Origin of the sequence: Pseudomonas sp. 39004 (assembly GCF_028682155.1) — a bacterium.
GTDB classification, from domain to species: Bacteria; Pseudomonadota; Gammaproteobacteria; order Pseudomonadales; family Pseudomonadaceae; genus Aquipseudomonas; species Aquipseudomonas capeferrum.
The window spans coordinates 1-48485 of sequence record NZ_JANIAG010000021.1 but is presented as its reverse complement, the minus strand read 5'-3'; the positions used below and the strand labels follow the sequence as shown (position 1 = coordinate 48485).

Below are 48485 nucleotides of genomic sequence, written 5' to 3'. Positions count from 1 at the left end.
GCTACTGGCCCAGGTCACGAACTGTTGCGACCCATGCAAACACAGTGCAGTGACTCTACGCCAACTCCCGAGAAAAAAACAAGCCCTTGCTCGTCTGGAAAAACGGGCTTTCGCCGATAGCCGAACAATTTGTCGGAGACGGCATGGCGCCTGGGCTGGCGCCATGTTCATTCGTTATTGAACAGGTTCGAAATCGAATATGACAAACCTGTTCAAACACTTCACGTCTTGCTTTCAGCCGCGGTAGTAACGTTGTGCCACGAAAGGCATTTTGCTGACTTTCAAGGCCACCTTCTTGCCGCGTACAAGTGCAAACAGTGGTGTGTCTAGTGCGGTATGTTCGCTGTCGATATAGCCCATTGCGACAGGGGCGCCCAGTGTTGGGCCAAAGCCACCGCTGCAAACTTCGCCCACTGGCTGGTCGGCTGCATCGACGATCGGTGCACCTTCACGTACCGGCGTGCGTTCCTGCGGCAGCAGGCCGACGCGCTTGCGTGCCACGCCCTGTTGCTGTTGCGCGAAGATCGCCTCGGCACCTGGGAAACCACCGGCGCGGGCACCGTCGGCGCGGCGCACTTTCGAGATGGCCCATAGCAGGCTGGCCTCGATCGGCGTGGTCGCGGTGTTCATGTCGTGGCCGTACAGGCACAGGCCGGCTTCCAGGCGTAGCGAGTCACGCGCCCCCAGGCCTATCGGTTGCACCTCTGGCTCGGCCAGCAGGCGTCGGGCCAGCGCCTCGGCGGCATGGGCCGGCACCGAGATCTCGTAACCGTCCTCACCGGTATAGCCGGAGCGGCTGACGTAGCAGTCTTCACCCAGCAAGGTCACCGGGCGGAACTGCATGAAGGTCATGCCGGCCACTTCCGGGGCCAGGCGCTCCAGCACCTTGACCGCAGCCGGCCCTTGCAGGGCCAGCAGGGCGCGGGCCTCGAACAGCGGCTCAATCTCGCAGCGGCTGCCGATGTGTTTTTGCAGGTGGGCCAGGTCCTGGTCCTTGCAGGCGGCGTTGACCACCAGGAACAGCACGTCGTCACCGAGGTTGGCGACCATCAGGTCGTCGAGGATGCCGCCTTGCTCGTTGGTGAACATGGCATAGCGCTGCGTGCCCACTGGCAGGTCGACGATATCCACCGGCACCAGGCTTTCCAGTGCCTGGGCCGCCTCGCTGCCGCGCAGGATGATCTGGCCCATGTGCGAGACGTCGAACAGGCCAGCCTGCTCACGCGTGTGCAGGTGCTCTTTGAGCACGCCCAGCGGGTACTGCACCGGCATGTCATAGCCGGCAAACGGCACCATGCGCGCCCCCAGTTCCAGGTGCAGGGCGTGCAGCGGGGTCTTGAGCAGTGTTTCGGACATCGGTGACTCCTTGGTGTTGTTATCGGGTCAACATTCGATGATGTTGACGGCCAGACCGCCGCGGGCGGTCTCCTTGTATTTGCTTTTCATGTCGGCGCCGGTCTGGCGCATGGTGCGGATGACCTTGTCGAGCGACACGAAGTGCTGCCCGTCGCCGCGCAAGGCCATGCGCACGGCGTTGATCGCCTTCACCGAGCCCATGGCGTTGCGCTCGATGCAGGGCACCTGGACCAGCCCGCCGATTGGGTCGCAGGTCAGGCCCAGGTTGTGTTCCATGCCGATCTCGGCGGCGTTCTCCACCTGTTGCACGGTACCGCCCATGACTTCGCACAGGGCCCCGGCAGCCATCGAGCAGGCCACGCCGACCTCGCCCTGGCAGCCGACTTCGGCACCCGAGATGGAGGCGTTTTCCTTATAGAGGATGCCGATTGCCGCTGCCGTGAGCAGAAAACGCACCACGCCGTCTTCACTGGCGCCTGGGACGAAGCGCATGTAGTAGTGCAGTACCGCCGGGACGATGCCCGCCGCACCGTTGGTCGGCGCGGTGACCACGCGCCCGCCGTAGGCATTTTCCTCGTTGACCGCAAGGGCATAGAGGTTCACCCAGTCCAGCACCGAGAGTGCATCACGCAGGCTGGCTTCCGGGTGCTGGCTGAGCTGGCGGTACAACGCCGGGGCCCGGCGCTTGACCTTGAGCCCGCCCGGCAGAATGCCCTCATGCCGGTAACCGGCCTCGACGCAATCCTGCATCACTTGCCAGATCCGCAGCAGACCGGCGCGGGTTTCGGCCTCGGGGCGCCAGGCCGCCTCATTGGCCAGCATCACCTGGCTCACCGACAGATGGTGTGCAGTGCAGTGCCCGAGCAATTGCTTGGCGGTTGTGAACGGGTAGGCGAGTACCGTGCTGTCCTCGACGATGCGGTCGTGCCCGGCGGCCTCTTCGTCGACCACGAAACCGCCGCCCACCGAGTAGTACTCGCGGCTGCGAATTTGCAAACCGGCACTGTCCAAGGCGCGGAAGATCATGCCGTTGGGGTGATAGGCCAGTGGCTTGCGGATCATCGCCAGGTGCTGTTTTTCGATGAAGTCGATTTCGTGCTCGCCGAGCAGGCGCAGGCGGCCGCTGTCACGGATCGCCTGCAGGCGGGCGGGGATGGATTCGGTGTCGACGGTATCGGGGTGCTCGCCTTCCAGGCCAAGCAATACTGCCTTGTCGCTGCCGTGGCCCTTGCCGGTGGCGCCGAGTGAGCCATACAGCTCGGCCTTGACGCTGACCGTGTCGGCCAGCAGGCCGTCGCGGCGCAGGCCTTCGGCGAAGCGTGCAGCGGCGCGCATGGGGCCGACCGTGTGGGAGCTGGAGGGGCCGATGCCGATCTTGAACAGGTCGAAGACGCTCAGTGACATGGTGTGCCTCCTTTTGAACTTTTTGGGGCCGCGCGGCGGCCCCAAAGTTCTACAGACCGCCTCAGGCGTCCTGATAGCTCTCGATCGACGGGCAGGCGCAGACCAGGTTACGGTCGCCGAACACGTTGTCGACCCGGCCGACCGGTGGCCAGTACTTGCTTTGCACCAGGCTCGGCAGCGGGTACACAGCCTGCTCGCGGCTGTAGCCATGGGCCCAATCGCCAACCAGTTCCGCTGCGGTGTGCGGGGCGTTTTTCAGCGGGTTGTCGTCCTTGTCCAGGCTGCCGTTTTCCACGGCACGAATTTCTTCGCGGATCTGGATCATCGCGTCGCAGAAGCGGTCCAGCTCTTCCTTGGCCTCGCTTTCGGTCGGCTCAATCATCAGCGTGCCGGCCACCGGGAAGGACATGGTCGGGGCGTGGAAGCCAAAGTCGATCAGGCGCTTGGCCACGTCGTCGACGCTGATGCCGCTGGTGTCCTTGAGCGGGCGCAGGTCGAGGATGCACTCGTGGGCGACCAGGCCATTGCCACCGGTGTACAGAACAGGATAGTGCTCTTCCAGGCGGCGGGCGATGTAATTGGCGTTGAGAATCGCCATTTGCGAGGCGCGCTTGAGGCCGGCACCGCCCATCATGCGGATGTACATCCAGGTGATCGGCAGGATGCTGGCGCTGCCGAACGGCGCGGCGCACACCGCGCCCTGCGGGTTCTCCAGCTGCGCATGGCCCGGCAGGAACGGCGCCAGGTGCGACTTGACGCCGATCGGGCCGACGCCCGGGCCGCCACCGCCGTGGGGGATGCAGAAGGTCTTGTGCAGGTTCAGGTGCGAAACGTCGCCGCCGAACTTGCCCGGGGCGCACAGGCCGACCATTGCGTTCATGTTGGCGCCGTCGATGTAAACCTGGCCGCCGTTGTCGTGGATGATCGCGCAGATTTCGCCAATCGCTTCCTCGAACACGCCGTGGGTCGACGGGTAGGTGATCATGATGGCGGCCAGGCGCTCGCGGTGTTCGATGGCCTTGGCCCGCAGGTCCTCGACATCGACGTTGCCACGGGCATCACAGGCGGTGACCACCACACGCATGCCCGCCATGTTGGCGGTCGCCGGGTTGGTGCCGTGGGCCGAGGACGGGATCAGGCAGATGTCGCGATGGGCCTCGCCGCGGCTGCGGTGGTAGGCGCGGATGGCCAGCAGGCCTGCGTACTCGCCCTGGGAGCCGGCGTTGGGTTGCAGCGACACCGCGTCGTAGCCGGTAGCGGCGCACAGCATGGCTTCCAGCTCGGTGGTCATCTGCAGGTAACCCTGGCTCTGTTCGGCCGGGGCGAACGGGTGCAGGTTGCCGAATTCGGCCCAGGTGACCGGGATCATTTCACTGGCAGCGTTGAGCTTCATGGTGCACGAACCCAGCGGGATCATGCTGCGGTCCAGCGCCAGGTCCTTGTCGGCCAGGCGGCGCAGGTAACGCATCAGCTCGGTTTCGCTGTGGTAGCGGTTGAACACCGGGTGTTCGAGGATCGCCGACTGGCGCAGCAGGCCGGCAGGCAGCAACGAGCCGGTGCTGGCGGCGAGGGTGGCGAAGTCGGGTTGCGGCTGGTCGCCGGCCAGCAGTTGCCACAGCGCTTCAACGTCCGCCTGGGCGGTGGTTTCGTCGAGCGACAGGCCGACATGGCCCGCATCGACCTGGCGCAGGTTGATGCGCTGGGTGCGGGCTTTTGCGTGCAGGCTGGCGGTGGATTGGCCGGTTGCCAGGGTCAGGGTATCGAACGCGCTCTGGCCGACCACCTGGATGCCCATGGCCTTGAGGCCGGCGGCGAGGATGGCGGTCAGTGCGTGGGTGCGTTGGGCGATGCGCTTGAGGCCCTCCGGGCCGTGGTACACGGCGAACATGCTGGCGATGTTGGCCAGCAGCACCTGGGCGGTGCAGATGTTGCTGGTGGCCTTTTCGCGGCGGATGTGCTGCTCGCGGGTTTGCATGGCCAGGCGCAGGGCGGTCTTGCCGAAGCGGTCGATCGACACGCCTACCAGGCGGCCCGGCATGTCGCGCTTGAAGGCATCACGGGTGGCGAAGTAGGCCGCGTGCGGGCCACCGAAGCCCAGTGGCACGCCGAAGCGCTGGGCGCTGCCGATGGCCACGTCGGCCTCGAACTCGCCCGGCGGGGTCAGCAGGGTCAGGGCCAGCAGGTCGGCCGCCACGGCCACCAGGGCGTTGGCCGCGTGCAGGCGCTGGACCAGTTCGCGGTAGTCGAACACTTCACCGTTGCTGGCCGGGTACTGCAGCAGTGCGCCGAAGAAGGCGCTGACATCGGTCAGTTCGCGTTCGTCGCCGACCACCACGTCGATGCCCAGCGGCTCGGCACGGGTGCGCAGCACGTCGAGGGTCTGCGGGTGGCAGTGTACCGACGCAAAGAACGCATGGCTGCCCTTGTTCTTCGACAGGCGTTTGCAGAAGGTCATGGCCTCGGCAGCGGCGGTGGCTTCGTCGAGCAGGGAGGCGTTGGCGATCGGCAGGCCGGTCAGGTCGCTGATCAAGGTCTGGAAGTTTAGCAGCGCTTCCAGGCGGCCTTGGGAAATCTCGGGCTGGTAAGGGGTGTAGGCGGTGTACCAGGCGGGGTTTTCCAGCAGGTTGCGCAGGATCGGTGCCGGGGTGTGGGTGTTGTAGTAACCCTGGCCGATGTAGTTCTTGAACAGCTGGTTGGTGCCGGCGATGGCTTTCAGCGCCGCGAGGGCGTCGGCTTCGCTCTGGCCATCTTCTGCGCCGAGCACGCTGGTGCCCTTGATGCTGTCGGGGATGACCGCAGCGGTCATTGCGTCCAGCGACTCGAAGCCCAGGGTGGCGAGCATGGCCTGTTCGTCAGCGGCGCGTGGGCCGATGTGGCGGGCGATGAATTCGTTGGCGGTGCCGAGGTTGATGGTCATGGTGTGGTTCCTCAGGCGTCGTCGTTGGCTTTGATCAGGCGGTCGTAGGCGTCCTGGTCGAGCAGGGCGGTCACTTCGCTCATGTCGGCCGGGATGAAGCGGAAGAACCAGCCTTCGCCCATCGGGTCTTCGTTGACCAGCTCAGGGCTGTCATTGAGCCCTTCGTTGACGGCGACCACTTCACCGGTCAGTGGCATGTACACGCCGCTGGCGGCCTTGACCGATTCGACGGTGGAGGCTTCGGTAGCTTTTTCGTAATGCTGCAGCTCCGGCAGTTGCACGAAAACCACATCGCCGAGGGCGTTCTGGGCGAAGGCGGTGATGCCCACGGTGACGCTGCCGTCGGCTTCGACGCGCAGCCATTCGTGATCTTCGGTGAAACGCAACTCGCTCATGGGAAATCCTCGAAAGCAGGGCGGTAGGCGTGGTTAGCCACGCACTTGTTGGATTTCCTGTAGCAAAAATGTGGCCAATAAAATAAAAAGCTTATAAATCAATGGCTTGATAAATAGTCGAAGGCGTGTTGAAAATAGGGATGGAATGAAATCGATACAGAACACCCACGGCCCAAATCGCTAGTCGCGGCAAACCCTTACAGATACACATCGGAGTTGGGGTGTATTGATTTCAATACGATGTATCGAAATCAATACATTCACATCATCCAAGCCTGTCGGGCTACACCTGGCTCAGGCTGGCGACGCTTGACGCTGTTGCAGGCGCACCGTCAGCATCCCCGACAGCGAGATCAGCCAGAGCACCAGGAACACGCCCGCGATCGCCAGGTTCGACGCCAAGGGCAGCGCACTGACGATGCCCGAAGCCAGCGACCCGAATACCAGCATCAGGCAGCCTTGCAGGCTGGCCGCCACCCCTGCGCGGTCGGGGAAGAGGGACATGGAGCGGGCCATGGCGTTGGAGAAGATAAAGCCCTGGCCGAACGCGACAAGCATGATGCCACCCAGGATGCTGACCAGGTTCAACCCAGCAGGCATGGCGGCGATGCTCAACACGCCGAGCAGGAACAGCAGCATGCCCGTCCACATCAACGTGGCCGCCTGGACCCTGCGGATCAACGCACGATTGACCAGCGTCCCGACCAGATAGCAACTGCCCACCGCCAGTGCCGTGGTGCCGAAGTATTGTGCGTCGTGGCCCAGCCGCTCCTGGACGATATGCGGGCCAATCACGTTCCACAGCAAAAACGCCGAGAAACTTGCGCCCAGTACGATTACCGACGAGCGAAAGCGCCCGTCAGCCAGGATGCACCGGTAGCCAACCAGGGTTTGCATGGCACTGCGACGGGCAGTGGCGGGCAGCGATTCCTTGAGCCCGGCCAAGACGAACGCCATCACGATCACGGCATAGACCGCATACAGGACGAAATTGTAGCGCCAGCCCAGGTAGACCTCGATCATGCCGCCCACATACGGTGCGATGACGGGCCCGAGGCCGAACGCCAGGCTCAGATAGATAATGGCCACATAGAAACGCGGGCCCTTGACGATATCGACCAGCAAGGCACGGGCAACCACTTGGCATGCACCAATCGCAAAACCTTGCAGTGCGCGGGCGACCAACAGCATTTCGATGGAGGTCGAGAAGGTGGCCAGCAGGCTGCCGCTGAGGAACAGCGCCAGGCCCAGGATAACCGCCGGCCGGCGCCCGCGCGCATCGGTCATGATGCCGAAAAATAGCTGGCCGATGGCATAGAACAGCAAGGTGATGGTGATGGTGTTCTGCATGAGCGACGGGCTGGCGCCCAGCTCATGTCCGATTGACGGCATGCTGGGCGCATACAGGTCGATGGCGATCCCCCCGACGCTATTGATCAGGGGAGCAAGGAACACGATGAAATTCTCGTAACGCTTGCTTGTGTTCATGGTTACCTCCAGTGCTCCGGGCACGGCCATGCCCGGAGCCAGATGTGGTCAGGCGGATGCCTGGCAGGTGAAATGCGGCTGGCTCAGGGCCAGGGCGGGGGCATTGCCCCAGGTACTCGGCGCAGATAGGCGCGAAGCCACCACCCGTGGTCCGTGGTCGTAGTAGTTGCCCCAGTTGACGCCAGGGTCCCTGAGCTTGTTGCGGTCGGCACCGCCCAGGTCCTCGAGGGTGTCTACGAGGGGGATCAGCAATTGCCGCACCTGTTCGGTGGCGGTCAGTACCACCAAGCCGAAATTTCGCAGGGCCAGTGTCTTGATCACGTTGTTGAGCAGGTACTTCCCGGCCCCACTGCCGCTATGAAACGAGGCGAACGCGCCAACTTCGGCAATGCGTGCCCGATCGATGTGGTAGCGCTCATCCAGGCTCTGATCCAGGTAGTACTCGCTGAACAGCTTGCCGGAATCGCCGTAGCTGATCCCCGCACAGGCATAGCCTGGTGCCCCACCGTTGGCGCCGGTCAGGCAGACGAACAGATCGGGCTGTGGCTCTGGCGTCGCGCCATAGTGCTTGAGGTAGTGGGCACGTACCGCTTCCTGCAGGCATCGGTAGCCAGATCGGCCTTTGTAGAAATTACGCACGATGTACATGGTGGCTTCCTCAGGCGTACATCTGGTCGATGAACCGGGCTTCGATCTCGGCCCTGCGTGGCCGCCCCGTGACCGTGTAGAACTGATCACGGAAGGTGGCGATGTCAGCGATGACGCGAATCTGCCTGACCCTGGCAAAGTCGGCGAGCCGGTGCTCCAGGCGCGCCATTTCCTGGCGGACCGAGTCTGCGCAGGCGCTGCTCAAGACGATGGCGCAGGGCTCGTCCTTGCCTTCACCCATGACGATCATGTCGTCTACCAGGGCGCTCTCCTTGTAGACGTTCTCGACCCACTCGGGCGAGATGTTGCGTGCGGTAGACAGGATGATCACGTGCTTCTTGCGGCCGGTGATGTACAGATAGCCGTCGCGAAATTCGGCGATATCGCCGGTATGCAGATAACCGTCGGACAGGTCGCAGGCTGTATCGTCGGCGTTGTAGTAACCGGCACAGAGGGTCGGCGTGCGGACCAGCAATTCACCGTCGACCAGCTTGGGTTCGATACCATCGAGCAAGGTGCCTGCCGACCCGATACGCCGTTGCGCCGGTGAGTTGAGCGAAATGATCGAAGAGTTCTCGCTCAGGCCATAGGCTTCGAACACCTGTACGCCGTGCGCCTCCAGGGCTTCCAGGACCGTCACCGGAATTTTCGCGCCGCCGGTGATGATGTGCGGGCGTTGTGGCCCGAACAGTTCCTCGACCGAGCAGTGCTCGAGCAGCAGGTTGGCCTCTTCCAGCAGCTTGGGCGGCAGGTACAGGAAGTTCGGCTGGTTGGGCGCAATCAGCTGCAGGTACTGCCGTGCGTTACCGCTGGCTGCGCCGTATTCGGTCATGCCTTTGGGCATGAGGGTCAACGTGCCGCCCGAAAGAATCGGGATGAACACCCCCAGCACCTGCTCGATCAGCAAACTCATGGGGACGATCGAGAAGTAGTGCAGCGGCTGTTGTGGCAGACGCTTCATCACGTTATCGACCAGCAGCCCGACTGCCTCGTCGCGGATCATCACCCCTTTGGGTTTGGAGGTGGTGCCCGACGTGTGGATGATCGAAACAATCCCGTCCGGGATGAGCTCGTCCTCCTGGCGCCACTCGTCACCGATGGTGTCGTGCATGAGTTGCGCGGGGATGAAGCACGCCTTGTCCGGCAGAATAGCGTGCAGGCGGCCGGCGGTTTGCTCATCGCTGACGAACACTGCCGCCGCCTTGCCCAGCAGGCTGCCGATCTGGTCGTCGGAAAATTCGATGGGCACCGGTAGCAACACACCGCCCACTTTTTGAATCGCCAACAAGGTGTACACCCACTCGTAGCAAGAGCGCATGGCGATGCCAAACACTTTGCGTTCGCAGCGGCCAACCCGCCCCTCCAGTGCACTGGCCAGTCGCATCACGTCACGGCGCAATTCGTGCAAAGTGTAGGCGCGACCGTTCATTTCCTTGATCACTACGCGGTCTGGGGTGGCGGCCAGGTAGTCCTGCATTTTTTGGCTGATCATTGGCCGATACCTCCAATGCGATAGCTTTGCGCGCCGAATATGCGCCGAGAAGGGTCATCCAGGCGCCGGCGCCCGTGCATCACGCGCGTGTTGTCGATCACCACCAGGTCGCCCTTCTGCCAGAAGTGGCTATACGTATTGCGGGCGGTCACTTCTTTGATCTCGTCCCATATATCCAGGGCGATATCCTCGCCATCGGCCCAGGTGATAAGCGGCGGTTCATAGTTGACGCTGGGGCCGAGCATTGAATTGCAAAACGCTTGCTTGCCGCTGAAGCAACTGGTTTCAACCGCCGAGATAATCAGTTCGGACGCAATCAGGTTCTGATCGATGCGGCGATAGGTTTGGCCACTGACCTGTTGATTGACCTGGTGCAAGTGCTCGTCGGTAATGTCATCGATGGGCAGTTGCAGTTCAATGCTCAGAAAACGTTTTACATTGTTCCAGGGGATGCGCCGGCTGTAACGAATTTCACGGTTCTCAAAACACTTTCGGGTTTTCGCAGACAAGTCGAACAGTACCCGTTGGCCGTCGCACAGGGTCGTTTCAGAGCCCACTGCTGCAGGCTCCAGGCAGTAGAACCACTGCAGGTCGGGGTTGAATGGCAAGTTACCGTTCTCACGGTGCAGCCCCATTTCATTCACACCGGCCTCGATTTCTGCCGTGTTGGACGTAGCGGCTTTGCGGGCAGGGTCGAATGTCACGCGAGCGGAGTGCGCGCTGACGAACTCGTTGAAGTCCGGCAGTGTATCGGCAAAGTCGCGGTAGATAATGGCGCCACTGTGGGCGAGGTCTTCATAGAGTGTCGCACTGTTGATCGAATCGCCTACCCGCAGGGTGCGGTCGACGGCATAGATACATTCGAAACCGTAGCACGGTGTCGGTTGTCGATAGAACGGAAACACCGTGGATTGTACGTGCGCCAGCATGACTTATTCCTCCTTGAACTGTGGGTCAGGTAGATCATCGCTACCCGATAACCTCACAGTAAGTGAAAAGAACAAGCTGCTGGTTTTAAGAAATTTAAACGCCTTGGGAAAATTTAATAAAGCGGGGTCATCGTTCCGTCAACAGCGTTTGCGCCACCGCTTCGACCAGTGCGCGCAGGCTGGAAATATCCTTGCTGTCGCTGCGATCGCGCGACCAGATCATGTCGAGGGTGAAACTGGGGAAGCCCAGCGGCGGTGTGCAGACCTTCAGCCCAGGTGCGATGCGCAGGTGCGGCAACAGGCGTGCGGGCAGTGCCACCGTGGCTGGCACGGCGGCCACAATATTCACGCAGGCCTGATAACCATTGGCGCGCACCAGCACGTTGCGTGATCGGCCAACCTTGTCCAGCCAGCTGTCGACCATGTTCTTTTCCGATATCCACGGTGTCGGGAACACATGGGGCGAAGCACAGAACTCGTCCAGGCTCATGGCCTCTTCACTGGCCAGCATGCCTTGGCTGGTCACGCACACGAAATCATCACTGAGCACCGGTTGCCATTGCAGCTCGGGGTGCATCTGGTGATAGCCCGGGCCGAAGCCGATGGCAATGTCGATGTCGCCTGAAATCAGCCGGTCCACCGGCAGGTCACGGCTTAAGCGATCGAGGTGCAGCGAGGTATTGCCGTGTGTACGTGACAGTACCGCCAGCGCCTGCGGCAAGAAGGAAAGTTCGAAATACTCGGGCGCGCAGATGCGCCAGATCTTGCGCTGTGCTTGTGGCGAGGCGCTGCTGTCGTCCTCGGCGCAGCGGTTGACGGACTCGACCACCACGCGAAGGTACGGCGCAATCTTTTCCGCTTTGGTGGTGGGTTTCAGCACCCCTTGCGAAGACGAGAACAAGGTGTCGTCGAAGCACCCGCGCAGGCGCTTCAGGCAATAACTGACGGTGGGCTGGCTGATATTCATCAATTCGGCAGTCCGCTTGGCGCTGCGCAGTTCGAGCAGGTTGATGAATACCACGATGTCCTGCAGATCCAATTGCTTCAGGTAATTGCTGTGAAGCATGAAAATTCCTCCTGAATTTTCCAGTTCATTGCCTGGGCGCACCCTCACCTGGCAGATGAGCGAGCATTTGCTTCAACAGCTGTGCGAATAGTTCACGCTGCTCGGCGCTCAGGGGGGCCAATACCAGCTCCTGGATCTCAGTATGGGTAAGGACTGCCTTATCAATCAATGCCTTGCCCTGTGCTGTGAGGGCCACCTGGGAGCTGCGCTTGTCTTGATTGTCGGCAATGCGCTCGACCATCCCGGCGCTTTCCAGTCTCGTCAAGCGGTTGGTCATCGCGCCGGACGTTATCAGCAACGAGCGATACAGCTCGGTTGGCGTCAGGCGGTAGGGTGCCCCTGCACGGCGCAAGGTTGCCAGGACGTCGAATTCGCCCTCCTTGAAGCCATACTGCGCCAGGGCTTCTGCACGCATGCGCTCCAGGTGCTTGCTGATACGCGCCATTCGGCCAAAGATTTCCATGGAGGAAACATCCACGGAAGGCATCGCCTGCGCCCACTGCGCGACGACGAAATCGACATGATCGTTCATTGCTGCACTCATCGTTGAACCTGGAAATCTTTAACCAACGCACCTTCTGAACCCCCGCGCCTTTTAACAATCTTAACGTTAAGCTATCTTGGCGCGGTGAAGCTCAAGGATCAGGAGGCAGCATGGCTTTTTTCATACATGGACAGCATCGTCACTATTATCATGACACCGGCTCCGGCAGCCCTGTGCTCCTGCTGCATGGCTTTGCCAACAGCGGCAGGGCGTGGATGCCGCAGCTCAGCGCGCTGCTTGGCCTCGGGCATCGTGTCATCGTACCCGACCTGCTAGGGCACGGGGCATCCAGTGATGCTCCCGAAGGCATCACCGCCCGTGCCCAAGCCTTGGAAATGCTGGCGCTGCTGGACCACCTCGGGCTCGACAGCGTCCAGCTGATCGGCTTGTCCCTGGGCGGCATGGTGGCCCTTGAGATGGCCTGTCATGCACCGCACGCAGTAGAGAAACTGATCGTTGCCGGCACGTTCGCCAGCATGAACACTGCACATCGCAAAGGGCTGCTCAGCGAGTGGGCGGCCGCCTTGGGCAAGCAGGATGGTTGCCTGAAACGCTTCAAGTCGAGCTGGCCCGCATTGGTCGGTGCGGACTTCGCCGCCTCGCCCCGTGGTCAGCGGCTTTACCAGGCGTGGCACGCCCAGGCCGCGCAGTTACGGGCGCACAACCAGATCCGCTGGTGCGAGGGCATGAAGCAATACGACCTGACTGGCGATTTGCAACGTATTCAGGCCGCCACACTGGTACTCGCCGCAGAATTTGACCCGATCAGCCCGAGTGCCGAAGCCGAAGCCATCTGCAACAACATCGGTCACGCTCGCCTGGCCACCCTCGCGGGCGAAGGGCACGTATTCAACGTACCGCTCGCACAGGCATTCAACCAGGCAACCGGTGCGTTCCTGCAGGAGCCCCTCCATCATGACTGATACCCCCAACAAAGCCTGCGTCGGGTTGCTGGCGATACTGATCGGCTTGAACCTGCGCCCAGTCATGGCTGCCATCGGCCCTCTGCTGCAATTGCTGCAGCACGACCTGGGGCTGAGCAACACCCAAGCCGGCCTGCTGACGACCTTGCCGGTGATGATGATGGGCGTGTTCGCGTTGTCCGGCCCCTGGCTGCTGCGTCTGGTCGGTGAGACCACGGGCGTGGCTGCAGGCATTGTGCTGATTGCGTTGAGCTGCGCTGCACGCGCCTACGTCAGCACTGCCGAAGCGCTCATCGCCACAGCGGCACTGGGTGGTATCGGCATTGCGATCATTCAGGCGCTGATGCCGGCGTTCCTCAAGGGCAGCCATCCGCAAAGTGCTGGCATGCTGATGGGATTGTTCACCACCGGTATCATGGCGGGTGCTGCGTTGGCCGCCGCCACGGCAGCACCTGGCGCGGGCCTGTTCGGCTGGCAACTGTCGTTGGGCTACGCTGCCGTCCCGGCATTGGTCGCCCTGATCGTCTGGCTGCTGCTAGCGCGTAGGACCCCTGGCAGACAGGTGTCGGCCACATTGCCCTACCGTAGCGCGCGGGCCTGGTTGCTGTTGCTGTTCTTCGGCATTGGTACAGGTGCCTACACCTTGGTGCTGGCCTGGTTGCCGCCGTTCTACATCGAGTTGGGGTGGACAGCAGCCGAGGCGGGTTACCTGCTGGGGGCATTGACCGTCACCGAAGTGCTCGCCGGCTTGCTCGTATCATCCTTGATCCAGCGCTTTGCGGATCGCAGATACCCCTTGGTGTGGGTCATTTTGCTGTTGATAGCAGGGTTGGCCTGCCTGATGGTCGCGCCGGTAGCGTTGGCGGCCGTGGCCACCGTGTGTCTGGGCCTGGGCATTGGGGCGCTTTTTCCACTCTCGTTGATCGTTGCCATGGACCACGCGGATTCACCGGCCAAGGCCGGCGCGCTGTTGGCGTTCGTGCAAGGTGGTGGGTATCTGATTGCCGCCAGCATGCCACTGCTCGCCGGTATCGTGCGTGACCAGCTCAGCTCATTGCACTGGGCTTGGGCGGTGATGATGATTGGCGCCTTCGTACTGCTGGGGTTGAGCACACTGTTGCGTCCGCCGTTGCGGCAAAAAGAAGCCATGGTTCGTCAGGCTTGAATCGGCAAGGCTGACGCGCCTATTCCGGTTACCGAGCGTGTGTGCCAGTTCGGCCGCACGCATACCGCTGGCGGGTCTTTAAAGCGCGGTGAAGAAGGGCAATGCCAAATACACCTTGATCACGATCACGTTGATGATATCGATGAAGAACGCCCCCACCATCGGTACCACGAGAAAGGCTATATGCGAAGGGCCGTAACGTTGCGTCACGGCCTGCATATTGGCAATGGCGGTCGGCGTAGCGCCCAGGCCGAAACCACAGTGCCCCGCCGCCAATACTGCCGCGTCATAATTACTGCCCATGACCCTGAACGTAATGAAGATTGCAAACAAGGCCATGACCAGTGCTTGCATGGCCAGCAGCATAAAGAACGGAAACGCCAGTGCGGCCAGGTCCCATAATTTAAGCGACATCAGCGCAATGGCCAGAAACAGTGAAAGGCTGACATTGCCCAATACTGAAACTTCACGTTCGAACACGCGGTACGCGCCCAAAACTGAAAGCCCGTTGCGCAACACGACACCGACAAACAAGACGCAAACAAACGTGGGCAGTTCAAATGCAGTTCCCTTTAACAGGCCATTGAGCAACGAGCCTGCGAGTAAGCTGACGGCAATCAGCGCGAGGGTTTCGATAAAACTGAAAGAGGTGATCAGGCGCTCTTCGTTGGGTTGTTCAAAGCCCCTGGGTTGTTGTGGCTGCGCCTGCTCGATGCCGCTGGTATGAACACGCTTGACCAGCAGGCGGGCGACCGGGCCACCGATCAGGCCGCCCAGCACCAGGCCAAAGGTTGCAGCAGCCAGCGCCAGCTCGGAGGCCGAGGCCAGGCCATACTGCTCACTGAACGTCGCGCCCCAGGCGGCGCCTGTGCCATGGCCACCGGACAGGGTGACCGAGCCGGCCAGCAGGCCCATCAGCGGGTCGAGGCCCAATGCCGTGGCAAGCCCGATGCCCATGGCATTTTGTACCAGCAGAAGGCCGGTCACCACGAGCAGGAAGATGGCGACGACACGCCCACCCTTTTTCAGGCTGGCAAAGTCTGCGCTTAAACCAATGGTGGCGAAAAACGCTAGCATCAAGGGGGTTTGCAGGGAAGTATCGAACTGCACGTGAATATCAAAGTGCCGTAGCCCTAACAGGCAAAAGGCAACGACCAGGCCGCCGGCGACGGGCTCCGGTATATTGTAGGCGCGTAAGAAACCCACGCGTGCGACCAGGCCACGGCCTAATAACAATACTAAAGAAGCCGCTACCAAGGTGCCGTAAAAGTCGAGTTCAAACATCAGGGTGCTCTTTTATATCCACGGGCGAACACCCCTATTCTACGCAGTCACGCTGAGGTAAGTATTGGCACTGTGCGTAGGATAATTCCGAGGCGCGTGCTGATTTTTCAACAAATCTTATGATTTTCCCGATATGCCGTACTTGCGCAGCCGCTGTGCAATGGCGGTGTGTGAAGTTTGCAGCCTGCCGGCCAACTGCCGTGTCGACGGATAGCTGGCATACAAACGCTGCAACAGCTCCCGTTCGAAGTCCGCCACGGCCTGCTCCAGGCTCGCCACTTCGCCATCCTGGCCACGGGCCACCGAGGTGCCGGCGATGTCCAGGTCGCCAATGTCCACCAGGTTGCTCTCGCAAATGGCCGCCGCGCGGAAAATCACGTTCTGCAGTTGCCGCACGTTGCCTGGCCAAGGGTTGGCCAGCAGTGCCGAATGGGTGGCCGGGGTCAGGCGGCAAGCTGGGCGCTGAATCTGCGTGCAGGCCTGCTGCATGAAGAAATGCGCCAGCATCAGGATGTCCTGGCCACGGTCACGCAAGGGCGGCACTTGCAGGTTGAGCACGTTGAGGCGGTAGAACAAATCTTCACGGAAGGTGCCTTCGGCCACCATGTGCTCCAGGTCACGGTGGGTAGCGCTGATGATCCGCACATCCACCTTCACCTCACGGTCACCACCCACGCGGCGGAAGCTGCCGTCGCTGAGAAAACGCAACAATTTGGCCTGCAGGTACGGCGACATTTCGCCGATTTCGTCGAGAAACACCGTGCCTTGGTTGGCCAGCTCCATCAACCCGGGTTTGCCACCCCGTTGCGCGCCGGTAAAGGCGCCTGGGGCATAGCCGAACAGCTCGCTCTCGGCCAGGCTCTCGGGCAGCGCGGCGCAGTTCAGGGCCAGGAACGGCGCAGCGTGGCGGCTGCTGATGGCATGGCAGGCGCGGGCCACCAGCTCTTTGCCGGTGCCGGTCTCGCCGTGTACCAGCAAGGGCGCATCAAGGGCTGCAACGCGCAAGGCACGCGCCTTGAGGGTACGGATGGCCGGTGATTCGCCGAGCAGCGCGTCGAACCCTTCAGCATGGTCATGGTGCAACGCCGAAAGGCGTTCCCCCATGCGCGTAGGTGGGTACAGGGTCAGCAGGCCGCCAGCATTGGTGATGGGCGTGGCGTCGAGCAACAGGCTCTGGCCGTTGAGCTGCATTTCGCGCATCGGCAGGTGGAAATTGTTGTCCTGCAGGGCTTGCAGCAGGCCGTTGTCGCCGAACAGTTCGCCCACCGAGCGCCCGGCCGATTCGCGCCCGCACAGGGCAATCAGCGCCGGGTTGGCCAGCAACACCAGGCCTGCGCTGTCCACGGCCAGTACCGGGTCGCTCATGGCCGCGAGCAGGGCATCGAGCTGCAGGTGGCGGCGTTGGCCCGGGAGGATGTCGACCACATCCACCGACTGCACGCCTTGCACGTCGAACAAAGCGTCGTGCAGCTCTTCGAGCACGGCGGGGCTGAGGGTCGGGGCGTCGATGTAGACGTTCGGCGGGACCATCTCCACGGCGTCCAGGTTGAGGTGGCGGGCACCGAGCAGGGCGAGGACTTCCTGGGTGATGCCGACGCGGTCGATGAAGCTGACGTGGATGCGCATGGGGAGGCGGTTGGTCATGGCCGGGGAGGGCCGTAGTATGCCTTGATAGGTGGGCTTGGCCCAACACTGCCGGGGCTGCACAGCAGCCCCAGTTCATTGTTACTCCAGATGTTCAGGCTTGATCGGGTCGCCCGACTTCACCTCGAGTTTTTCGCGAATATCGCTGAACATGAAGTCATAGATCTTGTGCGGCGACCCCAGGTTCTCGAATTTCTTCGGTGGGGCCAGGTAGGACTGGGCCTTGCGGGTCAGCAGCATGAGGAAACTGGGCAGCACCTGGTCCTTGGGCAGGAAGAACTTCTCGTCCACCGTCTTGCCTTCGATGCTGCCATGCATGTGGAACTGAATGCCTCTGCCTTCCTTGGGATCCGACGCTGCCTCGTATTCGATGTTCAGGTCATAGCTGTGGTCATTGGTGTTCAGCGCGCTGCGCTCGATGTGTACATGACCAGGGTGGTACTGGGCCATGGCAAGCTCCTTTGGAAGGTCGAAAATGGCGGGCGCCAGGCGCCCGCCCACTGCATTCAACGGTAGCTGATCCCAGGCGTGGCGGTGGAAACCCGAGTGCCGGCGGTGCCTTTGACGATGTCCTCGATGTTTTCCAGCGAGCTGATCACCGCCACTTTGCCGGTGTTACGGGCAAAGTCACTGGCCGCTTGCACCTTTGGCCCCATGGAGCCGGCGGCGAAGCCCAGGCGTTCGAGTTCGTCAGGGTGGGCCTGGGCAATGGCCTTTTGCGTGGGCTTGCCCCAGTCAATGTAGGCCGCATCGACGTCGGTGGCGATGATCAGAAGGTCGGCTTCCAATTGCTCGGCCAGCAGGGCAGAGCACAGGTCCTTGTCGATGACTGCTTCGATGCCTTTGAGCTTGCGGTTTTCATCGTACATGGTGGGGATGCCACCGCCGCCGGCGCAAATCACGATGCTGCTCTTTTCCAGCAGCCACTTGATCGGGCGGATCTCGAAGATGCGCTTGGGTTTGGGGCTGGCCACCACGCGGCGGTACTTGTCGCCGTCGGGCTTGACCACCCAGCCTTTTTCCTTGGCCAGGCGCTCGGCCTCTTCCTTGCTGTAGACCGGGCCGATGAACTTGGTCGGGTCTTTGAAGGCGGGGTCGTTGGCGTCCACTTCAACCTGGGTGAGCAGTGTGGCGAACGGCACTTCGAACGCCAGCAGGTTGCCCAGCTCCTGTTCGATCATGTAGCCGATCATGCCTTCGGTCTCGGCGCCGAGCACGTCCAGCGGGTAGGCTTCGTCCGGCTTGTAAGACAGCGCCTGCAGCGACAGCAGGCCTACCTGCGGGCCGTTGCCGTGGGCGATGACCAGCTCGTTGCCGGGGTGGATCTTGGCGATCTGCTCGGTGGCGGTGCGGATATTGGCGCGCTGGTTGTCAGCGGTCATGGGCTCGCCGCGACGCAGCAGGGCGTTGCCGCCCAATGCAACAACGATACGCATGGGGAATGTCCTTGTGTGGATGGCTTCAAGCTTCAAGTTTCAAGCTTCAAGCTGCAAGATAAGGCGGGTCGGAGTTATGAGCCGCCTTTCTTGTGGCTTGGAGCTTGCGGCTTGTAGCTACTAGCTTTTAAAGGTCAGCCAGGGTCGACACCAGGATCGCCTTGATCGTGTGCATGCGGTTTTCCGCTTGCTCGAAGGCGATGCAGGCCGGTGACTCGAACACGTCATCGGTCACTTCGATACCGTTGGCCAGGTCCGGGTACTGTTCGGCAATCTGCTTGCCGACCTTGGTGTCGGAGTTGTGGAAGGCCGGCAGGCAGTGCATGAATTTGGTGCGCGGGTTGCCGGTAGACTTCATCAGCTCGGCATTCACCTGGTAAGGCTTGAGCTGCTTGATGCGTTCGCCCCAGGCTTCGATCGGCTCGCCCATCGATACCCACACGTCGGTGTGCACGAAGTCCACGCCCTTGACCGCAGCTTTCGGGTCTTCGGTCAGGGTGATGCGGGCGCCGCTTTCTTCAGCGTACTTTTTGCAACGTTCGACCAGGTCGTCATGCGGCCACAGCGCCTTCGGCGCGGCAATGCGCACGTCCATGCCAAGCTTGGCACCGATCAGCAGCAGCGAGTTGCCCATGTTGTTGCGGGCATCGCCCAGGTAGGCGTAGCTGATGTCGTGCAGTGGCTTGTCGCTATGCTCGCGCATGGTCAGCACGTCGGCGATCATCTGGGTCGGGTGGTATTCGTCGGTCAACCCGTTGAACACTGGCACGCCGGCGAACTTCGCCAGTTCTTCGACGATTTCCTGCTTGAAGCCACGGTACTCGATGGCATCGTACATGCGCCCGAGTACGCGGGCGGTGTCCTTCATGCTTTCCTTGTGGCCGATCTGCGAGGAGTTGGGGTCGATGTAGGTGACGTTGGCGCCCTGGTCATAAGCCGCGACTTCGAAGGCGCAGCGGGTGCGGGTCGAGGTCTTCTCGAAGATCAGGGCAATGTTGTTGCCCTTCAGGTGCTGCTGTTCGGTACCGGTGTACTTGGCGCGCTTGAGGTCGCGGGACAGGTCCAGCAGGTAGCGCAGCTCGCGCGTGGTGTGATGTTCGAGGCTGAGCAGGTTGCGGTTGTGAATATTGAACGCCATGACGGTGTCTCCTTGAATTCGGTGAGGTGCCCGGCCGCAGTCTTGTGGAGGCGGCCGGGTGTGATGGTCGTTAGTAGTCGAGCGGGTCGCGCACGATCGGGCAGGTCATGCAGTGGCCGCCGCCACGGCCCCGGCCAAGTTCGCCGGCGCTGATGGTGATGACCTCGATACCGGCCTTGCGCAGCAGGGTGTTGGTGTAGGTGTTGCGGTCGTAGCCGATGACCACGCCGGGCTCCACGGCCACCACGTTGTTGCCGTCATCCCACTGCTCGCGTTCGGCGGCAAAGCTGTTGCCACCGGTTTCGACCACACGCAGCTTGACGCCCAGTTGTTCGCCGACCACGTCGAGGAACGACTTGTTCTCGCGACGCACGTCCATGCCATAAGGCTTGCTTTCGTCGGGGCGGATGATGAACGGCACGATCTCTTTCACCACTTCCGGGAAGACCGTGACCAGGTCGCGGTCGCAGAAGCTGAACACGGTGTCCAGGTGCATCGCGGCGCGCGACTTCGGCAGGCCGGCGACGATGACTTTTTCCACCGCGCCTTTGGCGAACAGGTTCTGCGCCAATTGGCCGATGGCCTGGCGCGAGGTGCGCTCGCCCATACCGATCAGCACGATGCCCTTGCCGATTGGCATCACGTCACCGCCTTCGAGGGTGGCGTTGCCGTGCTGTTTGTCCGGGTCGCCGTACCAGACCTGGAAGTCGGCACCGGTGAACTCCTTGTGGAACTTGTAGATGGCGGTGGTCAGCAGGGTTTCCTGGCGTCGCGCCGGCCAGTACATCGGGTTGAGCGTGACGCCGCCGTAGATCCAGCAGGTGGTGTCACGGGTGAACTGGGTGTTGGGCAGTGGTGGCAGAATGAAGCTGGAGTGGCCCAGGTAGTCGTTGTACATCTTGACCACATCGGCGCCTTCGCTCTGCGGCAGGTCCTGGCCTGCCACGCCGCCGATCAGGAACTCGGCCAGATGGCGTGGCTCAAGGCCTTCGAGCCAGCTGCGCACTTCGTTGGTCAGGCCTACGCCGACGGTGTCAGGGGTGATCTTGCGGTCGAGGATCCACTTCAGGGCCTCTTTGTCCTGCACGATGTCGGTCAGCAGGTTGTGCATTTCCAGCACATCGACGCCGCGCTCGCGCATCTTGGTGACGAAGTCGAAATGGTCGCGCTTGGCCTGGTCGACCCAGATCACATCGTCGAACAGCAGCTCATCGCAGTTGCTCGGGGTCAGGCGCTTGTGCGCCAGGCCTGGGGAGCAGACCATCACTTTGCGCAGTTTGCCGGCTTCGGAGTGGACACCGTACTTCTGTTTTTCAGCGGACATTGTTCATTCCTCCATGTGTGCGAAGACGTGGGTCAAAGGGTCAGGAAGCCGTCGTACAGGCCATAGGCAGCCACCAGGGCGCCGACGACCACGGCCGCGAAGATCAGTTTTTCCACGTTGGTGAAGATAGGTTGGCCAACCTCGCGCTTGGCCTTGGCGAACAGGATGGCCCCCGGGGCATACAGCAGAGCCGAGAGCAGCAGGTATTTCACGCCGCCGGCGTACAGCAGCCAGATGGCGTACAGCAGAGCGATGGCGCCGATGAACAGGTCCTTCTTGCGTTCGGCCAAGGCTTGCTCGTAGGTTTCGTTGCGCAGTGCCAACAGGAATGCATACGCCGCCGACCACAGGTAAGGCACCAGGATCATCGAGGTGGCGAGGTAGATCAGCGACAGGTAGGTACTGCTGGAGAACAGCGTGATGACCAGGAAGATCTGCACCATAGCGTTGGTCAGCCACAGGGCGTTGGCCGGCACCTGATTGGCGTTTTCGCGGCGCAGGAACTCCGGCATGGTGTGGTCTTTGGCGGCGGCGAACATGATCTCGGCGCACAGCAGCACCCACGACAGCAGGGCCCCGAGCAGCGAGATGATCAAGCCGACGCTGATCAGCACCGCACCCCAGTGGCCGACCACATGTTCAAGCACGGCGGCCATCGACGGGTTCTGCAGTTTGGCCAGTTCCGGTTGGGTCATGATGCCCAGCGACAGCACGTTGACCAGCACCAGGAACAGCAGCACGGTGACGAAGCCGATGACGGTGGCCTTGCCCACGTCAGCGCGTTTTTCCGCCCGTGACGAGAAGATGCTCGCGCCCTCGATGCCGATGAACACCCAGACGGTGACCAGCATCATGTTGCGCACCTGGTTCATCACGCTGCCCAGCTCCGGTGTGCCCAGGCCCCAGATGTCGGCGGTGAACACGTCGAGTTTGAAGGCGAACAGGCAGATCAGGGTGAACAGCACCAGCGGCACGATCTTGGCCACGGTGGTGACCAGGTTGATGAACGCCGCTTCCTTGATACCGCGCAGGACCAGGAAGTGTACGGCCCAGAGCAGGATCGAAGCGCCGATGATCGCGGCGGGGGTGTTGCCCTCACCGAAGATCGGGAAGAAGTAACCGAGGGTGCTGAACAGCAGCACGAAGTAACCGACGTTGCCCAACCAGGCACTGATCCAGTAACCCCAGGCTGAAGAGAAGCCCATGTAGTCACCAAAACCGGCCTTGGCGTAGGCGTAAACGCCGCCGTCCAGGTCAGGTTTGCGGTTGGCCAGGGTCTGGAACACGAACGCCAGGGTCAGCATGCCGACCGCGGTGATGGCCCAACCGATAAGCACCGCGCCAACCCCCGCGCTGGCCGCCATGTTTTGGGGCAGCGAGAAGATCCCGCCACCAATCATTGAACCCACTACAAGTGCAACTAGCGCACCAAGTTTTAATTTTCCGGATGAATCAGACATTTAACAACTCCTGCCAGGAGAAAGTTGACGACAGAATAAATCCGACGCCGGGGCCATTCGCTGACTTGGGTCAGTTCATGGTCATGTGAAGTAGGAAAAATCCTTCACATGGCTCCTGGAGAGTGCCGACAGCTTTGCCGCAGGCCTTGTGGGCTGGCACCTCCATGTCCTTCTAGAGCAAACGCTCTGTTCGGCCTGCGCTGCTTGAAGCTAGTCGTTTTTGAGGCTTTCGCAAATTTTTCACAAGAATTTCGAGTTTTAACAGTTTCTTCCCTAGTTGCTGGGCAGCTGCTAATTTTTACAGAAGGCTGGCATAGACAAAGCAGTTATGAGTGCTATAGCTTTTATGGCGTTAACCCATATAAGCCACCGCGCTTATATGGCCGGCATGGCTGTTTCAAACGAATGACAGCGGGTGAAAAAAGGGAGGCACATGAGCGAACCGGGACAGAAGCTGCGCCTGGGCGCGCTGATCGCACTGGTGGTGGGTTCGATGATTGGTGGCGGGATCTTCTCGCTACCGCAGAACATGGCGGCGCGTGCCGATGTTGGCGCGGTACTGATCGGTTGGGGCATCACGGCGGTTGGCATGCTGGCCCTGGCGTTCGTCTTCCAGACCCTGGCCAACCGCAAGCCCGAACTGGACTCGGGCGTGTATGCCTACGCCAAGGCGGGCTTTGGCGACTACATGGGCTTCTCTTCGGCCTGGGGCTACTGGATCAGCGCCTGGCTCGGCAACGTCGGTTATTTCGTGCTGCTGTTCAGTACGCTGGGGTTCTATTTTCCGGTGTTCGGCGAGGGCAACACGCCCATCGCCATCGGCTGCGCCTCGCTGCTGCTGTGGGCTGTGCACTTTCTGGTGTTGCGCGGCATCAAGGAAGCGGCGTTCATCAACCAGGTGACCACCGTGGCCAAGGTGGTGCCGTTGCTGATTTTCATCGTCATCGCGGCGTTTGCCTTCCGCGCCGACATCTTCACCCGTGATATCTGGGGCTTGAGCAACCCGCAGTTCGGCAATGTGCTGGACCAGGTGCGCAACATGATGCTGGTGACCGTGTTCGTGTTCATCGGCATCGAAGGCGCCAGTGTGTACTCCGGGCGTGCACAACGCCGGTCGGATGTGGGCAAGGCCACGGTGATCGGCTTTCTGGGCGTGCTGGCGCTGCTGGTGCTGGTCAACGTGCTGTCGCTGGGAGTGATGACCCAACCGGAGCTGGCCGGGCTGCAGAACCCGTCATTGGCGTCGGTGCTCGAACACATCGTTGGCCCGTGGGGCGCATTGTTGATCAGTATCGGCCTGGCCGTTTCGCTGCTCGGCGCCTTGCTTTCATGGGCGTTGCTGTGCGCCGAGATCCTGTACGCCACCGCGCGTGACAAGACCATGCCGCGCTTTCTGGCCAAGGAAAACGCCAACCATGTACCGGCCAATGCCTTGTGGCTGACCAACTGCATGATCCAGGGCTTCTTGCTGATCACCCTGGTTTCGGCCGGGACCTACACCAGCCTCATCTACCTGGCTTCGTCGATGATTCTGGTGCCTTACCTGTGGTCGGCGGCGTATGCGGTGTTGCTGGCGCTGCGTGGAGACTCCTACGCCGGGCAAGCGGGCCTGCGGCGCAAGGACCTGCTGGTGGCGATGGTCGCCCTGCTGTATGCAGTGTGGTTGCTGTACGCCGGTGGGCTCAAGTACCTGCTGCTGTCGGCGCTGTTGTATGCCCCCGGTGTGATTCTGTTTGCCAGGGCCAAGCACGAGCAGGGGCAGACCCTGTTCACCACGTGGGAGAAGCTGATTTTCGCTGCGGTGCTGGCTGGCGCTGCGCTAGCGGCCTATGCCCTGTATTCAGGGTTGCTGAGCTTGTGACCCGGCTACGCAAGCTTGTTCTGGGCGCGACCAGATCCACAGGTTGCCCAGGGTCATGCCGCCGATCGCCAGAAACACCGGCCAGTGGTGTTCGAGGAAGGTCAGCATCAGGCCTGCGCACAGCAGCATGCTGATGGTGGCGCTGACCTTGGCCCGGCGCTGGATTACCTTGCCATTGCGCCAGTTGAACAGAATCGGCCCGAACAACCGGTGATTCTCCAGCCAGGCAGAAAGGCGCGGTGAACTGCGGGTGGCTGCCCAGGCGGCCAGCAGGATGAACTCGGTGGTCGGCAGGCCGGGAATGACGATCGCGACCAGGCCAACCCCCAGGCTTACGTAAGCCAGGATTCCATACAGCAGGCGAGCGAGTTTCGAGCGGGCAGGTTGGGTCATGGTCTCACTGCGAAAAACGGTTCGGCCACCGGTGGGGTGGCCGGGTACAGCGTGTCAAACCAGCGCGGCATCCGCCGCATAGGCGTGCTTGAGCAGCTCGGTGAAGCGCTCGAAGGCTGCGACCGCGCCCCGCTCGGCGGCGGCCTCTTCTTCGGCCGACAGCGCCAGGCCATCGAGGATGCGAGTGAACTGTTTCCAGCCCTCGGCACGGCCGCCGGCCGGTTCGCCCAGGTGGCGGGCACCGAAGCTGTCGGACAGCTCAAGGGCCACGGCACGCTTGATCAGAAACGCAGCGCCCAGTTTGGAGCCTTCGGAGACGAAGATCCAGCCCATGGCCTCACCCAGGCTCGGATTTTGTACCGCGCCAGGGACTGCGCCGGGCACTTCGGTGTCGAGGTCGGCGAGGTCCAGGCGGGCCTGTTCGGCGCGGCAACGCTCGGCCAGGTCGGGGACGATGGCGATCAGTTGCGGGTCGTTGTACAAGGCCTTGAGTTCGGACTGGAACAGGTACTGGGCAACCACGAAGCGGGCGAAGTTTTCACGGCTGTCGAAGGGGGCGTGGGCCTTGACCAGGGCATCCAGCTCGGTGTGCGGGGCGTGGGTGATCTGGTTGAGGCGCTGGGAGCGCAGGGCTGGGCGTTCGGTCATGGGGGCAGTCCTTGGAAAAAGGGGCGTCTAGATACAAGACGAAATAGCGGGGGCGGGACAGTAAAAAAACTGGGTTTTTTTGATGGTGGCCTTGAGGGTTGCAGCGCTCGATCTCGCAGACGCTGCAACGCTCAAGGCCTACCCAAAGGATCAGATATCCCACACTACATTGATGCCAAAGTTGCGCCCCGGCATGGTCAGGCGGTCCATGTTGGCTGGCTGGGTTACCGCAGCCTCACCCTGGCCGTCGTAGCTGCGTACCGAATCCCACTGCCAGTACTTCTTGTCGGTGAGGTTGTACAGGCCGGCGTTGATGGTGACGTCGTCGGTCACCTTGTAGAAACCGGTCAGGTCCAGCACGCCATAGCCCGGGGTGCGGAACTTGGCACTGGCGCCATCGGGTGCGTAGAAGTGAGTGTCGTCCACGCGAGTCTTGCGCTTGACCAGCGTCCAGCTCAGCAGGCCGCCGTAGTTTTGCTGCTCGTAACCCAGGCCGAACACACCCTTGAGTGGGTTGACGGTGTTCAACGGCTGGCCGGTGTCATCGTTGCGACCATAGGCGTAGGCAATCGAGCCCTGGGTGTACAGGCCTTGCGGCGCGCCGAAGTGATCCAGGTTCAGGCGGCCCTTGACCTCGGCGCCTTTGATGGTGGCGTGCTTGATGTTGTTGGCCTGGAAGGTTTGCTCCAGGTTGGCGCTTTGCACGGCATCTTCATCGATGAAGTCGCGGTACTTGTTGTAGAACACCGCCACATCGAAGTTACCCGCGTCGAAGTTGCCACGCAGGCCGGTTTCGTAGCTTTTACTCTTTTCAGGTTCGAGGCCCGGGTTGCCCTCTACGCGGTAGCCTTGCTCCAGGTTCTGGAAGCGGCCGTACATGGACTTGGCCGTGGGCGTGCGGAAGCCTTCGGCATACTGGCCGTACCAGGTGTAATTGTCGTTGAACGCGTAGGTCAGGCCAAACTTGGGCGAGACGCGGTGCCACTTCTTGTCCGAGTCGTCCTGCGAGGTGGGTGCCGTGCCGGTGGACTCCAGGCCACGCAGGAAAGCATCGGTGAACTTGGGCTCCATGTGCGTGTAGTCATAGCGTGCGCCTGGCATGAAGGTCCAGTTGTTCCAGCGGATCTCGTCCTGGACGAACAGGCTGTAGGTGTTGATGGTCGGGTCCGGGAAGTCGCTGACCAGCACCTGGCCGTCGCGAGCGCTGTCCTGCCCGATGGCGGTGCAAGTGCCGCCAACGTTCAGGCAAGTGCCCGAGCCGCTACGGGAACCGGTGACCTTTTCATGCTTGAGCGTGGTGCCGTAGGTCAGCAAATGATCGGTTGCACCGATGCTGAAGGCTTTGTCCAGCTGGGCATCAAAGACCCATTGGCGATCCTTGTAGGTGGTCTGACGTTCACGAAGTACCTGCCGACCCGAGGCGACATACAGCTCATCGGTGGTTTGATCGGTTTTGGCAATCTGGTAGTTGAGGCTCCATTTGACATGGTCGGCGACCAAGCTATCGAGACCGAACTCATGGTTGATGCCGAAGCGCTCGCGGGTCACCGTATCGTTGCCCTGGCGCATACGATAGGAATTCATGGCACCAAAGCCTGGAATGAACGGCCCACCCACCGCACTGAGGATGTTCTGGTCGCGGTCATCCTTGTAGCGCTCGTAGGTGAACCCCAGGCGCGCATCGTCAGCGTAGTTCCAGCCCAGTTTGGCCAGCACGTTGGTGGTGCGCACGTCCTGCGGGTTGGCCTCGGTGCGGGCCAGGCCGTCACCGCTGTGGCCACCGTAGGACTCGGTCTCGTGGCCATTACGCTGGCTCAGGTGCAGCAAGCCGTCGAAGTTGCCCTGGCGGCCGGCGACGGTGGCGGAGGTCAGCCAGCTTTCGTCGGCCGAGCTGTAACCGGTCTTGAGGCGCGCACCCACGTCCTTGCCGGGCTTGATGATGTCGTCCGGGTCGAGGGTGAAATAGCTGACCGCGCCGCCGATGGCATTGCTGCCGTACAGCACCGACGCCGGGCCGCGCAGTATCTCCACGCGCTTGACGATCTCGGGGTCGACGTAGTTGCGCTGGGTCTGGGCGTAAGGGCCGTAGAAGAAGCTGTCGGGAATCGACACACCGTCGATCTGGGTGAGGATCCGCTCACCGTCGATGCCGCGGATGTTGTAGCCGTTCAGGCCGCTGCGCTGGCCGGTACCGGCCACCGAAACGCCTGGCTCGTAACGCACCAGGTCCTGGATGTTGTTGACGTTCTGCCGGTCCAGTTGCTCGCGGGTCTGCACGCTGACGGTGCTCGGCACCTGGCTGACGTCCTGGGCGCTGCGGGTGGCACTGACGGTCACCTGCTGCAGGGCGATGATATTGCCCGTGGTCTGGCGTTCAAGCACCACATTGCCGTTACCGATCTTGCGATAGCCAAGGCCGGTGCCCTTGAGCAGGCGCTTGAGTGCGGCCTCCGGCGGCAGCGAGCCCTGCACCCCTGGCGAGGCGACGCCATCGGCCAGTTCGGCACTGAAGCCGACCTGCCAGCCGGTGACTTGGCTGAAGGCATTGATGGCCGAGACCAGTGGCTGCTGGCCGATGCTGAAGCGATAGTCACCCATGCGCGGGCTGCTGGCCTGGGCAGGTTCGGCGGCCAGGGCCGGCAGGCTGCAGGCGCCGCAGGCGAGCAGGGCCAGGCTCAGCAGGGACAATTGCCCTGTGCGGCGGGAAAGTGTGGACGGGCGAGTTGGACCTGTGGACATCGAAAGCGCTCCCAGACGCGCGAACTGTTATAGGTGATGACCGTTCTTGTTATCAAACAAGAATCAGTTGCATTGGCTATAACGAGACGGGCGGGGTAGCGCGATCGCGTAAAAATAATTTATCGCAATCGCAGCACCTGCAGTGGCAACTCAGTTGAGGATCACCACAGCGGGGTATTCGTGCAACTGGGCAGAGGTGATGTGGGCCAGGGCACGCAGGGTTTCCAGCGGTTGGTCGAGGCGATAGTTGCCAGTGACCGCGACGTCTTCCAGGCCGGCATTGCGGTTGATGATCCAGCCCGGGTAGTAGCGCCTGACCTCGGCCAGCACCTGGCTCAGCGGGCAGTTCTCGAACACCAGGCGGCCGTCGATCCAGGCCAGGTCCTTTTGCATGTCCGCGCGCTGGCGCTGGCCAAAGCCCTGGGGGCCGACGCTGATGCTGTCGCCGGCGCTGAGGCGGATGCGCTGGTCGCTGGCGGCCTGCAGGTCGACATCACCGCGCTGCACCCGCACCTGGGCTTCGCCGTCGAGGTAACGCACGGCGAAGTCGGTGTCACGCACCTGGGCCCGTAGCGGGCCGGCCTGGACTTCGAGCGGCCCTTGCGCGCCCTCGGGCACCTGGAAGTAAGCCTCGCCCTGCAGCAGGCGCGCGACCTGGCGGCCTTCCCGCAGGTCACTGGCGAACGCCGAGTTGGTGTTGAGCAGCACTTTCGCGCCGTCGTCCAGTTGCAGGCGCTGCCGTTCGCCCACTACGGTCAGGTGATCGGCCTGCAGGCGCATGGGCAGGTTGCCGAGGGTGAACAGGCCGACCAGCAACACTGCGGCGGTGGCCAAGGGCTTCCAGTGGCTGCGCAGGCGCCCGCGCAGGGATCGACGTTGGCCCTGATGCAGCTGCGCGGCCGCCTGGTGCAATGGCGTGCCATTCCACAGCGCTTCTGCTTCGACATAGGCTTCGGCGTTTTCCGGTGCGGCGCTGAGCCAGGCTTCGAAGGCCTGGGCGTCGTGCGCATCGGCGCATTGCAGGCGTACCAGCCAGTCCAGTGCCTCGTCCATGGCACGGGCACGGGCGTTGGGCCCGGCAGGTGTCGGGCGAGGGACAGGGCGGTCGGTCACGGTGAATCCTTGCAAGGGTTGTTCACGAATCATCAAGGCTAAGGCAGGGTGTGGCAAGCGCTTTGCGTTGCCCGGCTGGCCGACGGTCGCCTCACTTGAGGCGGTCGGCGACGCCCATGCAGATGGCCATGATCAGTTTCAACTCCTTCTGCACCGTGCTGGCCGAGACGTTCAGTTGCTCGGCAATTTCCAGGTAGGTGGCGCCATGCAGGCGGCTGAGGATGAAGATGCGCTGCTGGCGCTCGCTCAGTTGATTGAGGCTGACGCTCAGGTGCTTGAGCAACTGCTCGGCGTGGGCGGCGTCCTCGCTGCTGCTGGCGGGCGCAGCGACACTGTGCAGCACCTCGTCGGGCACGTCGTCGACCAGCATGCGTGACTGCACCCGGCGTGCGCGCAAATGGTCGAGGGCCAGGTTGCGCGCGGTCTGGAACACGAACGGTTCGATATGTTCGATGGGCCGTTCGCTCAGCGCACGGGAAACCCGCAGGTAGGTTTCCTGCAGCAGGTCCTCGGCCGTGCTGGGGTTGCCCACCATGCGTTGCAGGGTACGCAGCAGGGTGAGGCGCTGGACGAGGAAAACGGAGTTGAACCGGGACTGACTCACAGGGGGACCTGGCCGACGAAAGGTTAATGATAATGCTTATCATCTGTACCAAAGGTCAAGCCTGGAAGTGTTTAGAAATGGTAAAGATTGTCCTCTGGCCCTGTCGCCGGCAAGCCGGCGACGGGGCCAAGTGGGCTCAGCGTGCGCTGCACAACGCCAGGCAGTTATCCAGCATTCGGTTGGAGAAGCCCCATTCGTTGTCATACCAGGCCAGCACCTTGAGCATGCGCCCATTGGCCCGGGTATGGTTGGCATCGAAGATCGCCGACAACGGGTTGTGGTTGAAATCGCACGAAACCAATGGCAAGGCGTTGTAGCCCAATACCTTGGAGTGCCGGCTGGCCTCCTGGAACAGCTGGTTGACCTCGTCGGCGCTGGCGTCACGCTTGAGGTTGACGGTGAGGTCCACCAGCGACACGTTGATCACCGGCACCCGTACCGCCATGCCGGTCAGCTTGCCGGCCAGTTCCGGCAGCACCAGGCCCACGGCTTCGGCGGCGCCGGTCTTGCTCGGGATCATCGACTGGGTGGCCGAGCGCGCACGGTAGGGGTCGCTGTGGTAGACGTCGGTCAGCACCTGGTCGTTGGTGTAGGCATGGATGGTGGTCATCAGGCCTTGTTCGATGCCGAACTCGCGGTGCAGCACCTGGGCGATCGGCGCCAGGCAGTTGGTGGTACAGGAGGCATTGGAAATGATCTGGTGCGACGCGCGCAGCACGTCATGGTTGACCCCGTACACCACGGTGGCGTCAGCCCCCTTGGCCGGTGCCGAGACGATCACCTTGCCAGCCCCCGCAGCCAGGTGCGCGGCAGCCTTGGCCCGGTCGGTGAACAGCCCGGTGCATTCGAATACCACGTCGATCGCTTCGGCCTTCCAGGGCAGCTCGGCCGGGTTGCGGATGGCACTGACCGCGATACGGTCACCATTGACCGTGAGGCTTTCATGATCGGCTTCGACGCTGGCGTCAAAGGTGCCGTGCACGCTGTCGTACTTGAGCAGGTGGGCGTTCATGGCGCTGTCACCCAGGTCGTTGATGGCGACGACCTGCAGGTCCTGGCGGTAGCCTTGGGTATACAGTGCGCGAAGGACATTGCGCCCTATGCGGCCGAATCCATTGATGGCGATGCGAAGGGTCATGGCGTTACCTCTGGCGGTCCGAGTGAGGCCTGTGGCACAAAGGGGCTTCACTGAAACGGTTTTGTTGTTGGAATTACAAGATTATTCACTATCAGATAGAAAACAAGCCTTTTTAGTGGCAGTATTTTGTTTAAACATACAACGAGTGGTCGGGCAGGCCTCTCAGCGATGCCTCCAAGGCCCTTTTCTAGAGCCTAGGTCGCAATCGTTTGGAGGGGAAATGCCCGGTAAGCCGCCCATACAGTTAGCCTGGAGTTCAGTACATGCACCCGCGCATCCTTGAGGTCACCCAACGGCTGGTCGAACGCAGCCGTGCCACCCGTGAACGTTACCTGCAGCTGATTCGCGGCGCGGCCAGTGACGGACCCATGCGTGCCAGCCTGCAGTGCGCCAACTTCGCCCACGGCGTGGCCGGTTGCGGCGCCCAGGACAAGCAGAGCCTGCGGCTGATGAACGCGGCCAACGTCGCCATCGTCTCGGCCTACAACGACATGCTCTCGGCGCACCAGCCGTACCAGCACTTCCCAGAGCAGATCAAACAGGCCCTGCGTGAAGTCGGCTCGGTCGGCCAGTTCGCCGGCGGCGTGCCGGCCATGTGCGATGGTGTGACCCAGGGCGAGCCGGGCATGGAGCTGGCCATCGCCAGCCGTGAAGTGATCGCCATGTCCACCGCCGTGGCCCTGTCGCACAACATGTTCGACGCCGCGCTGATGCTCGGCATCTGCGACAAGATCGTCCCTGGGCTGATGATGGGTGCGCTGCGCTTCGGGCACTTGCCGACCATCTTCGTGCCAGGTGGCCCGATGCTGTCGGGCATCTCCAACAAGCAGAAGGCCGACGTGCGCCAGCGCTATGCCGAGGGCAAGGCCAGCCGCGAGGAGCTGCTGGAGTCGGAGATGAACTCCTACCACAGCCCCGGCACCTGTACCTTCTACGGCACCGCCAACACCAACCAGCTGGTGATGGAAGTGATGGGGCTGCACCTGCCGGGCGCCTCGTTCGTGAACCCCTACACGCCGTTGCGCGATGCGCTCACTGCCGAGGCCGCGCAGCAGGTCACGCGCATGACCAAGGCCAGCGGCAGCTTCATGCCACTGGGCGAGGTCGTCGACGAGAAGTCGCTGGTCAACTCCATCGTCGCCCTGCATGCCACCGGCGGCTCGACCAACCACACCCTGCACATGCCGGCGATCGCCCAGGCGGCGGGCATCCAGCTCACCTGGCAGGACATGGCTGACCTGTCCGAGGTGGTGCCGACCCTGTCCCACGTCTACCCCAATGGCAAAGCCGACATCAACCACTTCCAGGCCGCTGGCGGCATGGCCTTCCTGATCCGCGAGCTGCTCGATGCCGGGTTGCTGCACGAAGACGTCAACACCGTCGCGGGCCACGGCTTGCGCCGCTACACCCAGGAGCCGTTCCTCGACAACGGCAAGCTGGTCTGGCGCGAAGGCCCGCTGCACAGCCTGGACGAGACCATCCTGCGCCCGGTGGCGCGGCCATTCTCGGCCGAAGGCGGCCTGCGGGTGATGGAAGGCAACCTTGGGCGTGGGGTGATGAAGGTTTCCGCAGTCGCCCGCGAGCATCAGGTGGTTGAAGCCCCGGCGCGGGTATTCCACGACCAGCAGTCGTTGGCCGACGCCTTCAAGGCCGGCGAGCTGGAGCGTGATTTCGTGGCCGTGGTGCGCTTCCAGGGGCCGCGTTGCAACGGCATGCCGGAGCTGCACAAACTGACGCCGTTCCTCGGTGTGCTGCAAGACCGCGGCTACAAGGTTGCGTTGGTCACCGATGGGCGCATGTCGGGCGCGTCGGGCAAGATCCCGGCTGCCATCCATGTCTGCCCCGAAGCCTTTGACGGTGGGCCGCTGGCACGGGTGCGCGATGGTGATATCGTGCGGGTCGATGGTGTCGAAGGCACGCTGCAGCTCAGGGTTTCGGCCCAGGAACTGGCCAGCCGCGACCTGCCGCCAGCGCCTCAGGGCAACGACCTGGGCTGCGGGCGCGAGCTGTTCGGCTTCATGCGCATGGCGTTCAGCTCGGCCGAGCAAGGCGCCAGCGCCTTTACCTCGGCCTTGGAGAACCTCAAATGAAGGACCTGCTGGTTGGCGACATCGGTGGCACCAATGCCCGCTTTGCGTTGTGGCGTGACAACCAGCTGTACCAGGTGAAGGTCTTCGCCACCGCTGACTACACAAGCCCCGAGCAGGCGATTGAAGCCTACCTGCACGATCGGGGCATTGCCCGTGGCGGCCTTTCGGCGGTGTGCCTGGCCGTCGCCGGGCCGGTCGATGGCGATGAGTTTCGCTTCACCAACAACCATTGGCGGCTGAGCCGGCATGCGTTCTGCAAGACCCTGCAGGTCGAGCAGCTGTTGCTGATCAACGATTTCACGGCCATGGCCTTGGGCATGACGCGCCTGCAAGCGGGCGAGTTCCGCGAAGTCTGCCCTGGCCAGGCGGACCCGCTGCGGCCTGCATTGGTGATCGGGCCGGGTACCGGCCTTGGTGTCGGCAGCCTGCTGCGCCTGGGTGAACAGCATTGGCAGGCGTTGCCGGGTGAGGGTGGGCATGTCGACCTGCCGGTGGGCAATGCCCGTGAGGCGGCGATCCACCAGCAGATTCATGGCCAGATTGGCCATGTCAGTGCCGAGACGGTGCTCAGTGGCGGTGGCCTGGTGCGCTTGTATCAAGCCATCTGCGCGCTGGACGGCGACATACCGCGACACAAGACCCCAGCCGATATTACCGATGCCGCCCTGGGCGGCGAACCGCGGGCGTTAGCGGTGGTCGAGCAGTTCTGCCGCTTCCTGGGGCGGGTGGTCGGTAATAATGTTCTGACCCTGGGCGCGCGGGGTGGGGTTTACATTGTCGGCGGTGTGATCCCGCGGTTTGCCGAGCTGTTTTTGCGTAGCGGGTTTGCCGCGAGCTTTGCCGACAAGGGCTGCATGAGCGGGTATTTTGCCGGGGTGCCGGTGTGGCTGGTGACGGCGGAGTTTTCCGGGTTGCTGGGGGCGGGGGTGGCTTTGCAGCAGGTGCTGGATCACTAGAACACAGGGGTCCGCTTTGCGGCTCCAATATCGAAACAGCAGGCGAAAGACCTGTGATAACAAGAGGGCGGGACACTTTGAGCACTGCCGGAAAATCCATCCTGATGGTCGACGACGATCAGGAAATCCGTGAGCTGTTGCAAACCTACCTGAGTCGTTCCGGCTTCCAGGTTCACGCCGAGGCCGACGGGAAGGGCTTTCGTCAGGCCCTTGAAAGCACCGCCTGCGACCTGGTCATCCTCGATGTGATGCTGCCCGATGAAGACGGCTTCAGCCTGTGCCGCTGGGTGCGCCAGCACCCGCGCCAGGCGCGGGTGCCCATCATCATGCTCACCGCCAGCTCCGACGAAGCCGACCGGGTCATCGGCCTGGAACTGGGCGCCGACGACTACCTGGGCAAACCCTTCAGCCCGCGTGAGCTGCAGGCGCGAATCAAGGCCTTGTTGCGCCGTGCCGAGTTCGGCCAGGCGGCGCCGAGCAGTGCCGTGCTGGCCTTCGACGACTGGCGCCTGGACACGGTCAGCCACCGCCTGTTCCACCGCGATGGCGAAGAGGTGATCTTGTCTGGCGCCGACTTCGCCTTGCTCAAGCTGTTTCTCGATCACCCCCAGCAGATCCTCGACCGCGACACCATCGGCAATGCCACCCGTGGCCGTGAGCCGATGCCGCTGGACCGTATCGTCGACATGGCCGTCAGCCGCCTGCGCCAGCGCTTGCGCGACACCGACAAGCCGCCGCGGCTGATCCGCACTGTGCGTGGCAGTGGTTACCTGCTGGCTGCCCATGTCTGCTGTGCTTGCTGAGCGGCGCTGGCGCCTGCTGCCACGCTCGCTGCTGGGGCGCATGCTGCTGCTGACCTTGCTGGTGGTACTGCTGGCGCAGGGCTTGTCCAGCGTCATCTGGGTCGCCCAGTTACGTGCCAGCCAGTTGCAAGGCCTGCGCGCCAGTGCCGGCAGCCTGGCCCATTCGATGAGTGCCAGCGTCAGTTATTTCCGTTCTTTGCCAGTGGCCTATCGGCCGATGGTGCTGGACCAGTTGCGCAGCATGGGCGGTACGCGTTTTTTCGTGTCGCTCAACGACAAGCCGCTGGACATGCCGGTATTGCCCATAACACCGCGCAAGCAGGCGGTTATTGATGTGTTCCAGCAGGTGCTGCACGAGCGGCTGGGCGCGCAGATGGAGATTTCCGTGGAGTTCGTCGCTCCCGATGACCTGCGCATCTTCAACAGTGGCCTTAAGCTGGATGAGCTGCCGCGTTCCTGGGCCCATTATTCGCTGACCCTGGAGCCACTCAACCCCCCGGTGCTGGTCACGCAGATTCGCCTGGGCGACGGCGAGTGGCTGTACATCGCCTCGCTGCTGCCCGAGCCGTATACCAGCCTGGAAGCCGAACGCCTGCCGCGTCAGCAAATCGGCTTCATCGTTATGACGACGGCCTTGCTGCTGCTGTTCATCGGCCTGCTGGTGCACTGGCAAAGCTGGCCGCTCAAGCGCTTGGCGCGCGCCGCGCGGGACCTGTCGCTGGGTGCCGATGTGGCGCCAGTGCCAGAGGGCGGTGGTAGCGAGGTGGTCGAGGTGGGGCGGGCGTTCAACAGCATGCGTGAGCGCATCAGCCGCTACCTGACCGAGCGCAGCCAGTTGTTCAGCGCCATTTCCCACGACCTGCGCACGCCGATCACCCGCCTGCGGCTGCGTGTCGAACTGCTGGAAGACGAGCGCCTGCAAGCCAAGTTCAGCCAAGACCTGGATGAACTGGAGCTGTTGGTCAAAGGCGCCTTGCAGTGCGTAAAAGACACCGACATTCACGAGAACATCGAGCCGGTCGACCTCAACCAGGTACTGGAGATTCTCGCCGAGCCCTACCTGGGCGATGGCCGCATCACCGTCGAAGGCCAGGCGCTGGCGCCGTACCCGGGCAAGCCGCTGGCCTTGCGCCGCTGCATCGGCAACCTGATCGACAATGCCATCAAGTATGGCGAGCGGGCACGCCTGCGCATCATCGACAGCAACGAGGGCTTTGTCCTGCAGGTGGATGACCAGGGGCCGGGGGTGCCGCAGCAACAGCAGGAGCAGGTGTTCGTGCCGCATTTCAGGCTGGCCGGGCAGCAGCAGGGGTACGGGTTGGGGTTGGGGATTGCGCGCAACATCGCCCATAGCCATGGCGGAGAAGTGAGCCTGCTCAACTTGCGCGAGGGCGGGTTGCGCGTGACCCTTCATCTACCCCGCAGCCTGGACTGAGGGTATGTCACTGATCGGTGACACAACGGCAGGCCTTCGTGACATCCCAGCCAGGACGGCTGGCTAGACTCTGCACACCTCTGGCATGGAAGACGTGGCTGCATGGACTCTATCGATTCGCTGGAACATACCGCCTGGCTCACCCACGAAGGGTGGCGGCTGCTGGCGTTCGCGATGGCCTCGCAAGTGCCTGAAGGCTTCGCCAATCTCGACGCCCGTGGCCAGTTGCCGCCTTCGGCCCTTGCCGAAACCCTGACAACTGCGCGCATGACCCACAGCTTTGCCCTGGCGCACCTCCAGGGTGTACCAGGCTGCCTGGCATTGGTGGCGCATGGCGTACGGGCCTTGCGCGGGCCGTTGCATGACGCCACGTACGGCGGTTGGTTCGATCGCCCGCAAGGGCAGGGTGGCAACGGCAAGGCGGCCTACCTGCATGCCTTCGTCGCGCTGGCCGCAAGCTCGGCAGTGGTAGCCGGTGCCAGCGGTGCGCAGGGTGTGCTGGAGGAGGCGATCCGGGTCATCGAGGAACGCTTTTGGAGCGAGGCAGAGGGGGCGTTGTGCGAGTCCTTTGCCAGCGACTGGCAGCAACCGGAAGCCTACCGTGGTGCCAACAGCAACATGCACGCCACCGAGGCCTTTCTCGCCCTGGCGGATGTGACCGGCGATGCGCTCTGGCTGCAGCGCGCCCTGCGCATCGTCGAGCGCATCATTCAAGGCCATGCGGCTGCCAGCGACTACCGCGTGGTCGAACATTTCGATGCGCACTGGCAACCGCTGCCTGAATACAATCAGGCCAACCCCACCGATCACTTCCGGCCTTATGGCGCGACACCTGGCCACGCGTTCGAATGGTCACGCCTGCTTCTGCACCTGGAGGCTGCACGGCACTTGGCCGGGTTGTCTACGCCGGCGTGGCTGCTGGCCAGTGCGCGAGCGCTGTTCGCCAACGCCTGCCGGCATGCCTGGAACGTCGATGGCGCCGAGGGCATCGTCTACACCCTGGGCTGGGACAACCAGCCCAGGGTGCGCGAGCGCCTGCACTGGGTGCATGCCGAAGCGTGCGCCAGTGCGGCAGCCTTGCTGCGGCGCACCGGTGAGCAGCAGTACGCGGGTTGGTATGGCTGTTTCTGGGCATTCATCAACAGCCACTTCATCGACCGCGCCGGTGGAAGCTGGCACCACGAACTCGACCCTGGCAACCAGCCTGCAGCGGCTATCTGGGCAGGCAAGCCAGACCTCTATCACGCCTATCAGGCTGTGCTGTTGCCCACCTTGCCGTTGGCACCGAGCCTGGCGAGCGCACTGGCGCGCAATGTAACCAAACGATGACATTCACGCATCGCTTCGTTACCTGGCGCAGCGACCGCTCTGATTAGACTCCATGCAATGCAAGCGATCGACTTGCCCGGCATAACAACAAGAAAGGTATTCCGATGAATTCGACTCTCCGCCTCGCTGCCGCGATCTCCCTCGCCTCGTTGTTCCCGCTCAGTGCCCTCGCTGCCGACGCCAAAGGCAGTGTCGAAGTGGTGCACTGGTGGACCTCGGGTGGTGAAAAAGCGGCTGTCGATGTACTCAAGGCCCAGGTCGAGAAGGATGGCTTCACCTGGAAGGATGGTGCAGTCGCCGGCGGTGGCGGCGCCACCGCCATGACCGTGCTCAAGAGCCGCGCCGTGGCCGGCAACCCGCCAGGCGTTGCCCAGATCAAGGGGCCCGACATTCAGGAATGGGCCGCCACCGGCCTGCTCGACACGGATGTGCTCAAGGATGTCGCCAAAGAAGAGAAGTGGGACTCGCTGCTCGACAAGAAAGTCGCCGACACCGTGAAGTACGACGGTGACTACGTGGCCGTACCGGTGAACATCCACCGCATCAACTGGCTATGGATCAACCCCGACGTCTTCAAGAAAGCCGGTATCGACAAGGCGCCGACCACCCTCGACGAATTCTACGCCGCCGCCGACAAGCTCAAGGCCGCCGGCTTCATTGCGCTCGCCCATGGTGGCCAGCCTTGGCAGGACAGCACGGTGTTCGAAAGCGTGGTGCTGTCGGTGATGGGGGCGGACGGCTACAAGAAAGCCCTGGTCGACCTCGACGAAGCAACGCTGACCGGGCCGCAAATGGTCAAGTCGCTGACCGAGCTGAAGAAGGTCGCCACCTACATGGACCCTGACGGCAAAGGCCAGGACTGGAACCTGGAAGCGGCCAAGGTCATCAATGGCAAGGCCGGCATGCAGATCATGGGCGACTGGGCCAAGAGCGAGTGGACCCTGGCGCACAAGACCGCCGGCAAGGATTACCAGTGCGTCGCGTTCCCCGGTACCGACAAAGCGTTCCTGTACAACATCGATTCGCTGGTGGTGTTCAAGCAGAAGGACGCAGGCACGGCTGCCGGCCAGCAGGACATCGCCCGCAACGTGTTGGGTCAGGACTTCCAGAAGGTCTTCAGTACCAACAAAGGGTCGATCCCGGTGCGTAACGACATGCTTGCCGATATGGGCAAGTATGGCTTCGACGCCTGCGCGCAGACGTCTGCCAAGGACTTCCTGGCCGACGCCAAAAGCGGTGGCCTGCAACCCAGCATGGCGCACAACATGGCCACCACGCTGGCGGTGCAGGGCGCCTTCTTCGATGTGGTGACCAACTACATCAACGACCCCAAGGCCGACCCGGCCGATGCGGCGAAGAAGCTGGCGGCGGCGATCAAGTCGGCCCGGTAACCGATCCCCAAAGGTGTAAACCAGGCCCGCCCCCACGGGGGGCGGAGCTCTCAATCGTTTGGGAAGCAGATCATGACCACAACTACCGCGCAACTGCGGGCCTCACCCCTGGACGCTCTGCAGCGCTGGCTACCCAAACTGGTGCTGGCGCCGAGCATGTTCATCGTTCTGGTGGGCTTCTATGGCTACATCCTGTGGACCTTCATACTGTCCTTCACCACCTCGACCTTTCTGCCGACCTACAAGTGGGCGGGCCTGGCGCAATACGCCCGGTTGTTCGACAACGACCGCTGGTGGGTGGCCAGCAAGAACCTGTTGGTGTTCGGGGGCCTGTTCATTGGCATCAGCCTGGCCATCGGTGTCCTGCTGGCGGTGTTGCTCGACCAGCGCATACGCCGCGAGGGTTTCATCCGCACCATTTACCTCTACCCCATGGCGCTGTCGATGATCGTCACCGGCACCGCCTGGAAGTGGCTGCTCAACCCCGGCATGGGCCTGGACAAACTGCTGCGCGACTGGGGCTGGGAAGGCTTTCGCCTGGACTGGCTGATCGACCCCGACCGGGTGGTGTACTGCCTGGTGATCGCCGCCGTGTGGCAAGCCTCGGGCTTCATCATGGCAATGTTCCTCGCCGGCCTGCGTGGCGTCGACCAGTCGATCATCCGCGCCGCGCAGATGGACGGCGCCAGCCTGCCGCGCATCTACTGGACCGTAGTATTGCCAAGCCTGCGCCCGGTGTTCTTCAGCGCCGTGATGATCCTCTCGCACATCGCCATCAAGAGCTTCGACCTGGTGGCCGCGATGACCGCCGGTGGCCCGGGGTACTCGTCCGACCTGCCGGCGATGTTCATGTACTCGTTCACCTTCAGCCGCGGCCAGATGGGCATGGGCTCGGCCAGCGCCATCCTCATGCTCGGGGCGATCCTGGCGATCCTCGTGCCTTACCTGTATTCGGAGCTGCGGAGCAAACGCCATGCATAGCCCTGCCGAAAAACCGGCGTTGAGCATCAGCCGCATCGCCATCCACGCTGTGCTGCTGATTGCCGTGCTGCTGTACCTGGTGCCGCTGGTAGTCATGCTGCTGACCAGCTTCAAGACCCCCGAAGACATCAGCAGCGGCAACCTGTTGAGCTGGCCGACCGTGGTCAGTGGCGTCGGCTGGGTCAAGGCGTGGGGCACGGTCAACGGGTACTTCTGGAACTCGATCATGATCACCGTGCCCGCCGTGCTGATCTCCACGGCCATCGGTGCGCTCAACGGCTATGTGCTGTCGATGTGGCGCTTCCGGGGCTCGCAACTGTTCTTCGGCCTGCTGCTGTTCGGCTGCTTCCTGCCGTTCCAGACCGTGCTGCTGCCGGCCTCGTTCACCCTTGGCAAACTGGGCCTGGCCAGTACCACCAGCGGCCTGGTGCTGGTGCATGTGGTCTACGGCCTGGCCTTTACCACGCTGTTCTTTCGCAACTTCTACGTGAGCATCCCCGATGCGCTGGTCAAGGCTGCGCGCCTGGATGGTGCCGGGTTCTTCACCATCTTCCGGCGCATCATCCTGCCGATGTCGACACCGATCATCATGGTCTGCCTGATCTGGCAATTCACCCAGATCTGGAACGACTTCCTGTTCGGTGTGGTGTTCGCCAGTGGTGACTCGCAACCGATCACCGTGGCCCTGAACAACCTGGTCAACACCAGCACCGGGGCCAAGGAATACAACGTCGACATGGCGGCGGCAATGATCGCCGGCCTGCCAACCCTGCTGGTCTATGTGGTGGCAGGCAAGTATTTCGTCCGCGGCCTCACGGCCGGCGCCGTCAAGGGGTAAGTCATGGCAACGCTTGAACTTCGCAATGTGAACAAGACCTACGGCAGCGGCTTGCCGGACACCCTCAAGGACATCCAGCTGTCGATCAAGGACGGCGAGTTCCTGATCCTGGTCGGCCCCTCGGGCTGTGGCAAGTCGACCTTGATGAACTGCATCGCCGGCCTTGAGCAGATCACCGGCGGTGCCATCCTGATCGACGAGCAGGACGTCAGCGGCATGAGCCCCAAGGACCGTGACATCGCCATGGTGTTCCAGTCCTACGCGCTGTACCCGACCATGAGCGTGCGTGAGAACATCGAGTTCGGCCTGAAGATCCGCAAGATGCCCCAGGCCGCCATCGACGAGGAGGTGGCGCGGGTGGCCAAGCTGCTGCAGATCGAGCACCTGCTCTCACGCAAGCCTGCCCAGCTCTCCGGCGGCCAGCAGCAGCGCGTGGCCATGGGCCGGGCGCTGGCCCGGCGGCCGAAGATCTACCTGTTCGACGAGCCGTTGTCCAACCTCGACGCCAAGCTGCGGGTCGAGATGCGCACCGAAATGAAACTGATGCACCAGCGCCTGAAGACCACCACGGTGTACGTCACCCATGACCAGATCGAGGCCATGACCCTGGGCGACAAAGTGGCGGTGATGAAGGACGGCATCATCCAGCAGTTCGGCACCCCGCAGCAGATCTACAACGACCCGGCGAACCAGTTCGTCGCCAGTTTCATCGGTTCGCCACCGATGAACTTCACTCCGGTGCGCCTGGCTCGGCAGGACGGGCGCCTATTGGCCCTGCTCGACAGCGGCCAGGCGCGTTGCGAGCTGCCGTTGGGCGTGGCCGGCGCTGAACTGGACGGGCGCGAGATCATCCTCGGCATCCGCCCCGAGCAGATTGCCCTGGGCACGGGAGAGGGCAATGGCCTGCCCGGCATCCGCGCCGACGTCCAGGTTACCGAGCCCACCGGGCCGGACCTGCTGGTGTTCGTCACCCTCAACCAGACCAAGGTCTGCTGCCGCCTGGCGCCGGATGTGGCGTGCAAGGTCGGCGACAGCCTGAACCTGCAGTTCGACCCGGCACGGGTACTGCTGTTTGACGCCGCCAGCGGCGAACGCCTGAGCCTGGACAACGCCAACGCTTCAGTGAAGGACAACGTGACTCACTTCAAGAGCCGTTGAATCGTCTACACCATCAATAAGAAAAAAGAGGACGCAAAGGGATGGAACAGCGCAATCGCATCAGGACCTTGGGCTCACTAGCCTTGCTTGCCGTGGTTGGCAGCAGCGGGGCGCAAGCCGCCGAGGCCTTCTCCAGCGAGTCGAAATGGATGACCGGCGACTGGGGCGGTACCCGCACCGAGCTGCTGGACAAAGGCTATGACTTCACCCTCGACTACGTAGGCGAGGTGGCGGGCAACCTCAACGGCGGCTACAACGACGACAAGACCGCACGCTACAGCGACCAGTTTGCCCTGGGTGCGCACCTGGACCTGGAAAAGATCTTTGGCTGGCACGACACCGAGTTCAAGCTGGCGATCACCGAGCGCAGCGGCCGCAACCTGTCCAACGACCGCATCAGCGACCCGCGTGCCGGCCAGTTCAGTTCGGTACAGGAAGTGTGGGGCCGCGGCCAGACCTGGCGGCTGACCCAGATGTGGATCAAGCAGAAGTACTTCGACGGTGCCCTGGATGTGAAATTCGGCCGCTTCGGCGAGGGTGAAGACTTCAACAGCTTCCCCTGTGACTTCCAGAACCTGGCCTTCTGCGGCTCGCAGGTGGGCAACTGGGTGGGCGGCATCTGGTACAACTGGCCGGTCAGCCAGTGGGCGCTGCGGGTCAAGTACAACATCACGCCTGAGTTCTTCGTGCAGGTCGGCGCGTTCGAGCAGAACCCCTCGAACCTGGAAACCGGCAACGGCTTCAAGCTCAGCGGCAGCGGCACCAAGGGCGCGATCCTGCCGGTGGAGGCGGTCTGGTCACCCCAGGTCAACGGCCTGCCGGGCGAGTACCGCTTCGGCTACTACTACAGCACGGCGGATGCCGAAGACATCTACGAAGACGTCAATGGCAACCCGCAAGGCATCAGCGGCGCGGGCTTCAAGTCGCACTCCAGCAAACATGGCTGGTGGGTGGTTGCGCAGCAGCAGGTGACCGCCCAGGGCGGCGATGCCAGTCGTGGTCTCAGCCTGTTTGCCAACTTCACCGTGCACGACAAGGCCACCAACGTGGTCGACAACTACCAGCAGGTCGGGCTGGTGTACAAAGGCGCCTTCGATGCCCGGCCCAAGGACGATATCGGGTTTGGGATCGCCCGCATTCACGTCAACGACGATGTGAAGAAGCGTGCCGAGCAGCTCAATGCCCAGAGCGGCATCAATGATTACGACAACCCGGGCTTCGTGCCGCTACAGCGCACCGAGTACAACGCCGAGCTGTATTACGGCTTTCACGTCACCAACTGGCTGACCGTGCGCCCCAACCTGCAATACATCAAGAGCCCGGGCGGGGTGGATGAGGTGGACAACGCGCTGGTCGCTGGTTTGAAGATTCAGTCGTCATTCTGAGCACATTTGTTGTAAATTTACGCCAATCCAATTTCGGCTCCCGGCATCCACTGGCTTGCAGTGGTTGTCGGGGATAGGCCGAGACAGCGCTATCTCAAACAACAAGAGCTTGGAACCATGCCCGAACATCCGCTACATCGCTTCTTTTCCGCACAGCGGCCCAGGCCGACATTCGAGTGGGAGCGTTACCAGCAGCGCGATGTCCTGATCATCGACCACCCTCTCTGCCAGGCTGTGTTCAGCCGGCAGGGCGCGCAGCTGCTGCACTTTCAACCCGCTGGCGAAAAGCCCTGGTTGTGGTGCGCCGAGCAATGGCCGCAGGTGGGGGCGATTCGGGGTGGTGTGCCGGTGTGCTGGCCGTGGTACGGCCGCCACCCCAGCGAGGACCTGTGGCCGGCCCATGGCTGGGCGCGCCTGCTGGACTGGAAGCTGGTGGACAGCCGCGAGGACGAGGAGGGTGTGACACTGAAGTGGCGCCTGGACCTGTGCGACTGGCAGGTCGACCTGCATGCACGGCTTGGCAGCCGCATGGAACTGCGCCTGAGTACCGAGCACCAGGACAGCGAGCCGTGCCAGTTGAGCCATGCGCTGCTGGCTTACTGGCGTATCAGTGACGTGTCCGAGATAGCGCTGTCTGGGCTTGAGGATATCGAAGGCTACGACCGCCTGAGCCGGCAGGCCTGCCGCGAGGAAGGTGCGCTGAAGCTCAAGGGTGGCTGCCAGAAAGTCTATCCGGGTACCCCGCGGGTGCAGCTGCAGGACCCGGCCTGGCAGCGCGAACTGTGCATCGACACCGGTGACAGCGATGACACCGTGGTCTGGCACCCGGGCAACCGCCCGCTGATGGGCGTGACCGGTCGCGAGTGCCAGGGCTTCGTCTGTGTCGAAGCCGCCAGTGGCAGTGGCGAGGGCCTGAGCCTGGCCCCGGGGCAGCGCGCGCACTTGCGTTTGCAGGCGCACCGGCTCAGTTGAGTTCGTCGTCCTCGATCGGGTAACGGCTGGCGTTGAGGCTTTCCTTGATCTTGCGCAGGTGCGGCTGGAAGTCCACGCCGCGGCGCAGGGTCATGCCGGTGGCCAGCACGTCGAGCACGGTCAGTTGGATGATTCGCGAGGTCATCGGCATGTAGATGTCGGTGTCTTCCGGCAGTGGAATGTGCAGGCTCAGGCTGCAGGCCTGGGCCAGCGGCGAGCCGGCAGCGGTCAGGCCCAGTACCGAGGCGCCGTTTTCACGGGCCACGCGCGCCACCTCGACCAGCTCGCGGGTGCGCCCGGTGTAGGAGATGATCACGAACAGGTCGCCGGTGTGGGCCACCGAGGCCAGCATGCGTTGCATCAGCACGTCGGCGTGGGCCGACACCGCCAGGTTGAAGCGGAAGAACTTGTGCTGGGCATCCAGGGCCACCGGCGCCGAGGCGCCAAGGCCGAAGAAGTGGATCTGCCTGGCCTGGATCATCATGTCCACGGCGCGGCTGACCTGCTGCGGGTCGAGTTGCTGGCAGGCGCTGTCGAGCGAGGCGATGGCGCTGCCGAAAATCTTCTGGGTGTAGGCAGCAGGGTCGTCGTCGGCCTCGACGGCGCGGCTCACATAGGCAGCGCCACTGGCCAGGCTCTGCGCCAGCTGCAGCTTGAGCTCGGGGTAGCCGCTGACGCCGAACGACCGGCAGAAGCGGTTGACGGTCGGTTCGCTGACCTTGGCCGCCTGGGCCAGTGCAGCAATGCTGAAACGGGTGGCTTGTTGCGGGTTGAGCAGGATGACTTCGGCGACTTTGCGTTCGGCCTTGTTCAGCTCGTCGAGGCGTCCCTGGATCTGTTCCAGGAGGTTTCGCACGCGGTCCATGGGTGTGTCCTTGGGTCGGGAAGACAGCCGGCTGACGGAGCAGCGGGCCTTTTGCACGGTCGTCTATCGTACTGTCGGTGCGTGTGCCGCACCACTTGTCTGTAGTATTCGTCGGTAATGTTGTTAGTTTTACTACATTTCCCCTTGAAAACCGTATGTGAAAGCGGTATTCCTAGACCAACTTTAGGAAAGAACCAACATCATGGCTGCGATCAGTGTCGAACCTTGCACCTTTGCCCTGTTTGGCGCCCTGGGCGACCTGGCATTGCGCAAGCTGTTTCCAGCGCTCTATCAGCTCGACCGTGCCAACCTGCTGCACCCGGACACCCGCCTGCTGGCGCTGGCACGCGAGAGCGGCAGCGCGCAGGAGCACCTGCACACCATCGAAGCGCACCTGCGTCGGCACGTCGCCGATGCCGACATCGAGCCCGCCGCGCTCGGCCGCTTCCTGGGCCGGCTGAGCTACCAGCATCTGGACTTCCTCCAGCCTGAGGGCTACCAGGCGCTGGCCGAGCAGTTGCCAGGCGAGTTGCCCTTGATTGCCTACTTCGCCACGGCGGCTGCAGTATACGGCGCCATCTGCGAAAACCTCGACAGGGCCGGCCTGGCAGCGCGCACCCGCGTGGTGCTGGAAAAGCCGATCGGCCACGACCTGGAGTCGTCGCGCCGGGTCAACGATGCGGTGGCGCGGTTCTTCCCCGAGAGCCGGGTCTATCGCATCGACCATTACCTGGGCAAGGAGACGGTGCAGAACCTGATCGCGCTGCGCTTTGCCAACAGCCTGTTCGAAACCCAGTGGAACCAGAATTCCATCTCCCATGTGGAGATCACCGTGGCCGAAAAAGTCGGCATCGAAGGCCGCTGGGGCTATTTCGACAAGGCCGGCCAACTGCGCGACATGATCCAGAACCACTTGTTGCAGCTGCTGTGCCTGATTGCCATGGACCCGCCCAGCGAGCTCTCGGCCGACAGCATTCGTGACGAGAAGGTCAAGGTGCTCAAGGCGCTGGCGCCGATCACCGGCGATGGCTTGAGCACCCGTGTGGTGCGCGGCCAGTACATCGCCGGTTACAGCGACGGCAAGCCGGTGCCCGGCTACCTGGAAGAAGACAACGCCAACGCCCAGAGCGACACCGAGACCTTCGTCGCCCTGCGTGCCGATATCCGCAACTGGCGCTGGTCGGGCGTGCCGTTCTACCTGCGTACCGGCAAGCGCATGCCGCAGAAGCTGTCGCAGATCGTCATCCACTTCAAGGAAACCCCGCACTACATCTTCGCCCCGGAACAACGTTTGCAGGTCGGTAACAAGCTGATCATCCGCCTGCAACCGGACGAAGGCATTTCTTTACGGGTGATGACCAAGGAGCAAGGCCTGGACAAGGGCATGCAACTGCGCAGTGGCCCATTGCAGCTGAATTTTTCCGATGCCTGGCGCAGCGCGCGGATTCCGGATGCCTACGAACGCCTGTTGCTCGAGGTGATGCGCGGCAACCAGAACCTGTTCGTGCGCAAGGATGAAATCGAATATGCCTGGAAATGGTGCGACCAGTTGATCGCCGGCTGGCAAAGCGCAGGTGATGCGCCCAAGCCATACGCGGCGGGGTCCTGGGGGCCGATGAGCTCGATCGCACTGATCACACGAGACGGGAGGGCGTGGTATGGCGATATCTGAACTGCAATTGCCGGCGGCGGTAAAGGCGCATGAACTGGCCGATGGCAAGACCCTGGCGGCAACGCTGGCCCGCGATGTGGCCGAGCGGTTGCGGGCGGCAATTGCCGCAAAAGGCCAGGCTTGCGTGGTGTTGTCCGGTGGGCGCAGCCCGGTGCCGTTTCTCGAGCGCTTGGCTGCCGAGGCGCTGGACTGGTCGAAAGTGACCGTAAGCCTGGCGGATGAGCGCTGGGTGCCGGTGGAGCATGCCGACAGCAACGCCGGCCTGCTGGCCCGTCACCTGCTCAAGGGCGCGGCGGCCAAGGCCCGCTTCATTGGCCTGTACCAGCAGGCCGAGAACCTGGAACTCGCGGCGGCCAACGCCGATCAGGCACTGGCAGACCTGCCGGCCATCGACGTGCTGGTGCTGGGCATGGGCGACGATGGCCATACCGCCTCGCTGTTCCCCAACAGCCCCAAACTGGACGACGGCCTGGCCGCCAGCAGCCCACGCCGCTGCCTGCCGATGCTGGCGCCCAGCGTGCCGCACCAGCGCCTGTCGATGACCCGCGCGTTGCTGGCCAGTGCTGGCTTCATCGCGCTGGCCGTGCAAGGCCCGAACAAACTCGCTACCCTGCGCGCCGCGCTGGCGGGCAATGACCTTACCGAAATGCCGATACGCGCCTTTCTCCACGACCCCCTGGACATCTACTGGTGCCCATGAGCCAAGGATCCACAGTCATGACCACCCTTGAACGCCCACAGACTCTGCTCTCGATGGCCGACAAAGCCGCCCGGATCGACGCGATCTGCGACAAGGCGCGCATCCTGCCGGTGATCACCATCGCCCGTGAGCAAGACATCCTGCCGCTGGCCGACGCGCTGGCCGCAGGTGGCATTCGTACCCTTGAGGTGACCCTGCGCTCCCAGCACGGCCTGAAGGCGATCCAGGTGCTGCGCGAACAGCGACCAGAGCTGTGCATCGGTGCGGGTACGGTACTCGACCGCAGCATGTTCGCGGCGGTCGAAGCGGCTGGTGCGCAGTTCGTGGTCACCCCAGGCATCACCCAGGACATTCTCCAGGCGGGTGTCGACAGCGACATCCCGCTGCTGCCGGGCATCAGTACGCCGTCCGAAATCATGATGGGCTACGCCCTGGGCTACCGTCGGTTCAAGTTGTTCCCGGCGGAAATCAGCGGTGGCGTGGCAGCGATCAAGGCGTTTGGCGGCCCGTTCGGCGACATCCGCTTCTGCCCGACTGGCGGGGTGAACCCGGCCAATGTGCGCAACTACATGGCGTTGCCCAATGTGATGTGTGTGGGGGGTACCTGGATGCTCGACAGTAGCTGGATCAAGAACGGCGATTGGGCGCGGATCGAAGCGTGCAGTGCCGAGGCGATTGCGCTGCTGGACTGAAACTGAATGTGTTGTGTGCTTTACGGCTTATGGGGCGCTTGGTCGGCGCCCCTTTTTTTTGCCTGCAGGTTTGGTGTTGCCGGTGCTGGCCTCTTCGCGGGGCAAGCCT

Annotated in this window: 41 protein-coding genes; 17 read left to right on the top strand and 24 right to left on the bottom strand. The window is 62.7% G+C overall.

The genetic code is table 11. The annotated features are described in order from the left end of the window. Window positions 1-234 precede the first annotated feature (234 nt). The 10 genes from gcvT to NP534_RS06050 form a co-directional block, all read right to left on the bottom strand. The gene (gene gcvT / locus NP534_RS06095; RefSeq protein ID WP_274098133.1) at window positions 235-1356 is read right to left on the bottom strand and encodes a glycine cleavage system aminomethyltransferase GcvT; all 1122 of its coding nucleotides are present in this window, start codon (window positions 1354-1356) and stop codon (window positions 235-237) included. A 27-nt stretch (window positions 1357-1383) separates the two neighbouring features. Next, a complete protein-coding gene (locus NP534_RS06090) occupies window positions 1384-2760 on the bottom strand; it encodes an L-serine ammonia-lyase (RefSeq protein WP_274098132.1) in 1377 nt (458 codons plus the stop codon). Window positions 2761-2821: 61 nt separating this feature from the next. Next, complete coding sequence (gene gcvP, locus NP534_RS06085) at window positions 2822-5677, bottom strand: aminomethyl-transferring glycine dehydrogenase (protein ID WP_274098131.1); 2856 nt, start codon at window positions 5675-5677, stop codon at window positions 2822-2824. Window positions 5678-5688: 11 nt separating this feature from the next. Then, window positions 5689-6072, bottom strand: coding sequence for a glycine cleavage system protein GcvH (gene gcvH, locus NP534_RS06080; RefSeq protein ID WP_274098130.1), 384 nt, complete (start codon window positions 6070-6072; stop codon window positions 5689-5691). A 294-nt stretch (window positions 6073-6366) separates the two neighbouring features. Then, window positions 6367-7560 (bottom strand): multidrug effflux MFS transporter, encoded by a 1194-nt coding sequence (locus NP534_RS06075; protein WP_274098129.1) that lies wholly within the window; start codon window positions 7558-7560, stop codon window positions 6367-6369. Between the two features lie 48 nt (window positions 7561-7608). After that, window positions 7609-8208, bottom strand: a complete 600-nt coding sequence (locus tag NP534_RS06070) for a thermostable hemolysin (protein WP_274098128.1) — start codon at window positions 8206-8208, stop codon at window positions 7609-7611. Between the two features lie 10 nt (window positions 8209-8218). Next, a complete protein-coding gene (locus tag NP534_RS06065; protein ID WP_274098127.1) occupies window positions 8219-9700 on the bottom strand; it encodes an AMP-binding protein in 1482 nt (493 codons plus the stop codon). Then, complete coding sequence (locus NP534_RS06060; RefSeq protein ID WP_274098126.1) at window positions 9697-10629, bottom strand: TauD/TfdA family dioxygenase; 933 nt, start codon at window positions 10627-10629, stop codon at window positions 9697-9699. Before NP534_RS06060 ends, NP534_RS06065 begins: the two co-directional genes overlap by 4 nt. 127 nt (window positions 10630-10756) lie before the next feature. Continuing rightward, window positions 10757-11695, bottom strand: coding sequence for a LysR family transcriptional regulator (locus NP534_RS06055; protein WP_033701053.1), 939 nt, complete (start codon window positions 11693-11695; stop codon window positions 10757-10759). Window positions 11696-11720: 25 nt separating this feature from the next. Further along, complete coding sequence (locus NP534_RS06050) at window positions 11721-12227, bottom strand: MarR family winged helix-turn-helix transcriptional regulator (protein ID WP_033701052.1); 507 nt, start codon at window positions 12225-12227, stop codon at window positions 11721-11723. 122 nt (window positions 12228-12349) lie between these two features. On the opposite strand from NP534_RS06050, the gene NP534_RS06045 reads away from it, so the two are divergent. Together NP534_RS06045 and NP534_RS06040 are read left to right on the top strand one after the other, a co-directional pair. Further along, window positions 12350-13162, top strand: a complete 813-nt coding sequence (locus tag NP534_RS06045; protein ID WP_274098125.1) for an alpha/beta fold hydrolase — start codon at window positions 12350-12352, stop codon at window positions 13160-13162. Continuing rightward, complete coding sequence (locus tag NP534_RS06040) at window positions 13155-14327, top strand: MFS transporter (RefSeq protein WP_274098124.1); 1173 nt, start codon at window positions 13155-13157, stop codon at window positions 14325-14327. Before NP534_RS06045 ends, NP534_RS06040 begins: the two co-directional genes overlap by 8 nt. A 78-nt stretch (window positions 14328-14405) precedes the next feature. On the opposite strand, the gene gltS is transcribed toward NP534_RS06040, so the two are convergent. From gltS to arcD (NP534_RS06005), 7 genes are all read right to left on the bottom strand, one after another. Then, window positions 14406-15611: a sodium/glutamate symporter gene (gltS, locus tag NP534_RS06035; protein WP_274098123.1), complete on the bottom strand. Its 1206-nt coding sequence runs from the start codon at window positions 15609-15611 to the stop codon at window positions 14406-14408. A 117-nt stretch (window positions 15612-15728) separates the two neighbouring features. Then, a complete protein-coding gene (locus NP534_RS06030; protein ID WP_274098134.1) occupies window positions 15729-17237 on the bottom strand; it encodes a sigma-54-dependent transcriptional regulator in 1509 nt (502 codons plus the stop codon). Between the two features lie 99 nt (window positions 17238-17336). Next, a complete protein-coding gene (locus NP534_RS06025) occupies window positions 17337-17705 on the bottom strand; it encodes a DUF5064 family protein (RefSeq protein ID WP_274098122.1) in 369 nt (122 codons plus the stop codon). Window positions 17706-17761: 56 nt separating this feature from the next. Continuing rightward, window positions 17762-18691, bottom strand: coding sequence for a carbamate kinase (gene arcC / locus NP534_RS06020; RefSeq protein WP_033701047.1), 930 nt, complete (start codon window positions 18689-18691; stop codon window positions 17762-17764). A gap of 127 nt (window positions 18692-18818) precedes the next feature. Beyond that, window positions 18819-19829 carry an ornithine carbamoyltransferase gene (locus NP534_RS06015; protein WP_016485079.1) on the bottom strand — a complete coding sequence of 337 codons (1011 nt, stop codon included), beginning with the start codon at window positions 19827-19829 and terminating at the stop codon, window positions 18819-18821. Window positions 19830-19899: 70 nt separating this feature from the next. Beyond that, window positions 19900-21153 (bottom strand): arginine deiminase, encoded by a 1254-nt coding sequence (gene arcA, locus NP534_RS06010; protein WP_033701046.1) that lies wholly within the window; start codon window positions 21151-21153, stop codon window positions 19900-19902. 32 nt (window positions 21154-21185) lie between these two features. Next, a complete protein-coding gene (gene arcD / locus NP534_RS06005) occupies window positions 21186-22613 on the bottom strand; it encodes an arginine-ornithine antiporter (RefSeq protein WP_186657128.1) in 1428 nt (475 codons plus the stop codon). Between the two features lie 433 nt (window positions 22614-23046). On the opposite strand from arcD (NP534_RS06005), the gene arcD (NP534_RS06000) reads away from it, so the two are divergent. After that, complete coding sequence (arcD, locus tag NP534_RS06000; protein ID WP_033701042.1) at window positions 23047-24474, top strand: arginine-ornithine antiporter; 1428 nt, start codon at window positions 23047-23049, stop codon at window positions 24472-24474. Here arcD (NP534_RS06000) and NP534_RS05995 read toward each other — a convergent pair. From NP534_RS05995 to gap, 6 genes are all read right to left on the bottom strand, one after another. Next, window positions 24454-24867: a YbaN family protein gene (locus NP534_RS05995; RefSeq protein WP_274098121.1), complete on the bottom strand. Its 414-nt coding sequence runs from the start codon at window positions 24865-24867 to the stop codon at window positions 24454-24456. The two genes, arcD (NP534_RS06000) and NP534_RS05995, sit on opposite strands and share 21 nt — an antisense overlap. A 54-nt stretch (window positions 24868-24921) precedes the next feature. Next, entirely contained in the window at window positions 24922-25515 is a 594-nt protein-coding gene (locus tag NP534_RS05990) for a biliverdin-producing heme oxygenase (RefSeq protein WP_033701040.1), read from the bottom strand. Between the two features lie 150 nt (window positions 25516-25665). Further along, complete coding sequence (locus tag NP534_RS05985; protein WP_274098120.1) at window positions 25666-28254, bottom strand: TonB-dependent receptor; 2589 nt, start codon at window positions 28252-28254, stop codon at window positions 25666-25668. Window positions 28255-28404: 150 nt separating this feature from the next. After that, window positions 28405-29367, bottom strand: a complete 963-nt coding sequence (locus tag NP534_RS05980) for a FecR family protein (RefSeq protein ID WP_274098119.1) — start codon at window positions 29365-29367, stop codon at window positions 28405-28407. A 91-nt stretch (window positions 29368-29458) separates the two neighbouring features. After that, a complete protein-coding gene (locus tag NP534_RS05975) occupies window positions 29459-29971 on the bottom strand; it encodes an RNA polymerase sigma factor (RefSeq protein ID WP_186657139.1) in 513 nt (170 codons plus the stop codon). 136 nt (window positions 29972-30107) lie between these two features. Next, on the bottom strand, window positions 30108-31109 hold the full coding sequence (gap, locus tag NP534_RS05970) for a type I glyceraldehyde-3-phosphate dehydrogenase (protein ID WP_274098118.1): 1002 nt from the start codon (window positions 31107-31109) through the stop codon (window positions 30108-30110). A 263-nt stretch (window positions 31110-31372) separates the two neighbouring features. On the opposite strand from gap, the gene edd reads away from it, so the two are divergent. The 11 genes from edd to NP534_RS05915 all read left to right on the top strand — a co-directional run bounded on the left by edd (window position 31373) and on the right by NP534_RS05915 (window position 44447). Further along, window positions 31373-33199 (top strand): phosphogluconate dehydratase, encoded by a 1827-nt coding sequence (gene edd / locus NP534_RS05965; RefSeq protein WP_274098117.1) that lies wholly within the window; start codon window positions 31373-31375, stop codon window positions 33197-33199. Then, window positions 33196-34155 carry a glucokinase gene (locus NP534_RS05960; RefSeq protein WP_274098116.1) on the top strand — a complete coding sequence of 320 codons (960 nt, stop codon included), beginning with the start codon at window positions 33196-33198 and terminating at the stop codon, window positions 34153-34155. Before edd ends, NP534_RS05960 begins: the two co-directional genes overlap by 4 nt. A 77-nt stretch (window positions 34156-34232) precedes the next feature. After that, a complete protein-coding gene (gene gltR / locus NP534_RS05955) occupies window positions 34233-34958 on the top strand; it encodes a two-component system response regulator GltR (protein WP_274098115.1) in 726 nt (241 codons plus the stop codon). After that, window positions 34939-36393, top strand: a complete 1455-nt coding sequence (locus NP534_RS05950; RefSeq protein WP_274098114.1) for an ATP-binding protein — start codon at window positions 34939-34941, stop codon at window positions 36391-36393. The genes gltR and NP534_RS05950 overlap by 20 nt, the downstream gene beginning before the upstream one ends. Window positions 36394-36495: 102 nt before the next feature. Further along, on the top strand, window positions 36496-37722 hold the full coding sequence (locus tag NP534_RS05945) for a D-mannose isomerase (RefSeq protein WP_274098113.1): 1227 nt from the start codon (window positions 36496-36498) through the stop codon (window positions 37720-37722). A 104-nt stretch (window positions 37723-37826) separates the two neighbouring features. Continuing rightward, on the top strand, window positions 37827-39113 hold the full coding sequence (locus tag NP534_RS05940) for an ABC transporter substrate-binding protein (RefSeq protein WP_274098112.1): 1287 nt from the start codon (window positions 37827-37829) through the stop codon (window positions 39111-39113). A gap of 72 nt (window positions 39114-39185) precedes the next feature. Beyond that, window positions 39186-40094, top strand: coding sequence for a carbohydrate ABC transporter permease (locus tag NP534_RS05935; RefSeq protein ID WP_274098111.1), 909 nt, complete (start codon window positions 39186-39188; stop codon window positions 40092-40094). Next, entirely contained in the window at window positions 40087-40932 is an 846-nt protein-coding gene (locus tag NP534_RS05930) for a carbohydrate ABC transporter permease (protein ID WP_274098110.1), read from the top strand. The genes NP534_RS05935 and NP534_RS05930 overlap by 8 nt, the downstream gene beginning before the upstream one ends. A gap of 3 nt (window positions 40933-40935) precedes the next feature. Further along, window positions 40936-42090 (top strand): ABC transporter ATP-binding protein, encoded by a 1155-nt coding sequence (locus NP534_RS05925; RefSeq protein ID WP_274098109.1) that lies wholly within the window; start codon window positions 40936-40938, stop codon window positions 42088-42090. Window positions 42091-42131: 41 nt separating this feature from the next. Continuing rightward, window positions 42132-43475: a carbohydrate porin gene (locus NP534_RS05920; RefSeq protein ID WP_274098108.1), complete on the top strand. Its 1344-nt coding sequence runs from the start codon at window positions 42132-42134 to the stop codon at window positions 43473-43475. A 117-nt stretch (window positions 43476-43592) separates the two neighbouring features. Beyond that, window positions 43593-44447 (top strand): D-hexose-6-phosphate mutarotase, encoded by an 855-nt coding sequence (locus NP534_RS05915; protein ID WP_047581462.1) that lies wholly within the window; start codon window positions 43593-43595, stop codon window positions 44445-44447. On the opposite strand, the gene hexR is transcribed toward NP534_RS05915, so the two are convergent. Further along, a complete protein-coding gene (hexR, locus tag NP534_RS05910; RefSeq protein ID WP_172960401.1) occupies window positions 44440-45303 on the bottom strand; it encodes a DNA-binding transcriptional regulator HexR in 864 nt (287 codons plus the stop codon). The two genes, NP534_RS05915 and hexR, sit on opposite strands and share 8 nt — an antisense overlap. 211 nt (window positions 45304-45514) lie before the next feature. Here hexR and zwf point away from each other — a divergent pair, with 211 nt between their 5' ends. Genes zwf through NP534_RS05895 form a run of 3 tightly spaced genes read left to right on the top strand, consistent with a single transcriptional unit; the run spans window position 45515 to window position 48376 of the window. Next, window positions 45515-46984, top strand: coding sequence for a glucose-6-phosphate dehydrogenase (gene zwf, locus NP534_RS05905; protein ID WP_033701019.1), 1470 nt, complete (start codon window positions 45515-45517; stop codon window positions 46982-46984). Beyond that, window positions 46971-47684 carry a 6-phosphogluconolactonase gene (gene pgl, locus NP534_RS05900; RefSeq protein ID WP_274098107.1) on the top strand — a complete coding sequence of 238 codons (714 nt, stop codon included), beginning with the start codon at window positions 46971-46973 and terminating at the stop codon, window positions 47682-47684. Before zwf ends, pgl begins: the two co-directional genes overlap by 14 nt. Before the next feature lie 17 nt (window positions 47685-47701). Beyond that, window positions 47702-48376, top strand: coding sequence for a bifunctional 4-hydroxy-2-oxoglutarate aldolase/2-dehydro-3-deoxy-phosphogluconate aldolase (locus tag NP534_RS05895; protein WP_033701015.1), 675 nt, complete (start codon window positions 47702-47704; stop codon window positions 48374-48376). Window positions 48377-48485 lie beyond the last annotated feature (109 nt).

Excerpts from the sequence above, each read along its gene's own strand:
- NP534_RS05960 (WP_274098116.1), top strand. The coding sequence starts at position 33,196 with ATGAAGGACCTGCTGGTTGGCGACATCGGTGGCACCAATGCCCGCTTT.
- arcD (WP_186657128.1), bottom strand. The coding sequence starts at position 22,613 with ATGTCTGATTCATCCGGAAAATTAAAACTTGGTGCGCTAGTTGCACTT.
- NP534_RS05985 (WP_274098120.1), bottom strand. The coding sequence starts at position 28,254 with ATGTCCACAGGTCCAACTCGCCCGTCCACACTTTCCCGCCGCACAGGG.
- NP534_RS05920 (WP_274098108.1), top strand. The coding sequence starts at position 42,132 with ATGGAACAGCGCAATCGCATCAGGACCTTGGGCTCACTAGCCTTGCTT.
- gcvP (WP_274098131.1), bottom strand. The coding sequence starts at position 5,677 with ATGACCATCAACCTCGGCACCGCCAACGAATTCATCGCCCGCCACATC.
- edd (WP_274098117.1), top strand. The coding sequence starts at position 31,373 with ATGCACCCGCGCATCCTTGAGGTCACCCAACGGCTGGTCGAACGCAGC.
- gcvT (WP_274098133.1), bottom strand. The coding sequence starts at position 1,356 with ATGTCCGAAACACTGCTCAAGACCCCGCTGCACGCCCTGCACCTGGAA.
- NP534_RS05950 (WP_274098114.1), top strand. The coding sequence starts at position 34,939 with ATGTCTGCTGTGCTTGCTGAGCGGCGCTGGCGCCTGCTGCCACGCTCG.
- NP534_RS06030 (WP_274098134.1), bottom strand. The coding sequence starts at position 17,237 with ATGCGCATCCACGTCAGCTTCATCGACCGCGTCGGCATCACCCAGGAA.
- NP534_RS06025 (WP_274098122.1), bottom strand. The coding sequence starts at position 17,705 with ATGGCCCAGTACCACCCTGGTCATGTACACATCGAGCGCAGCGCGCTG.
- NP534_RS06045 (WP_274098125.1), top strand. The coding sequence starts at position 12,350 with ATGGCTTTTTTCATACATGGACAGCATCGTCACTATTATCATGACACC.
- NP534_RS05940 (WP_274098112.1), top strand. The coding sequence starts at position 37,827 with ATGAATTCGACTCTCCGCCTCGCTGCCGCGATCTCCCTCGCCTCGTTG.
- gap (WP_274098118.1), bottom strand. The coding sequence starts at position 31,109 with ATGACCCTTCGCATCGCCATCAATGGATTCGGCCGCATAGGGCGCAAT.
- zwf (WP_033701019.1), top strand. The coding sequence starts at position 45,515 with ATGGCTGCGATCAGTGTCGAACCTTGCACCTTTGCCCTGTTTGGCGCC.
- NP534_RS05995 (WP_274098121.1), bottom strand. The coding sequence starts at position 24,867 with ATGACCCAACCTGCCCGCTCGAAACTCGCTCGCCTGCTGTATGGAATC.
- NP534_RS06090 (WP_274098132.1), bottom strand. The coding sequence starts at position 2,760 with ATGTCACTGAGCGTCTTCGACCTGTTCAAGATCGGCATCGGCCCCTCC.
- pgl (WP_274098107.1), top strand. The coding sequence starts at position 46,971 with ATGGCGATATCTGAACTGCAATTGCCGGCGGCGGTAAAGGCGCATGAA.
- arcC (WP_033701047.1), bottom strand. The coding sequence starts at position 18,691 with ATGCGTATCGTTGTTGCATTGGGCGGCAACGCCCTGCTGCGTCGCGGC.
- NP534_RS06015 (WP_016485079.1), bottom strand. The coding sequence starts at position 19,829 with ATGGCGTTCAATATTCACAACCGCAACCTGCTCAGCCTCGAACATCAC.
- NP534_RS06070 (WP_274098128.1), bottom strand. The coding sequence starts at position 8,208 with ATGTACATCGTGCGTAATTTCTACAAAGGCCGATCTGGCTACCGATGC.
- NP534_RS06050 (WP_033701052.1), bottom strand. The coding sequence starts at position 12,227 with ATGAACGATCATGTCGATTTCGTCGTCGCGCAGTGGGCGCAGGCGATG.
- arcD (WP_033701042.1), top strand. The coding sequence starts at position 23,047 with ATGAGCGAACCGGGACAGAAGCTGCGCCTGGGCGCGCTGATCGCACTG.
- NP534_RS05925 (WP_274098109.1), top strand. The coding sequence starts at position 40,936 with ATGGCAACGCTTGAACTTCGCAATGTGAACAAGACCTACGGCAGCGGC.
- NP534_RS05990 (WP_033701040.1), bottom strand. The coding sequence starts at position 25,515 with ATGACCGAACGCCCAGCCCTGCGCTCCCAGCGCCTCAACCAGATCACC.
- NP534_RS06075 (WP_274098129.1), bottom strand. The coding sequence starts at position 7,560 with ATGAACACAAGCAAGCGTTACGAGAATTTCATCGTGTTCCTTGCTCCC.
- NP534_RS06065 (WP_274098127.1), bottom strand. The coding sequence starts at position 9,700 with ATGATCAGCCAAAAAATGCAGGACTACCTGGCCGCCACCCCAGACCGC.
- NP534_RS05930 (WP_274098110.1), top strand. The coding sequence starts at position 40,087 with ATGCATAGCCCTGCCGAAAAACCGGCGTTGAGCATCAGCCGCATCGCC.
- NP534_RS06060 (WP_274098126.1), bottom strand. The coding sequence starts at position 10,629 with ATGCTGGCGCACGTACAATCCACGGTGTTTCCGTTCTATCGACAACCG.
- arcA (WP_033701046.1), bottom strand. The coding sequence starts at position 21,153 with ATGTCCGCTGAAAAACAGAAGTACGGTGTCCACTCCGAAGCCGGCAAA.
- NP534_RS05945 (WP_274098113.1), top strand. The coding sequence starts at position 36,496 with ATGGACTCTATCGATTCGCTGGAACATACCGCCTGGCTCACCCACGAA.
- gcvH (WP_274098130.1), bottom strand. The coding sequence starts at position 6,072 with ATGAGCGAGTTGCGTTTCACCGAAGATCACGAATGGCTGCGCGTCGAA.
- NP534_RS05895 (WP_033701015.1), top strand. The coding sequence starts at position 47,702 with ATGACCACCCTTGAACGCCCACAGACTCTGCTCTCGATGGCCGACAAA.
- NP534_RS06055 (WP_033701053.1), bottom strand. The coding sequence starts at position 11,695 with ATGCTTCACAGCAATTACCTGAAGCAATTGGATCTGCAGGACATCGTG.
- NP534_RS05935 (WP_274098111.1), top strand. The coding sequence starts at position 39,186 with ATGACCACAACTACCGCGCAACTGCGGGCCTCACCCCTGGACGCTCTG.
- gltS (WP_274098123.1), bottom strand. The coding sequence starts at position 15,611 with ATGTTTGAACTCGACTTTTACGGCACCTTGGTAGCGGCTTCTTTAGTA.
- NP534_RS06040 (WP_274098124.1), top strand. The coding sequence starts at position 13,155 with ATGACTGATACCCCCAACAAAGCCTGCGTCGGGTTGCTGGCGATACTG.
- NP534_RS05915 (WP_047581462.1), top strand. The coding sequence starts at position 43,593 with ATGCCCGAACATCCGCTACATCGCTTCTTTTCCGCACAGCGGCCCAGG.